53 protein-coding genes and 1 tRNA gene (2 of these 54 running past the window's edge) are annotated in these 56805 nt (G+C 62.1%); 15 read left to right on the forward strand and 39 right to left on the reverse strand.

Features of this window, described 5'->3' with window-relative positions:
• Positions 1-124, reverse strand: partial view of a flagellar hook-associated protein FlgK gene (gene flgK / locus KIT02_RS05605; protein ID WP_297583313.1) — the beginning only. It extends 1715 nt beyond the left edge of the window; the window shows 124 of its 1839 coding nt (coding positions 1-124); the start codon lies at positions 122-124; the stop codon falls past the left edge of the window.
• Between the two features lie 63 nt (positions 125-187).
• Positions 188-1954 (reverse strand): flagellar hook-basal body complex protein, encoded by a 1767-nt coding sequence (locus KIT02_RS05610; protein ID WP_297583314.1) that lies wholly within the window; start codon positions 1952-1954, stop codon positions 188-190.
• Positions 1955-2237: 283 nt separating this feature from the next.
• Here KIT02_RS05610 and KIT02_RS05615 point away from each other — a divergent pair, with 283 nt between their 5' ends.
• The 4 genes from KIT02_RS05615 (at position 2238) to KIT02_RS05630 (ending at position 6666) form a co-directional block, all read left to right on the forward strand.
• Positions 2238-3104, forward strand: coding sequence for an ATPase (locus tag KIT02_RS05615; RefSeq protein WP_297583316.1), 867 nt, complete (start codon positions 2238-2240; stop codon positions 3102-3104).
• A 68-nt stretch (positions 3105-3172) separates the two neighbouring features.
• Positions 3173-4084, forward strand: a complete 912-nt coding sequence (gene metA / locus KIT02_RS05620; protein WP_297583318.1) for a homoserine O-succinyltransferase — start codon at positions 3173-3175, stop codon at positions 4082-4084.
• 123 nt (positions 4085-4207) lie between these two features.
• Complete coding sequence (locus KIT02_RS05625; RefSeq protein WP_297583320.1) at positions 4208-5659, forward strand: YcjX family protein; 1452 nt, start codon at positions 4208-4210, stop codon at positions 5657-5659.
• Complete coding sequence (locus KIT02_RS05630; protein WP_297583324.1) at positions 5656-6666, forward strand: TIGR01620 family protein; 1011 nt, start codon at positions 5656-5658, stop codon at positions 6664-6666. The genes KIT02_RS05625 and KIT02_RS05630 overlap by 4 nt, the downstream gene beginning before the upstream one ends.
• Positions 6667-6788: 122 nt before the next feature.
• Here the strand turns inward: KIT02_RS05630 and KIT02_RS05635 are convergent, their stop codons facing one another.
• The 6 genes from KIT02_RS05635 to cysG all read right to left on the reverse strand — a co-directional run bounded on the left by KIT02_RS05635 (position 6789) and on the right by cysG (position 13055).
• The gene (locus KIT02_RS05635; RefSeq protein ID WP_297583326.1) at positions 6789-7109 is read right to left on the reverse strand and encodes a 2Fe-2S iron-sulfur cluster-binding protein; all 321 of its coding nucleotides are present in this window, start codon (positions 7107-7109) and stop codon (positions 6789-6791) included.
• Positions 7110-7275: 166 nt separating this feature from the next.
• Positions 7276-8301 (reverse strand): NAD(P)/FAD-dependent oxidoreductase, encoded by a 1026-nt coding sequence (locus KIT02_RS05640; protein WP_297583329.1) that lies wholly within the window; start codon positions 8299-8301, stop codon positions 7276-7278.
• Positions 8302-8448: 147 nt separating this feature from the next.
• On the reverse strand, positions 8449-9723 hold the full coding sequence (locus KIT02_RS05645) for a phosphoadenylyl-sulfate reductase (protein WP_297583332.1): 1275 nt from the start codon (positions 9721-9723) through the stop codon (positions 8449-8451).
• Positions 9710-11368 carry a nitrite/sulfite reductase gene (locus KIT02_RS05650; protein ID WP_297583335.1) on the reverse strand — a complete coding sequence of 553 codons (1659 nt, stop codon included), beginning with the start codon at positions 11366-11368 and terminating at the stop codon, positions 9710-9712. The genes KIT02_RS05645 and KIT02_RS05650 overlap by 14 nt, the downstream gene beginning before the upstream one ends.
• Positions 11355-11678: a DUF2849 domain-containing protein gene (locus KIT02_RS05655; RefSeq protein ID WP_297583338.1), complete on the reverse strand. Its 324-nt coding sequence runs from the start codon at positions 11676-11678 to the stop codon at positions 11355-11357. Before KIT02_RS05655 ends, KIT02_RS05650 begins: the two co-directional genes overlap by 14 nt.
• 3 nt (positions 11679-11681) lie before the next feature.
• A complete protein-coding gene (gene cysG / locus KIT02_RS05660; protein WP_297583341.1) occupies positions 11682-13055 on the reverse strand; it encodes a siroheme synthase CysG in 1374 nt (457 codons plus the stop codon).
• A 258-nt stretch (positions 13056-13313) separates the two neighbouring features.
• On the opposite strand from cysG, the gene KIT02_RS05665 reads away from it, so the two are divergent.
• Positions 13314-13751: a hypothetical protein gene (locus KIT02_RS05665; RefSeq protein ID WP_297583343.1), complete on the forward strand. Its 438-nt coding sequence runs from the start codon at positions 13314-13316 to the stop codon at positions 13749-13751.
• On the opposite strand, the gene KIT02_RS05670 is transcribed toward KIT02_RS05665, so the two are convergent.
• From KIT02_RS05670 to KIT02_RS05690, 5 genes are all read right to left on the reverse strand, one after another.
• Positions 13748-14068, reverse strand: coding sequence for a 2Fe-2S iron-sulfur cluster-binding protein (locus tag KIT02_RS05670; RefSeq protein WP_297583345.1), 321 nt, complete (start codon positions 14066-14068; stop codon positions 13748-13750). The genes KIT02_RS05665 and KIT02_RS05670 overlap by 4 nt on opposite strands.
• A gap of 13 nt (positions 14069-14081) precedes the next feature.
• Positions 14082-15251, reverse strand: coding sequence for an SAM-dependent methyltransferase (locus tag KIT02_RS05675; RefSeq protein WP_297583348.1), 1170 nt, complete (start codon positions 15249-15251; stop codon positions 14082-14084).
• On the reverse strand, positions 15248-16849 hold the full coding sequence (locus tag KIT02_RS05680) for a peptide chain release factor 3 (protein ID WP_297583359.1): 1602 nt from the start codon (positions 16847-16849) through the stop codon (positions 15248-15250). Before KIT02_RS05680 ends, KIT02_RS05675 begins: the two co-directional genes overlap by 4 nt.
• Before the next feature lie 86 nt (positions 16850-16935).
• A complete protein-coding gene (locus KIT02_RS05685) occupies positions 16936-17562 on the reverse strand; it encodes a nucleotidyltransferase domain-containing protein (RefSeq protein ID WP_297583363.1) in 627 nt (208 codons plus the stop codon).
• 347 nt (positions 17563-17909) lie between these two features.
• Positions 17910-18296 carry an Hpt domain-containing protein gene (locus KIT02_RS05690; RefSeq protein ID WP_297583366.1) on the reverse strand — a complete coding sequence of 129 codons (387 nt, stop codon included), beginning with the start codon at positions 18294-18296 and terminating at the stop codon, positions 17910-17912.
• Between the two features lie 359 nt (positions 18297-18655).
• Between KIT02_RS05690 and KIT02_RS05695 the strand changes: the two genes are divergently transcribed.
• A complete protein-coding gene (locus KIT02_RS05695) occupies positions 18656-23959 on the forward strand; it encodes a hypothetical protein (protein WP_297583368.1) in 5304 nt (1767 codons plus the stop codon).
• A gap of 168 nt (positions 23960-24127) precedes the next feature.
• The gene (locus tag KIT02_RS05700; protein ID WP_297583380.1) at positions 24128-24505 is read left to right on the forward strand and encodes a hypothetical protein; all 378 of its coding nucleotides are present in this window, start codon (positions 24128-24130) and stop codon (positions 24503-24505) included.
• Here the strand turns inward: KIT02_RS05700 and KIT02_RS05705 are convergent.
• The 5 genes from KIT02_RS05705 to acs all read right to left on the reverse strand — a co-directional run bounded on the left by KIT02_RS05705 (position 24493) and on the right by acs (position 30480).
• Positions 24493-24894, reverse strand: coding sequence for a hypothetical protein (locus tag KIT02_RS05705; protein ID WP_297583383.1), 402 nt, complete (start codon positions 24892-24894; stop codon positions 24493-24495). The two genes, KIT02_RS05700 and KIT02_RS05705, sit on opposite strands and share 13 nt — an antisense overlap.
• 126 nt (positions 24895-25020) lie before the next feature.
• Positions 25021-26196 (reverse strand): MFS transporter, encoded by a 1176-nt coding sequence (locus tag KIT02_RS05710; protein WP_297583386.1) that lies wholly within the window; start codon positions 26194-26196, stop codon positions 25021-25023.
• A gap of 150 nt (positions 26197-26346) precedes the next feature.
• Entirely contained in the window at positions 26347-27147 is an 801-nt protein-coding gene (locus tag KIT02_RS05715; protein WP_297583389.1) for a UDP-2,3-diacylglucosamine diphosphatase, read from the reverse strand.
• A gap of 99 nt (positions 27148-27246) precedes the next feature.
• Complete coding sequence (locus tag KIT02_RS05720) at positions 27247-28254, reverse strand: glycoside hydrolase family 3 N-terminal domain-containing protein (RefSeq protein ID WP_297583392.1); 1008 nt, start codon at positions 28252-28254, stop codon at positions 27247-27249.
• A 279-nt stretch (positions 28255-28533) separates the two neighbouring features.
• Positions 28534-30480 carry an acetate--CoA ligase gene (gene acs, locus KIT02_RS05725; RefSeq protein ID WP_297583395.1) on the reverse strand — a complete coding sequence of 649 codons (1947 nt, stop codon included), beginning with the start codon at positions 30478-30480 and terminating at the stop codon, positions 28534-28536.
• A gap of 192 nt (positions 30481-30672) precedes the next feature.
• On the opposite strand from acs, the gene KIT02_RS05730 reads away from it, so the two are divergent.
• The gene (locus KIT02_RS05730; protein WP_297583398.1) at positions 30673-31239 is read left to right on the forward strand and encodes a hypothetical protein; all 567 of its coding nucleotides are present in this window, start codon (positions 30673-30675) and stop codon (positions 31237-31239) included.
• 1 nt (position 31240) lies between these two features.
• On the opposite strand, the gene KIT02_RS05735 is transcribed toward KIT02_RS05730, so the two are convergent.
• From KIT02_RS05735 to KIT02_RS05765, 7 genes are all read right to left on the reverse strand, one after another.
• Positions 31241-32581 carry a polysaccharide biosynthesis C-terminal domain-containing protein gene (locus KIT02_RS05735; protein WP_297583401.1) on the reverse strand — a complete coding sequence of 447 codons (1341 nt, stop codon included), beginning with the start codon at positions 32579-32581 and terminating at the stop codon, positions 31241-31243.
• Positions 32578-33753, reverse strand: coding sequence for a GNAT family N-acetyltransferase (locus tag KIT02_RS05740; RefSeq protein ID WP_297583404.1), 1176 nt, complete (start codon positions 33751-33753; stop codon positions 32578-32580). Before KIT02_RS05740 ends, KIT02_RS05735 begins: the two co-directional genes overlap by 4 nt.
• 111 nt (positions 33754-33864) lie before the next feature.
• On the reverse strand, positions 33865-34557 hold the full coding sequence (locus tag KIT02_RS05745) for a TerC family protein (protein WP_297583407.1): 693 nt from the start codon (positions 34555-34557) through the stop codon (positions 33865-33867).
• A gap of 190 nt (positions 34558-34747) precedes the next feature.
• Positions 34748-35647: a hypothetical protein gene (locus KIT02_RS05750; RefSeq protein WP_297583410.1), complete on the reverse strand. Its 900-nt coding sequence runs from the start codon at positions 35645-35647 to the stop codon at positions 34748-34750.
• Positions 35648-35741: 94 nt separating this feature from the next.
• Complete coding sequence (locus KIT02_RS05755; RefSeq protein WP_297583413.1) at positions 35742-36143, reverse strand: cytochrome c family protein; 402 nt, start codon at positions 36141-36143, stop codon at positions 35742-35744.
• A 70-nt stretch (positions 36144-36213) separates the two neighbouring features.
• A tRNA-Lys gene (locus KIT02_RS05760) sits at positions 36214-36289 on the reverse strand.
• Between the two features lie 115 nt (positions 36290-36404).
• A complete protein-coding gene (locus KIT02_RS05765; RefSeq protein ID WP_297583416.1) occupies positions 36405-36602 on the reverse strand; it encodes a hypothetical protein in 198 nt (65 codons plus the stop codon).
• Between the two features lie 267 nt (positions 36603-36869).
• On the opposite strand from KIT02_RS05765, the gene KIT02_RS05770 reads away from it, so the two are divergent.
• Positions 36870-37982 carry a pyridoxal phosphate-dependent aminotransferase gene (locus KIT02_RS05770; protein WP_297583419.1) on the forward strand — a complete coding sequence of 371 codons (1113 nt, stop codon included), beginning with the start codon at positions 36870-36872 and terminating at the stop codon, positions 37980-37982.
• Here KIT02_RS05770 and KIT02_RS05775 read toward each other — a convergent pair.
• From KIT02_RS05775 to KIT02_RS05800, 6 genes are all read right to left on the reverse strand, one after another.
• Positions 37967-38908, reverse strand: a complete 942-nt coding sequence (locus KIT02_RS05775) for an endonuclease/exonuclease/phosphatase family protein (RefSeq protein ID WP_297583422.1) — start codon at positions 38906-38908, stop codon at positions 37967-37969. The genes KIT02_RS05770 and KIT02_RS05775 overlap by 16 nt on opposite strands.
• 31 nt (positions 38909-38939) lie before the next feature.
• Positions 38940-39389 (reverse strand): GNAT family N-acetyltransferase, encoded by a 450-nt coding sequence (locus tag KIT02_RS05780; protein WP_297583424.1) that lies wholly within the window; start codon positions 39387-39389, stop codon positions 38940-38942.
• 92 nt (positions 39390-39481) lie between these two features.
• Positions 39482-41044, reverse strand: coding sequence for a 2-isopropylmalate synthase (locus KIT02_RS05785; RefSeq protein ID WP_297583426.1), 1563 nt, complete (start codon positions 41042-41044; stop codon positions 39482-39484).
• A 116-nt stretch (positions 41045-41160) separates the two neighbouring features.
• Positions 41161-41283: a hypothetical protein gene (locus KIT02_RS05790; protein ID WP_297583428.1), complete on the reverse strand. Its 123-nt coding sequence runs from the start codon at positions 41281-41283 to the stop codon at positions 41161-41163.
• Positions 41284-41390: 107 nt separating this feature from the next.
• The gene (locus KIT02_RS05795; protein ID WP_297583431.1) at positions 41391-42272 is read right to left on the reverse strand and encodes a PhzF family phenazine biosynthesis protein; all 882 of its coding nucleotides are present in this window, start codon (positions 42270-42272) and stop codon (positions 41391-41393) included.
• Positions 42269-42766, reverse strand: coding sequence for a heme-degrading domain-containing protein (locus tag KIT02_RS05800; protein ID WP_297583433.1), 498 nt, complete (start codon positions 42764-42766; stop codon positions 42269-42271). The genes KIT02_RS05795 and KIT02_RS05800 overlap by 4 nt, the downstream gene beginning before the upstream one ends.
• Before the next feature lie 145 nt (positions 42767-42911).
• On the opposite strand from KIT02_RS05800, the gene KIT02_RS05805 reads away from it, so the two are divergent.
• Complete coding sequence (locus KIT02_RS05805; RefSeq protein ID WP_297583436.1) at positions 42912-43319, forward strand: hypothetical protein; 408 nt, start codon at positions 42912-42914, stop codon at positions 43317-43319.
• A 302-nt stretch (positions 43320-43621) separates the two neighbouring features.
• Here KIT02_RS05805 and ilvC read toward each other — a convergent pair whose 3' ends face one another.
• Together ilvC and KIT02_RS05815 are read right to left on the reverse strand one after the other, a co-directional pair.
• A complete protein-coding gene (gene ilvC / locus KIT02_RS05810) occupies positions 43622-44644 on the reverse strand; it encodes a ketol-acid reductoisomerase (protein WP_126151356.1) in 1023 nt (340 codons plus the stop codon).
• A 30-nt stretch (positions 44645-44674) separates the two neighbouring features.
• Positions 44675-45322: a TetR/AcrR family transcriptional regulator gene (locus KIT02_RS05815; protein WP_297583445.1), complete on the reverse strand. Its 648-nt coding sequence runs from the start codon at positions 45320-45322 to the stop codon at positions 44675-44677.
• A gap of 186 nt (positions 45323-45508) precedes the next feature.
• Between KIT02_RS05815 and pepT the strand changes: the two genes are divergently transcribed.
• The 3 genes from pepT to KIT02_RS05830 all read left to right on the forward strand — a co-directional run bounded on the left by pepT (position 45509) and on the right by KIT02_RS05830 (position 48168).
• Complete coding sequence (gene pepT / locus KIT02_RS05820; RefSeq protein WP_297583447.1) at positions 45509-46741, forward strand: peptidase T; 1233 nt, start codon at positions 45509-45511, stop codon at positions 46739-46741.
• 107 nt (positions 46742-46848) lie between these two features.
• Positions 46849-47808, forward strand: a complete 960-nt coding sequence (locus KIT02_RS05825) for an alpha/beta hydrolase-fold protein (protein WP_297583450.1) — start codon at positions 46849-46851, stop codon at positions 47806-47808.
• Positions 47809-47979: 171 nt separating this feature from the next.
• The gene (locus KIT02_RS05830) at positions 47980-48168 is read left to right on the forward strand and encodes a hypothetical protein (RefSeq protein ID WP_297583453.1); all 189 of its coding nucleotides are present in this window, start codon (positions 47980-47982) and stop codon (positions 48166-48168) included.
• A 19-nt stretch (positions 48169-48187) separates the two neighbouring features.
• Here KIT02_RS05830 and KIT02_RS05835 read toward each other — a convergent pair whose 3' ends face one another.
• Complete coding sequence (locus KIT02_RS05835) at positions 48188-49072, reverse strand: prolyl oligopeptidase family serine peptidase (protein WP_297583455.1); 885 nt, start codon at positions 49070-49072, stop codon at positions 48188-48190.
• 188 nt (positions 49073-49260) lie between these two features.
• Here KIT02_RS05835 and KIT02_RS05840 point away from each other — a divergent pair, with 188 nt between their 5' ends.
• Together KIT02_RS05840 and KIT02_RS05845 are read left to right on the forward strand one after the other, a co-directional pair.
• Positions 49261-50385 (forward strand): NADH:flavin oxidoreductase/NADH oxidase, encoded by a 1125-nt coding sequence (locus KIT02_RS05840; RefSeq protein ID WP_297583457.1) that lies wholly within the window; start codon positions 49261-49263, stop codon positions 50383-50385.
• Positions 50386-50493: 108 nt separating this feature from the next.
• Entirely contained in the window at positions 50494-50934 is a 441-nt protein-coding gene (locus KIT02_RS05845; protein ID WP_297583460.1) for a hypothetical protein, read from the forward strand.
• Positions 50935-51072: 138 nt separating this feature from the next.
• Here the strand turns inward: KIT02_RS05845 and KIT02_RS05850 are convergent, their stop codons facing one another.
• The 5 genes from KIT02_RS05850 to KIT02_RS05870 all read right to left on the reverse strand — a co-directional run.
• Positions 51073-52995: a potassium transporter Kup gene (locus KIT02_RS05850; protein WP_297583462.1), complete on the reverse strand. Its 1923-nt coding sequence runs from the start codon at positions 52993-52995 to the stop codon at positions 51073-51075.
• Between the two features lie 155 nt (positions 52996-53150).
• A complete protein-coding gene (locus tag KIT02_RS05855; protein ID WP_297583464.1) occupies positions 53151-53765 on the reverse strand; it encodes an NAD(P)H-dependent oxidoreductase in 615 nt (204 codons plus the stop codon).
• A 237-nt stretch (positions 53766-54002) separates the two neighbouring features.
• The gene (locus KIT02_RS05860; RefSeq protein WP_297583466.1) at positions 54003-54746 is read right to left on the reverse strand and encodes a pyridoxine 5'-phosphate synthase; all 744 of its coding nucleotides are present in this window, start codon (positions 54744-54746) and stop codon (positions 54003-54005) included.
• Between the two features lie 90 nt (positions 54747-54836).
• On the reverse strand, positions 54837-55391 hold the full coding sequence (gene ilvN / locus KIT02_RS05865) for an acetolactate synthase small subunit (RefSeq protein ID WP_297583468.1): 555 nt from the start codon (positions 55389-55391) through the stop codon (positions 54837-54839).
• 21 nt (positions 55392-55412) lie between these two features.
• Positions 55413-56805, reverse strand: partial view of an acetolactate synthase 3 large subunit gene (locus KIT02_RS05870; RefSeq protein ID WP_297583471.1) — the 3' portion only. 377 nt of this gene lie beyond the right edge of the window; the window shows 1393 of its 1770 coding nt (coding positions 378-1770); its start codon lies off the right edge, out of view; the stop codon is at positions 55413-55415.

Here is a 56805-nt window from a genome sequence, read left to right on the forward strand (position 1 = left end):
TCAGCGACTGACGGTGATAGCCCGGTGTCCCCGAATTGGCGATATTGCGGCTCAGGATCGAGATCGAGTCCTGATTGACGCGCAGACCCGAAACCGCAGACGACAGTGACGAAATCAGACCCATTGGGAGAACCCTCTAGCGGAAACCACCCGGGGCCATGGCCCCGGGCTGTTACTCATGTTGGACCTAGCGGACCATGTTCAGGGCTTCCTGCAGCATCTCGTCGGCGGTCGAGACAATGCGGGTGCCTGCCGAATAGGCCTGCTGGGTGATGATCAGCTTGGTGAACTCGTCGGAGATGTCGGTGTTGGAAGACTCCAGCGCACCGCCGATAATGCCCGACCCGGACAGATCGAAGATCGGCTCACCCGATTCCGAGGTGGTCTGATAGACGCCGCCGTCCAGGCGCTTGAGCGAGTTGATGCCGTTGAACTGCGCGGTCACCACCTGGGCCATTTCGATGCGCTCGCCATTTGAGTAGGTGGCGACAACCCGGCCGCTATCGGTGATGGCCACCGACAGGAACTCGCCGGCGCCATAGCCGGTCTGGTTGAGCGTCGACACCGTCACAGTGCCATTGACGTCGGCGAACTGGGACACGCCGTTCGTCTCGTGCTTGAGCTCGACATCGCCGATCAGCACGCCGTTGACGGTGAGATTGTTGATCGTGGCCGTGGGGACGCCCGGCGGAACGAGCGAGCCATTGCTGCCGAACTCATAGTCCTGGCCGATATTGGTCCAGGCCGGAGCACCGCCCGTGGCGGCGCTGTCGGACAGATAGAACATCTGCCACATATCCGTGCCACCGGCGGCGGCACTGTCGACCTTGGCCCAGCGCATCTGCACGTTCACCGGCGCACCGTTGCTGGCGTAAACCGTGATGGCGCCGCCCGAGACGGAATTGGCCACGAAGGCGTCGGCCTTGTCGGCGGAAATGGTCGTCAGATCCGGCCGGGTCGGCTCGGAGGATGCAGTTCCGGTGGCAATGCCCATATCAACGCCGGCCGCGCCCGACACCTCGAACGTGCCGTAGTAATCGCTGCCCAGGGTGATCTCGAGATTGCCGGCGCCGTTGAGGCCGACAGTCGCCGACGCCGCAGCGCCACCGCCGAAGTTGCGCAGGCCGGTCTGCATTTCAGCAAGCACGTCATCCAGGACCTTGCCACCGGACAGATCGATGCCGACGCCGGAGCCGCTATAGGTGCCGCCATTGTAGAAGTCGAACACGACCGGTGCCCCATTGACCTCGATGGTCATGCTGGTGCCGGCGGTCAGCGGACCCGCAGGGGCCAGCGCCGGGTTGGTACCGACGAGCACATCGCCGCCGGTGACGCTGGCGGTGGTCGAACCGCCGACAAAGTCGTCGATCTTGAGCAACTCGCTGTTATAGACCGTCGAATTGTAGGCAGCGGTCTTGGGCAACTGAGGCAGGTTAGCCTGGTAGTTGATCGTGGTGGTCGCATTGGCAGGCAGGAAAGCGTTGGACAGCTTGATCACTTCCGGCACGGAGCCGGAAATATTGCCCGTGCCCGGATCGATCGGCAGGCCCTTGAGATAATAGCCGGCGCCGTTGACCAGCAGACCATCCTTGTCGATTTCGAAGTCGCCGCGGCGGGTGAAGTAGTTCGAACCAGCGAAAACCGAATTGCCGTCGGACTGGCCGACCTTCGGCTCAACCACGAAGAAGCCGGTGCTGTTGAGCGCGATATAGGTCTCGTTTGCCGAGGTCTGGATATCGCCCTGCAGGTTATTGGTTGCCCGCGACTGGGCCAGGACGGCGCCCGGCACCTGCGACTTCAGCGGCGCATCGGGAATGAGATCGATGAAGCTCGTCTCCATGCGCTTGTAGCCGACCGTCTGCGAGTTGGCGATATTGCCCGAGATGTTCTCAAGCGAGTGTGCCTGTGCCCGCAGGCCAGTCACCGCACTGGAAAGAGCCCCATAAATGCCCATCTGTCACTCCGTAATCCCATTGCGCCTCAGGGCGCGTTCGGGATTGACGATGCAAGTGCAGTGCCAACACAGTTAGGCATTGATTTCATTGGTTATTTTCGATTTCACCCGGCCAATTGAGGCGACAAGGCGGCAATTGAGTCCGAGCGAGCGGCAGATTTTGCCGGTCGCTTGTCTGGCGCAGGCAAGTGCATTAAATCGAGACCTTCAACCGACCTGCCGCACGCGACGGCCGGAGCGGGTCTGACACTGAAATGGGGCGGCGCGAGCCGATCGGGCCTATATGCTGTTTTCGAGCGTCGATGAATTCGTCAAAGCCCCCCGCCGTGCTGTGACGGTGTTCGGCATGGCCGGCGTCGGCAAGACCCGGCTCAGCAACATGCTGCGCGCCAATCACTGGTTTCACTACTCCGCCGACTACCGCATCGGCACGCGCTATATGGGCGAGTTCATCGTCGACAATTTCAAGCGCGAAGCGATGAAGGTGTCCTTCCTGGCGCAACTGTTGCGCTCGGACTCGATCTACATTTCGTCGAACATTACCTTCGACAATCTGGACCCGCTCTCGACCTATCTGGGCACGCCCGGCGATCCGACGCGCGGCGGGCTGCCGCTCGCCGAGTATCAGCGGCGCCAGGAGCAGCACCGCGTTGCCGAAATCGCGGCCCTGCAGGACGTGCCGTACTTTTTCGATCGCGCCAAGGCCCTCTATGGCTACGACAACTTCATTGCCGATACCGGCGGCTCGCTGATCGAGGTCATCGACCCCAACGACGCGGACGATCCGGTGGTTTCCGTGCTGGCAAGGAACACGCTGCTGCTCTACATCCGCGGCACGGACTCTGACGCGACTGAACTGGTCAAGCGCTTCCGCAAGTCGCCCAAGCCCATGTATTATCGCCCCGAATTTCTCATCGAGAAATGGGCGGAGTTCAAGCTGATCCACGGCATCCAGGACGACAACGACGTCGATCCGGCCGGGTTCGGCGCCTGGGGTTTCGAAGCCCTGCTGCGCGATCGCCTGCCGCGCTACCAGGCACTTGCCGACCAGTTCGGCTATGTCGTGGAAGCTTCGGACCTGGCGACGGTGCGTGACGGGGACGAGTTTGTCGATCTGGTCGCGGCAGCGATCGAGAAGCGAATGCGCTAGCGCGTCTCCCTTCCGGGGACGCGCCTGGCCTGAATCGCTTTCTCATCGCATCCACCTAAGAGGCTGCCATGCCCATACGAATTCCCGATGACCTGCCCGCCCGCAAGACCCTCGAAGCGGAGGGCGTCTATGTGATGGATTCCAGCCGCGCGGCGCGTCAGGATATCCGTCCGCTCGAATTTGGCCTGTTGAACCTGATGCCGAACAAGGAGCGCACCGAGACCCAGTTCGCGCGGCTCATCGGCGCCACGCCGCTGCAGATCAATCTCAGCCTGGTGCGCATCACCGAACACCAGTCCAAGCATACGTCCGAAGAGTATCTCAACAGCTTCTACCAGACCTGGGAAGAGGTGAAGGAACGCCGGTTCGACGGCTTTATCGTCACCGGCGCACCCATCGCCAATATCCCGTTCGAGGAGGTCCGGTACTGGCCTGAAATGCTCGAGATCATGGAATGGACGCGCACCAATGTGCACCACACCATGTTCATCTGCTGGGGCGCGCAGGCTGCCCTGCACCATTTCCACAAGGCGCGGCGCTATCGCATGGCCGAAAAGGCCTTTGGCGTGTTCCGGCACCGGGTCGTCAATCCGCACACGCCCTGGCTGCGCGGCATGTCCGACAGCCCGATGATCCCGGTCTCGCGCTATAACGATATCGATCGCGCGTCGCTCCCTGCCGACCTCGACGTGCTCATCGACAATGAGGAACTGGGCCTGTGCATGCTGGAGCATCAGGCCGGGCGCGCCGTCTATTTCCTCAATCACCTGGAATATGACAATCGCTCCCTCGCCGACGAATATGAGCGGGATGTTGCCGCCGGTCTGGACACTGCGCCGCCCGCAAATCTGTTTCCCAACGGCGATACCAGCGCCGACCCGGAAAATCGCTGGCGCAGTCACGCGCATCTGCTGTTCCAGAACTGGATCAACGAGATCTACCAGACGACCCCCTACCGGCTGGACGAGATCGGCCAGTAGGCCAAGTCAGGTCACCTCCGGGCGCGGTCCCGGGGGTGAACCACGGCGCTATGGAATGGCTAGGCGCCCCTTTGCAAATGCCCCCTCACTCCCTACCTTGCAGGGGACATCAGGGAACTTGCCTTGCCACAGCCGCCGACCACCATCACCGACGAACTGGGCATTGCCCTCTCCAACCTTGCTGACAGCGCGACCGGCGTCTTTACGCCGACGCTTCGGCTCGGTGTCACCGGCCTCAGCCGGGCCGGCAAGACCATCTTCATCACGGCGCTGGTCCATAACCTGTTGACCCAGGACCGCCTGCCGGGATTTTCACCGCTGGCGGAAGGCCGGTTCATCGCCGCCAGGCTGGCTGAATATCCCGATGCGACCATCCCACGCTTCGCCTATGAGCAGCATCTTGCGGCGCTGACGGCCAATCCGCCGACATGGCCGGAAAGCACGCGGCGCATTTCGCAGCTGCGCATCGTGCTGAAATACCAATCGGCAAGCTGGTGGGCCGGAATGACGGGGCCGGCGACGCTCAATCTCGACATTGTCGACTACCCAGGAGAATGGCTGCTTGACCTGCCGTTGCTCGGCCTCTCCTTCGCCGAATGGAGTGCCGAAGCCCTTAATCGCGCGCGCCAGCCCGGCCACGCCGAGGAGGCGGGGGATTTTATCGGCGAACTCGACAGCACCGATGTCGGCAAACAGGCCAATGACGCCGATGCGGAACGTCTGGCGGCGGCATTTACCGGCTATCTCAGGCGCTCGCGCGAGGACGGGGCGCTATCGACCCTGCCGCCCGGCCGGTTCCTGCTGCCCGGCGACCTTGAGGGCTCACCCGCCCTCACCTTCGCGCCCCTGCCGCGCCCGGCCGGCACCATGCGCGGCGATACGCTCTACGCCATGCTGGAGCACCGCTACGAGGCCTACAAGGCGCAGGTGGTGCGCCCCTTCTTCCGCGATCACTTCGCCCGGCTGGACCGGCAGGTGGTGCTGGTTGATACCCTGCGCGCCCTCAACACCGGGCCCGCGGCGGTCAGCGATCTCGAAACGGCCCTGACGGCGGTTCTCGCCTGCTTCCGGCAGGGCGAGGCCAACCCCCTGCTCCGGCCGTTCAGCCGCCGCATCGACCGTATCCTCTTTGCCGCGACCAAGGCCGACCACGTGCACCACACCAGCCACGACCGGCTGGAGGCGATCTTGAATCGCCTCGTCGCCAATGCCAGCAAGCGGGCCCGCTTTGCAGGCGCCGAGACCCGGTCCATTGCCATGGCCGGCATCCGCGCCACGAGCGAAGGCACGATCCGGGAAGGCACTGAAACCCTGCCCACCCTGGTAGGTACGCCGCTCAAGGGCGAAGTACTGGATGGCACCGCCTATGATGGCAAAACCGAAATTGCCTTGTTTCCTGGGGACTTGCCGGACCGTCCTGACTCATTGTTCGAGGACGGGAATCCGGTGGCGCTCAATTTCCTGCGCTTCACCCCGCCCCGAAAGCTGGAGCGCAATGCTGCTGGCGACCCGGTCCTGCCCCATATCAGGCTCGACCGGGCTCTCGACTTTCTCATCGGAGACTGGATGGCATGAAGCGCCCCGTCGCCCATACGATCCGCCCGGCAGACGCTGACAATGCGGTCACCCGCGCGCCGCGCGCCTTCACCCCCGACCGGGCGGAAATCGTCGAAACGGCCTTCGAACCGGACCCGGAACTGGTAACGCCGCCCCCGCGCCGCATGAGCTGGATTGGCAGGCTCGCCTGGACAACCGGAGGCATCCTCGTTTCTGCGGGTCTTGGTCTTGCTGCCGAACGGCTGATCCGCGACCTCTTCGCCAGCAATCCCTATCTGGGCTGGATCGGGCTGGGCGTGCTTGGGGCATTCCTCGTGGCAGTCCTGGTCCTGGTGCTGCGCGAATTCCTGTCACTACGGCGACTCCGCGTCCTCGATGCCTTGAGAGCCGATGCAGCCCGCGCGGTAGCCGCGAATGATCGCAAGCTGGCCGGTGCCGTCGTCGATCACCTCAACGGCGTCTATGGCGGACGCGCCGACCTGGCCCGCGCCCGCGATACGCTCAACAGCCACCTGCCCGACCTCTTTGACGGTCACGAGGTCATCACCCTTGCCGAGCGCAGCCTGATGGCGCCACTCGATGCCCGCGCCAAGGCCCTGACTGCCGCCTCGGCCCGTCGCGTGGCCCTGGTGACGGCCGTGTCGCCCCGCGCCCTCATCGACATCGCCTTCGTCATCTATGAGAGCATTCGCCTGGCCGGAGCGATCGCGGCGCTCTACGGTGCCCGTCCGGGCCTGTTCGGCTTTTGGCGGCTGACGGGTTCGGTGCTGGCGCATCTGGCCGTGACCGGCGGCCTTGTCCTGACCGATGGCGTCGTGGAGCAGCTCATCGGCCAGGGGCTGGCCGCAAAGCTATCGGCCCGGCTCGGCGAGGGCGTGGTGAACGGGCTCATGACGGTGAGGGTCGGCATTGCTGCAATGCGCGTGGTCCGCCCCCTGCCCTTCGAAACGCAGGCACAGCCCATGGTGCGGGATTTCATTCCGGAACTGGTCAAGGTGACTCAGGACGCGGGGAAGCCGGCATAACGCACCACCACCGCGTTGTCCTCGGACCTGATCCGAGGACCACTTTTGTCTCGCACCCCGCTGCCAATGGCCCTCGGGTCAGGCCCGAGGGCAGCCGGGCGTCTATCGGGGGCTTTGGCGGATCAGTCCTTTGCCGCGCTGGGCGCCAATGTCAGCTTCAACCCGTCAAGCGCATCGGAACAGAGGATCTGGCAGGACAGGCGTGAATTCGATTTCACGTCTCCGACGCTGTCGAGCATGTCTTCTTCTTCATCGCTCGGGGCACCCACCGCGTCGAGCCAATCCGCGTCGACATAGCAATGGCAGGTGGCGCAGCTCAGCGCGCCGCCACACTCTGCCTTGATATTCAGGTCCCAGTCGCGAATGACTTCCATGACGCGCCAGCCCTCGAGCCCTTCGAGCTCGTGAACCTCGCCTGCCTGGTCGGTAACAATGATCTTCATGCGGCGCTCCTCAACAGCGCGATGGGGATAGCGGCATTGCGATGGCGCTGCAAGGGCGCACATGGTCCAGAAGACCTCATGGTGAGCTTGTCGAACCACGAGGTCGGGCACGCCATCGTGCCACGCCCCACCCTTCGACAAGCTCAGGGTGAGGTCTACTGCTGGCCTACGCCACGCCCAGCTTCTTCTGCAGCTTCGTCGAGCTGGTGGTGTACTGGAACACCACGCGCTCGCCGGGCGAGACGATGGACTTGGCCGCCTGAGCCATCAGGGCGGCTTCGTGGAAGCCGGAGAGGATCAGCTTGAGCTTGCCGGGATAATAATTGATATCGCCGATGGCGAAGATGCCCGGCACAGAGGTCTCGAACTTTTCGGTGTCGACGACAATGGTGTTGTCGTTGAGCTCAAGGCCCCAGTCAGCCACCGGACCCAGCTTCATGGTCAGGCCGAAGAACGGTAGCAGGCGCGTTGCCGGGATCGACAGGTCACCAGCATCGGTGGTTAGGTGCACATGGTTGATCTGACCATTCTCGCCGTCGAGCTTGGCGATCTGGCCGAGCTGGAAGTTGACCTTACCCTCGGCCACCAGTTCCTTCATCTTGTTGACCGAAGCCGGCGCCGCCTTGAAGGCGTCACGGCGGTGCACGAGCGTCAGCGTGCGCACGATGGGTGCCAGGTTGAGGGTCCAGTCGAGGGCCGAGTCACCGCCACCGACAATCACCACATCCTGCCCGCGGAAGTCCTCGATGCGGCGCACGGCATAGAAGACGGACTTGTTTTCGAACTGCTCGATATCGGCGACCGGCGGACGCTTTGGCTGGAAGGACCCACCGCCGGCAGCGATGACCACGACCTTGGTGAAAAAGGTCTCATCCGCGTCGGTCTGCAGCTTGAAGGAGCCGTCCTCGAGCTTCTCGATCGAGTTGACCATGCGGCTGAAGTGAAATTCCGGCGAGAACGGCGCGATCTGGGCCATCAGGTTGTCAGTCAGCTGCTGGCCGGTGACCACCGGGAAGCCGGGAATGTCGTAGATCGGCTTTTCCGGGTAAAGCTCGGCGCACTGGCCGCCAGCCCGGTCCAGGATGTCGATGAAATGACATTTGATGTCGAGCAGCCCGAGTTCGAAGGCAGCAAACAGCCCGCAGGGGCCAGCGCCAATGACGACGACGTCGGTGGTGATCTCAGTGCTCATCTTGTTTCAATTCCGTCTCGCCGGGACATGCCATTCTTCCCGGCGTCATGCCCGCGAAAGCGGGAACTTCTGTTTCAGGTAACGGGAGTTCCCGCTTTCGCGGGAATTGCCCTGTGGGTTAATTTGGACTCGTATAGTCCACTTATATCAGGAGACGCGACGAAGGAAGGGGCGCGTGCCCAGCGGTATCTCGGTGACACCGACGGGTTGATAGAACACCGCCACTTCCGGCAGTCGATTTTCGATCAGAGCCTGACGGCTCGGCTCGTGGGTGACGACAAGTGCATTGAACCCACACCGGCGCATATGCGGAATCTGATCCTGCAAAACGTCGCCTACAGCCCTGATTTCACTTCCATATTTGAACCGCTCGACCAATAGCCGGGCGGTCGAATATCCGCGGCCGTCGGAAAAACCGGGGAAGCGGACAGCGATGGAGGCAAAGCGCGACAGATCGTCCGCGACGTCCTCGATCTTCTCGCCGGGCGACACCAGCAACCCAATGGGGTGCGGATTGGCCAGGAATTCAGCGCGATTGGCCAGAAACACCGGCAGCGGCACATGCACATAGCGCGCTTCGGAAGGATTGGCGCCCTCTTCCCATTCCTTGAAGGGGTCGGCAATGAAGGCACCGTCCTTCCAGAGGGTGTGGCGGTTTGCAGCTTTCATCGGATTGGCGATCGCTCCACTGAAGTCGTAATGGATGCCGCATTCCTTCTTGTTGAGGCCGCGCCACCGTCCGGCGCGCGGATCCTCGCCCTCGGCAACGATCGAGGTGCAAGGCGCGCAGCCAATGGACTTGTAGCCTTTGGCATAGAGCGGATGCTCGGGCAAGTCGTGCTTCTGGCGGTATTCGATGACATCGGCATCGGAGAAATAGGCCAGCGGATTGACCTTGATGCGATCGTCGCTCGTCAGCTCGAAATGCGGAAGAACCCCGCGTTCCTTGGTCTGGTAGCGCTTCCGCCCCGTCACCCAGCCGCCATACTGCTCGGTAATGGGCTCCAATGGCTCGGTCTTGCGGATATGGCAGCAGGAATCAGGATCGGTTTCCCAGAGATCGCCATTGGGGTCGAAACGTTTGACGTCGTTCGGATCGGGATGGATCGCATGGACATTGAGCAGGCCGAACTGCTTTTTCAGCATCTCGACATAGGCCAGCGTCTCGGGAAAGTGCTTGCCCGTTTCCAGGAAATAGACCGGCATGGACGGGTCCACCTGTGCCACCATGTGCAGCAGAACGGCCGAGTCCGCCCCGAACGATGAAACGATGGCCAGATCACCCGGCAGGACGTCGCTGACCGCGTAGCGCAGCACACCAAGCGCATCCATCTCGTCGAACATGCCATTGAGCGCCAGAATGCCGAGGGCGCGCAACTTGTCGTTTGCGACGGGGACAGGAGCGAGTTTAGGCATTGCCATAAAGGGCCTCCTTGAACGGCGCCTCGCCAAGCCGCCGATAGGCCGCAAGGAAGCTCTCGTCCGCGCTTTGGCGCTGGGCAATGTAGAAATCGACCAGCTTTTCGATGGCGCCGGGAACGGCATCGGCCTCGAAACCAGGGCCGATGATCTTGCCGACCGAAGCCTGCTCTGTCGCGTCACCGCCCAGGGTGATCTGATAGAGTTCACCACCCTTCTTCTCGACGCCCAGAATGCCGATATGGCCGACATGGTGATGTCCGCAGGCGTTGATGCAGCCGGAAATCTTGATCTTGAGATCGCCGATTTCCTTCTGCCGCTTGGGTTCGGCAAAAGTCTTGGAGATTTCCTGGGCGATGGGGATCGAGCGGGCATTGGCCAGGGCACAGAAGTCCAGGCCAGGGCAGCAGATCATGTCGGTAATCAGATTGCTGTTGCCTTCGGCCAGGCCATTGGCAACCAGCATGTCATAAACGGCCCGCAGATCGGCGATCGCAACATGCGGCAGAACCAGGTTCTGCTCATGCGTGACGCGCAGCTCATCATAGGAATATTTCTCGGCCAGGTCGGCCACAACATCGATCTGGCTATCGGTGGCATCCCCCGGCGCCCCGCCGACAGGCTTGAGCGAAACGGTAACCGATGCGTAACCGGACACCCGGTGCGGATGCAGGTTGTTGTCGAGCCAGCGGCCATAGGCAGGGTCGATGATCGACTGATAGGCGACGTCAACACTGTCGCCGGACCGGTCGGCAAACTCGGGCGGTGCGAAATAGGTGGTAATGCGGTCGAGTTCTTCCTGCGGCAGGGTCAACACGCCTCCGCGCACTTCGGCAAATTCGGCCTCGACCTGGCCTTTGATGCTCTCCAGGCCTTCTTCGTGCACCAGGATCTTGATGCGTGCCTTGTACTTGTTGTCCCGGCGGCCATAGCGGTTGTAAACGCGCATGATGGATTCGAGATAGGCGAGCAGATGCTCGTTGGGCACGAAGGCATTGATCAGCTTGGCGATCATCGGCGTGCGGCCGAGGCCACCACCGACCCAGACTTCCCAACCGATCTCGCCTGCCGCATTCACTGCCGCCTGCAGACCGATATCGTGGAACCGGATGGCGGCGCGGTCATTGGGTGAGCCGGTGATGGCAATCTTGAACTTGCGCGGGAGGTAGGAAAATTCGGGGTGCAGGCTCGACCACTGCCGGATGATCTCGGCCACCGGACGCGGGTCGATGATCTCGTCGGCGGCAGCGCCGGCAAACTGGTCGGTCGTGACATTGCGGATGCAATTGCCCGAGGTCTGAATGGCGTGCATCTCGACGCTGGCCAGTTCCTCCAGGATCACCGGAATATCCTTGAGCTTTGGCCAGTTGAACTGGATATTCTGCCGCGTGGTGAAGTGGCCATAGCCGCGGTCATAGGTGCGCGCGATATGGGCCAGCTTGCGCATCTGGCGCGAGCTGAGAGTTCCGTAGGGCACCGCAATGCGCAGCATATAGGCGTGCAACTGCAGGTAGAGCCCGTTCATCAGCCGGAGCGGCCGGAACTGGTCCTCGGAAAGCTCGCCGCTGAGCCGGCGCTTCACCTGGTCTGCAAACTGTGCCGTGCGACCCGCTACGAAAGCGGCGTCGAATTCGTCATATCGATACATGCCCGTCGTCACCTAAGTGCTGGCGATCAAACGCCTGCCCATTGAGAGTTAGGGGAGCGGTGGGGCCCGCCGCCCTGATGCGTTCCCGCAGGCGCTTGGGCACGATGCGCCCGTCTTCCTGCGATACTTCTTCGATTTCAAGGCTGATGACCCGGCCATTGGCCTTGGTTGCCGCAAGCGCGCCATCGCGCTCGGAAGTCTCTTCCTTGGAAAACAGGCGCGCAGCCTGGAGGTCCTCGATCCAGTTGCCTGCGCCGTCCAGATACACGGTCGCGCCCGAGGTCAACTCGTTTCCGGTGAGAATTTCCATCGTTCAGGCTACCTTGAATTGATCTGCGGCGGCCGATGCAGCATCGGTCCAATCGCCGTGGGCGACAGCGCGCCCGACTAGAATAACGGCGGGCCCGTCGACAAAATCGACGGCACCCAGGGCCAGTGCACCGAGGGTGCCGGCATAGGATTGATGGTCCGCGCGGCCGGCATTGACCACGATGCCGATGGGCAGATCGGCAGCGGCGCCATGCGCCAGAAGCCGGCCGGCCGTTTCAGCGGCAATGGCCTTGCCCATATAGAGCGACAAAGTCAAACCCGATTGCGCCAGCGCGGCCCAATGAGCAAGGTCCGCATCCTCAGCACCATGCGCGGTGGCGATGACAAAGCCGGTGGAGACCTGTCGCAGGGTGATCGGCGTGGCCGTATCGGCGGCAGCCGCGAAAGCAGCGCTGACGCCGGGGACGATGTCGTAGTCGATACCAGCCGCCCGCAAGGCTGCGATTTCCTCGCCGGCGCGACCGAACACCATCGGATCGCCGGACTTGAGCCTGGCGACCTTCTTCCCCTCTTTGGCAAGGCGGACGATCAATGCATTGATCTGGGCCTGCGAGAAGGAATGGTGCCCCCTGGCCTTGCCGACACAAATCTGTTCGGCGTCGCGACGTCCCATTTCGACAACCGCGGCAGGCACTAGCTGATCGTGAACGATGACATCTGCCTGCTGCAAAAGGCGCTGGGCCCGCAGGGTAAGAAGATCCTCCGACCCCGGACCGGCACCGATCAGCCAGACTATGCCCTGCCCTGATCCATCGGCAGCATGGGCGGCCAGCAGATTTTCGGCAGCCTGACGATCCATTTCAGGCCGCGTTACGAGATCCTCATAGAACCGGCGACGAGCCGCACCATCGTGAATCAGGCTCTCAACCTTCTGGCGCAAGCCACCAGCCAGGCTCGCGATTTTCCCGATACCTGGCGCCAGAAGCGCCTCGATCTGCGCCCGGACCAGACGCGCCAGCACGGGCGCATCGCCTTCGGTGGAAATCGCGACGGTGAGCGGCGCGCGCTCGACAATGGACGGCGTATAGAAGTCGCACTCGCCGGGCACGTCGACCACGTTGAGCGGAATACCCAGCCGCCGCGCCTCCACCTTGGCCAGTTCAGCGGCGTCGCTCTCTTCGGCCACGAAGACCAGGGCAGCGCCGATCAGATCAGGCGGGGTCAGGGCGCGGGTGAATATCTGCGCGTCAAAAGCGGAGAAATCGGACTCGATAACCGGTGAGTAAATCTCTATCGAACCAGTAGTCTTAGAAACCAACCGGACCTTGTTGAGGGCTTCATCGCCGCCGCCGACGATGATGATACGTTTGCCCTTGACCTTGAAGCTCAACGGAAATGTGTTGAGATTACCCATCATGATCCTGTTCGAGAGATAGCGGAAAATAGCGCCAACTGGCTGCTCGCTGCAATGCTTTGAAATTCAATAGCTTTTATATTTCTCTTCTGTGGCAGCCCGTAGAATGTCGCAATTGGCCCCCTGCCCAATCCGGCAAATGAATCTTTCGCGACCGCACCGGCAGAAAATTTGCGCTCAGATTGCAGGAACCGGGGCAGCGAACCCGACGTCCCCCGGTTCAGGGGTAGCTCTGCCCCCATCCGGCACTAGGATGCCCCCATGCTTCGCTCCCCAGCCGTTCTCGCCCTCGTAACCGCATTGATGTCCACCCTGCCCACCGGCGCGCAGGAGTTTCCGCGCGAGGGCAATGCTGCCATTCCCAACGGCACCGCCGCACCCTTTGTCGGGCAATGGAGCGCCGGCTTCCCGGACGACAAGAACACCATCGTGACGACGACAGTAATCTCCTGCGACGATCCGGTGCTCATCGAGGCGGTTGACGATGTGAACCTGTCTCTAAGTCGCAACAACGACATCGAGCCGCCGGTTATTGTCGAATTGTCCGAGTTCTCAAACCGGACCAGCTGGTTTCCGGTCAATGGCGGGCTCAGTTCCATCGCCGTGTGGATCGATGAAGACAGCTTTTATCGCTACGAAGTCGACGCGACGGGAAAAGCCGACTGGGACTGGCCGTTCCTCTATCGAAGGTGTCCCTAACCCTGCCGGGTCGGCACGTGCACAACCAGGCCGTCGAGTTCCTGGCGCACCTTGATCTGGCACGACAGACGGCTGCTGTCGCGCACGTCGAACGCGAAGTCGAGCATGTCTTCCTCCATTGAGGAAGGCCCGCCGACGGTTTCACGCCAATCCTCGTCGACATAGACATGGCAGGTCGCGCAGGTGCAGGCTCCGCCGCATTCCGCGACGATCCCGGGAACGGCGTTCATGATTGCCGTTTCCATCACGGTCGAACCGTTTTCGCCCTCGGTCTCGATGCGCTCGCCCTGCGGCGTGACATAGGTAATCTTGGTCATTGGGGTCCTGAATTCAGAGGTCGAGCAGACCTTCCAGATAGTGCTTGTCGATACCGAACATAGCCTTGACGGCCTTGATCTGGTCAAGCGCTGCCGCCCGCGACCCTGCGCCGCCCCTCTGGGCGACGATCAGATTGTTCTTGGGCGTATGTGCGTCGGATACGAACTCGAATATCTTGGTGCGGTAGCCGCTGGCTTCAAGGATCAGGGCCCGCAAACCATCCGTCACCATCTCCGCCTGCTTCTCCAGAAACGTGCCGTGACGAAGCAGGAAATCCAGTTCCGTCGTGGGTTTACCGGCCTCAATCTGGCGGCGGATCTGCTTGTGGCAGCACGGCGCCACCGCGATCAGCCCCGCGCCGGCCCTGATCCCCTGGAAGATGGCGTCGTCGGTGGCCGTATCACAGGCGTGAAGCGCGATGACTGCGTCGGCTCCGCCCGGGTCATAGTCGAGGATCGTGCCCGCCTCAAAGCGAAGCCCGTCGAAACCCGACGCCTTGGCGGTCGCGTTGCCATCCGCCACGAGGTTGGGACGCATCTCGACGCCGATAACCTCGATCGGCAGTCCCTGCCCGGCCAGATAGTCGTAGAGGGCAAAATCGAGATAGCCCTTGCCAGCGCCCATATCGAGGATGCGCGGATTCTTTGCATCAAGCCCCTGAATCAGTGGCGCAAAGATCTCGACCATCTTGTTGATCTGGCGGAACTTATCCTGCGCATCATGGCGCACCTGCCCGTCCTTGCCGGTAATGCCGAGTGCCCGCAGCCAAGGCTTGCCGGTGTCTGTCAGCGGCCGATTTTTCACCCGGTCGTGACCGCCGTCCGGCGCATTGCGCCCATCCACAGCAGTACGCTTGAGCCGCGCCCTGTCGCCCTGGCGCTCGAATTGCAGGTCAAAACCCGTCGTCTCCAGCCGCGCGCTGCGCCAGTCCGTGACGAGACCGGTCGCCAGCAGGTGTGCGGCCTCCTCGGGTGTCAGGTTCTTGGTGATGTCCTGGGTCTGGTATCGAAAGACAAAGCTCAGCCGCTCGCCGGCCTTGATGGACACTCTGCGCGCTTCCGCCGATTTCAGCGCAGCCTCGGGCCCGTGATAGCCGCCCAGTTTCAATCGTGTCAGCGTGCCTTCGGCAAAGGCCGATAGCACTGCGTCAACGAATTCGCCGATGCGATCCGGCGGGCTCAATGCCGTTCCTTGGTGGTCAGGAATCGGATTTTCGGCCAGTCCTGCTTGGCCCGATCGGCCCACCAGGCATTCTGCGCCAGAAACACAGGCGCCTCGGCGCGATCCTCGGCCATGTTCATCTTCTGGGCCGCGATGAAGCGCTTCAGCTCTTCGGCGTCGTCACTCTCGACCCAGCGCGCGACTTCATAGCCAAGCGACTCAAAGGTGATCGGCACGCCATATTCCTTGGCGACGCGGGCCGAGAGCACTTCAAGCTGCAACTGCCCGACGACGCCAACAATCCAGTCCGCCCCGACCATGCGCCGGAACACCTGCGTGACCCCCTCTTCCGCCAGGTCAGAAAGTGCCTTGGACATCTGCTTGGTCTTCATGGCGTCGGACAGCCGCACCCGACGGATGATTTCCGGGGCGAAATTGGGGATACCGGTGACATTGATATTGGCGCCCTCGGTCAGCGTATCGCCCACTGACAGGGTGCCGTGATTGGGAATGCCGACAATATCGCCCGCGACTGCTTCCTCGGCGAGTTCGCGGTTATTGCCAAAGAAGAACATCGGGTTGGAAACCGCCATATCCTTGCCGGAGCGGACGTTTTTCAACCGCATGCCGCGCTCGAAGGTCCCCGAGCACAGGCGGACAAAGGCGATGCGGTCGCGGTGATTGGCATCCATATTGGCCTGCACCTTGAAGACAAAGCCGGACACCTTCTTGTCGCTGGGATCGATCGGTGCGGGCACCGCCGGCTGCGGGCGCGGCTCCGGCCCCCATTCGCCCAGCGTGCGCAGCAGTTCGGCCACCGAAATCCCCTTGAGCGCCGAACCAAACAGCACTGGGCTAAGATGACCTTCGTGGAACGTCTTGAGATCGAAGGCCGGCAGCATGGCCTGGGCCATTTCCAGGGTCTCGAGAGCCGTCATGAAGACGGGATTGTCGGCCAGCGCGGGAAAGTCGAGCAGGTCTTCAAGCGCCTCGAACTCGGCAATCGTCTTGCCCTGAGGATTGAGCACGCGCTTTTCGAGCAGGTCGATATAGCCACCGAAATCCACGCCCATGCCAATGGGCCAGAGCACAGGGGTCAGGTCGAGCGCCAGCTTGTCCTGAATTTCGTCGATCAGGTCGAGCGGCGCGATGCCCTCGCGGTCGACCTTGTTGATGAAGGTGATAATGGGAATGTCGCGGAGGCGGCACACCTCGAAGAGTTTCAGCGTCTGGCTCTCGATGCCCTTGGCCGCGTCGATCACCATGATGGCCGCATCCACGGCCGTCAGTGTTCGATACGTATCCTCGGAAAAGTCCGAGTGGCCGGGCGTATCCAGCAGATTGAGCGTCAATCCATCATAGTCGAAGGTCATCACCGACGAGGTGATGGAAATGCCGCGCTGCTGCTCCATTTCCATCCAGTCAGAGCGAGTCGAACGCGCACCGGCCTTGCCGCGCACCGCCCCGGCGGATTGAATGGCGCCGGCGGCAGCCAGCAGGCGCTCGGTCAGCGTCGTCTTACCCGCGTCCGGGTGCGAGATGATCGCAAAGGTCCGGCGCAGGCGGAACGGTTCGGCGGTAGGCCGGGGCGCAACCTCGGCAGCATTGGACAGGGACATGAAAACTGCTGGAGTTTTGGGCCGATGCGCGAGGCAGACGACCGAATTTCAACTGGCCGCTCTATAGGCGAAACACGGTCCTGCGGTCAAACCGGACACCCTTTCATGGCCGCGCCACCCCGACCCTCCACGTCAGACAGGCGCCGGAAATCGGCAAATACCGGCCCGCCATGTCTATCGAGCTCTGCGCAGCACAGAGCCAGGAGCGCCCCACCATCCCCGCCGACCGCCTCGGCCATTGCAGACTCCATCTGGCTGGCAAGGTCAGGGTCGGCCTGGACGAGCCGCCTCTGCAGCCATTTGCCCGCACCGGTCCACCGCCTCTGCCCCAGCAGGATCAGGTCGACCAGTTTTGGATAGAGCGCCACGGCAATGGCCATGACCTCGCCCCGGTCGCGCCGGCCGCGCAAATCATCTGCGAGATCGGAAATCTGATAGAGCATCAACTCCAGCCTTTCGCCCGCAAGCGGCGCCGGCCCTGCGTCCAGCAAGAATTGGGCACGCGCGCGCAAGCCGGCGGCCTCCTCGACCCGCGAGCCGACCAGCCGCCCCTCGGCCGCAAGGCTGATCATCACCGGGCGGCCATGCTCGACGTCACGCTCGAAGAACCGGCCGAGCGTAGCGCCATCGTGGACGAAGGCTTCGACCGGAAACCCGTCCATGATGAAGGATTCCCGCCATGCGCGCTCTACGCCCGGAAAGAGAACGACCATGTCGATGTCAGACCCAAACGTGCCCTGCCCCCGCATGATGGAACCGCCCACAAAGGCGAAGCCCGCACCCGGATACCGGGTGTCGAGCGTATGCAGGGCAACGGCGAGTGCCTGATTTGCGATGAGATCGGGGGGGCTTGATGCACGAGCTGTGTCCTTCGGGTCTGGACCGGCGGGCACAAAAAAACCCGCTCGTTTCCGGCGGGGTTGGTATCGGCAGGCCTGATGCAATCAGCTCATGCGACCCCACGCCCCCGCACAGCGGTGGTGGTGGACATGGCACGCATGGTCATCTTCCTGCTCATGGCCAGAAACTAGCCCGACCCATTGTTCGGGTCAATCGCGGCTTATTCGGCCTGGTCGGCCAGCATACGGGCGATGAAGTCGCGCACTTCTTCTACCGCAAGGCCCAGGTCGTCTATGGCCTCGCTGCGGAGCGGCCGACCGGCGCGCAGGTCATCTTCCATGGCGCGGGCAATCTCCGAAATCGTCCACGCTCCCACGCCCGAAGCCGCACCCTTGATCGAGTGAACGTTGATTGCCAGGTCGTCGAAACTCAGAGCCAGCCGGAGCCGCCCGAAATAGGTAAAGAGCGTCTGATCGAAGAGCCGAAGGACTTCGAGTTCGAGGTTTTCGTCGCCCAGACACTGCTTGGCGAGGTGAACCAGGTCCACCGGCCTCATGGGCCGGGTGCGAGGTAGAACGATTGGGGCCTTGACTGCGGTCTGTGCCATTTGCGGTACTCCACTAAATCCCGCCGGCACCGGCGGAATTCCCACGCGCTGTGAACAGCGTAAGTCGGCCGCATGAATCAGAGATTAAGCCACATCTTCGCCTTGGTTTGCCGGTCCATTCCTTAACGTTTCCCACCCGAAAATTAACCTTTGGGTAAGAAACCGTTCGGTTTGCATAAAATTGAATGTATGAATGGGCTTTGAACCAGCGCGCGGCGGCGAGGGTTTGGGGGAACGATGCGGGGCATTTGCATCGAATTGTTCCAATTTGGCCACCGGCCCGGAAAGGGCTGCTGGAGCATGACTACTCCCGAAGTCCGCCTTGTTGCTGCAGTGCCGACGCGAGAGTTGTAAAGAGTATGGCGAAGAATTCGACCCCCCAGAACGATCCGGCCGCCTTGGCCTTTTCCGCCGTGGAAGACGCCCTCAAGGACTCCGTATTCAATCTGGACGACACTCCGCCCAAGGCGACTGAAAAGAAGCCGGTTGATCCCGCTCGCGCCGAACGCCTGAAGGCCGCCGACAAGATCGCGCAGCAGGCCGGCGCCGTGGCCAATGACGATCGCATTTCCACATCCAAGCTGCTTTACGGCCTGCAGAGCCGATCCTCGGCAACGCCGACCTGGATTGCCCTGCTGCTCTCCGTGGTCTGGATCGCCCTCTCGGGTGGCATTGCCTGGCTCCGCTTCGGCCCGCAAATGGTCAATTTCGGCCAGTTCGCAGGCTCGATGGAATTTGTGGCCCTTCTGGCGATCATGGTCTTGCCGGTTCTCGCGTTTTTCGGCATCGCCACCCTCTTCCGCCGCGCGGCCGACCTGCGCAATGCCGCCTCCTCGATCACCCAGGCCGCCATTCGCCTGGCCGAACCCGAAGTGACCGCCGCCGACAAGGTGGCTTCGGTCGGACAGGCTGTGCGCCGCGAGGTCAATGCGCTTGGCGATGGGCTGGAACGCGCCCTTTCGCGCGCCGGCGAGCTCGAGGTGATGATCCACAATGAGGTGACGGCACTCGAGCGCACCTATTCGGACAACGAGTCTCGCATGCGTGCATTGATCGCGGAGCTCGCGAGCCAGCGCGAAAGCGTGTTGACCAATACCGAGCGCGTCCGCGAAGCCATCACTGAAAGCCACACTGGCCTCGTCTTCGACCTCGACATGATCAGCCAGCGAATTTCGGGCACGATCGTGGAAAGCGGCGGCAGCCTCACGCGCGCCCTCGAAACGGCCGGAAACGCCCTCAATACCGGCTTCAATGAGCGTGCCGAGAACTTCGTGCAGCTGGTGGACAATCGGACCGGCGACTTCATTTCGGCGCTCGACAACAGCGCCAGTCGGCTCACGCTTGGCTTTGAGGATCACAGCGCCGCACTCACCAAGTCACTGGACGAGCGCGCCGCGGACCTCAATTCGGGCGTCGAGAGCCGCATTGCCTTGCTGACCGATGCCCTTGATGCCCAATCTCAGAGCATTGCGGCAGCGATTGACCAGCGTACATCCCAGATTGCCGAGCGTTCCGAAGCCCTGACCGGCTCGTTCGAAGAGCGCAGCCGCGCCATTGCCGGCCTGATCGAGTCGCGCACCGGCGAATTGTCGACCGCCCTGGACGATCGGACCCTTGCACTGTCGAACCTGCTGACCGATGGCGGCTCGTCGCTGCTTGATCAGTTGCGCAGCCGCGGCGATGAGGTCAGCGATGCCCTCAAGGCCATCGGCGAGCGCATTGCCGGCGATATCTCCGGCCGTTCGACCGAAGCCGAACTGCTGCTCGCGACCATGACGCGCCAGCTCGACGAGTCGGTTTCGATCCAGCTCAATGCCCTGGACAGCCGGTTGCAGTCGGCCATCATTGAAATCAATGGCGCCCTGGACGACACATCCGAGCGCGCGCGCCTCACTCTGGTGGGCGCCGGCCACGATTCCCTTGGTGCCTTTGACACCCGCATGAGCGAGATCACCGGCCTGCTGGACGACAAGCTCCGGGCTCTCGACGGCCTGATCGGGGATCGCGGCGAACGACTCGTCGCCCGTCTCGATGAACAGGGCACCAGCTTTGCCGCGCGTGCCAACGTTCTCGAGATGGCACTCAACGAAGAATCCGGCCGGTTCAACGATGTCGTCAGCGAGCGGACACGCGAGTTGAGCGATGTGCTGGGCGCCAAGACCAAGGCGATCACCGAGAGCATTTCCAACCGCACGCGCGAAATCGCGGAATCGCTGGACACCCATGCCGAACAGCTCGCCGAGACGCTGGACAGCCGGTCCACCGGTCTTGATGGCCTGCTGGCGGCGCGCGTCGGCGACCTGGATGCAGCACTGACCGCCCGCGCCGGCGAGATCGACACGACGCTCTCTGCCCACGCTGGCAGGATCGACACGACCCTGTCCTCTCATGCCGGGCAGATCGACAGCGCGCTGGCCGCGCGCGCCGGGCAGATCGATAGTACCCTCGCCTCGCGCAAGGGCGAAATCGACCGCGCCCTGGCGACCCGTGCCGAAGAACTCGAAACCGCCATGGCGATGCGCAGCAGCGAGATCGATGCGGCGCTGACAGCACGCGTCGGTGACTTCGATGCAACCCTGACGACGCGCAGCAACGAGATGACCGAGGCCATCCGCCTGCGCTCCATGGAACTGGGCGAAGCTCTGTCCACCGGTACGCGCAGCTTTGACTCGGCGATCACCGGCCGCACTCAGCGCCTCTCGGAAACCCTGTCCGAGCGCACCAATGCACTGTCGCTGGAAATCGAGAGCCGTACCGAAGCGCTGGCCAGCCAGCTCGAAGAACGCTCTGATACGCTCTACGGCCGCCTCAATGAGGGCACGCAGCAGCTGGCCGGCGCCATTGGCACGCGTACCCAGCAGCTTTCCGATGCCCTGGCCAACCACGCCACCTCGATCGGCGAAACTATGGCGCTGCGCACCAGCGAGATGACCGAAACGCTCGAGCAGCAGACGGCCCTCTCGACCCAGAGCATCGACCAGTCCCTGCAGAACGTTGCGAGCACCATGTCCTCTCGCCTCAGCGAGATGTCTGAAGTCGTGGCGTCCAAGGTCGCACAGGTCGACGACAGCCTTGGTAAGGGTCTCGACAATGCCGTGGCCCGTATTTCGGATGCCGAGCGCGGCGTGACCGCCAGCATCGATACGGCCAGCGCCAGCGTGGGCGAAGCAGCCCGCCGCGCGGCCGAACTCATCGAGGTCAACGTCAACACCGCCCGCAACACGATCACGGAACTGGTGGACCAGCGCCTGGGCACCCTGCCCGAGGCGATCACCGCGCGCGCCGATATTACTGCGGAACGCCTGGCGGCTCTCAATGCCTCCATCAATACCTCGATCACCCAGTCCATGACCGATCTCGAAGCGGGCGCAGACCGCATCGAAGAAACCATTGCCACCCGCATCACGGCGGCAACGACGGCAATCGCCACCAATGTGGAAAGCACCGCAGACCGCATGGACTCGGCCGTGCGCACGGCGCTCGAACAGATCCGCGCCGCCGCCGGCTCCATCGACCAGATCGTTTCGGTCAAGGCCGTGGGTGCCGTCGACACGATCGAATCCCGCCTCGGGGAGATCAACCGCTCGGTCGAGGAACACACCAACAGTTTCGCGAACCTCGTCAGCGAACGGTCCGAGCAGCTTCAGTCCGCCCTCGCCAATCATGGCAACCTCCTGCGCAATGCGCTGGCGGAGAATGCCCGCGAGGCCGAGGAGATCACTGCGAGCTCGACGGGTCGCATTCTCACCGACGTTACCGCTGCCCTCAACAAGCTCAACGACTCCAACCTGCTGCTGCAGCGGGTTCTGGATGCATCGACGGCCAATCTGGCCAGCCTCGAGACCAGTGTCGCCCAGCAGACGGCCAGCTATTCGAACACCATGCGCGACGCCATGGGCCAGACCGAGCAGGCCGGCGAGATGGTCACCCAGCATGTGGGCGCCCTGCAGCAGACAATTCGCTCCATGGTCGAAGAATTCGGCGGCATCCTTGGCCGCCTCGACGAGGAGGCCTCCGGGCTTCAGCGCGCTTCGCAGGCCCTCGAAGTCACCAGTGGCACTGCCATCGAGACCCTCGAAGACCGCCGTGGTGCGATGGATGCGCTCGCCCAGAGCTTTGCCTCGCGCGCCGACGACATCGATGGCCGCATGCGCATGTTTGCCCAGTCCATCGCCGATACCGTCAACGACACCGAACGCCGCCTGATCGGCGCCCGCCGGGCCATGGACGAAGCGCTCACGGCCACGACGCACACGGTCACCGATGCCCTGGAGCAGACCACGGCAACCGTCGCCCAGGCCCTTGAAGCCAACAGCGAAAGCGTTACTAACGCCCTTTACGCGACCAACGAGCGGTTCACCTCCACCCTCTCGTCCAATGCCAGCCAGGTCGACTCGGCCGTGCAGCGTGCCGCAGAAGCGGCCTCTGCCGCGCTCAGCCAGACATCTGCTTCGGTGCGGGCGGCCCTGGGCGACCAGGCGAGCCAGGTCAACGCAGCGCTGGAAGACAACGCCGTCAAGGTCAGCGACACGCTCGCCGCCACGGCCGGCAGCGTGACCGACGTCATGAACTCGACCACCAGCACACTGGCGGACACCATTTCGGACTCCACCAACTCGGTCCGCAATGCCATCGCCTCCAATAGCGGTCAGTTGCGGCGCGTGCTCGACGACACCTCGACCCAGGTCACCGAGCGCCTTGGTTCCTTCCACGAAGCAGCCGACCAGGAAGGCGCCCGTGCCAGCCAGGCGCTGCAGGACGCACAGCAGCGCATGGTTGCAGAGATGCAGCGTGCCATCGAAGACGCGACCAAGCGCTTTGCCGATACCGCTCACGCTATGCGCGAAACGGCCCGCGAAGTCGGCGGGGAACTCGAAGCCACCCGCGCCGAACTCACGCGCGGCATCAACGAACTGCCGGAGGAAACCCGCGCCAGCGCCGCCGCCATGCGCCGTGTTGTCGCCGAGCAGATCGAAGCCCTCAGCGAGCTCAATGCCATTGTGCGCAGCCAGCCGGCCAGCCATGACCTGACCGACCGCCGCGCTGCCCAGCGCCCGGCGCCACGTCAGCCCGAGCCGCAGGCCTACCAGGCACCCCGCGAGGCCTATCGTCCCGAGCCGGCCCGTCCGACCCTTGTCGATCCGATCCGCGCTACTCCGGCACCTGCCCCGCTTGCCGCTCCGGCGCCGGAACGTCCGGCCCCCACTCCGGTGCAACAGGCTCCGGCCCCTGCCCCGCGGCAGGACGCCGAAGCAGGTGAGAACGGCGGCTGGCTTCGCGATGTCCTCCGCAATGCTTCGGCCAAGCAGGCTGGCGGGCAGACACCGCAGGGTCTTTCCGGCCTGACCGACGAGATCGCCCGCTCCATCGACGACGCCGCGCTATCCGAGGCCTGGTCCCGCTACCAATCCGGCGAGTCCAATGTGTTCACCCGCCGCATCTACACGCTGACCGGCCAGGGCACCTATGACGAAGTGCGCAAGCGCATTCAGCGCGACGCCGATTTCGCCAAAACGGCCCAGGCCTATATGAGCGAATTCGAGCAACTGCTGAAACGCGCCGCGGCCGGTCCCAATCCGGCGGCCGAAACCCGTGAATACCTCCTGTCTGACCGCGGCAAGGTATATACGACCCTGGCCCATGCCAGCGGCCGGCTGAGCTGATCCAGTTTTTGCCCAAATGAGCAAAGCCCCGGCACTGTCCGGGGCTTTTTTGCTGACAATGCGGTAGCGCTACCCCGGCAAAGGCTGTGGTAGTGTCATCGCATGGAGCCGCATCCTCATTTCAGGGCCGCAAGCATTCCCGCCCGACACCAGCTGGGTCCGTTCGTATTGCAGGCGCTGACAATCGCCGATCTGGATCGCGACTACGATGCGATCATGGCCAGTGCCGATGATATTCGTGCGGCCAATCCGGGATCGCGCTGGCCCGACGGTTTGACGAAGGACGACAACCTGATCGATCTCGCCTGGCACCAGAGGGAGTTCAGGGCCCGGCGCAGCTTTTCCTGGGTGATCGAAAATGCGAGCGGCGACTATCTGGGCTGTCTCTATGTCTATCCATCAATCAGCGGTGAAGCGGCGGCGCGCGTCGCATGGTGGTGGCACACCGGTCATGGCGGCTCGGATGCCGAGCTTCGGGTGCTACTGACCAACTGGCTATCTGGTGCGGACTGGCCGCGGCTGGACTACCGGCTTCAGGAACCCTGACCGGCCGCGCCTCCAATGTATCGTTTGGCTCCGATGCACACCCGATATTCCGGCAGGGCGGCAAACTGATCGAGATCCCAGATCGCTGGCAGTCCGACGCTCTTCGCCAGATGCAGAACACCATCCGGTCCGGTCCACAACCCGACATGGGCGCCATAGGGATCCTCGCCTGGCCCGAAAAGCACCAGATCGAGCGGCATCAGCGGTCCGGTGACGTAGCTCGTAAATGTTGTGTCTTCCCACAGGTCGCTCGAGCGCATGGGCGGCAGCACGATGCCGAAATAAGCCAACACTGCATAGGCGTAGCGCTGGCAGTTCGCGCCCCGTCCCAGACTGTAGTCACCCGCGGGAATCTGCGAGGCGACATAGGGCACCTCGAAGAACTTCATGGGGAGCTGGTGCAGGAAATCAGTCACAGGCGTGCTTTGAGGCTTCGAAACAGGAGGACCGCACCACCCTAGTGCCGTTCGCGCCGGGACAGTAGCCCAGCGCGAGCTCTGCCCACACCTAGACCATCACGTTGCTAGCGCCTTGGGCGGGCGCAGCCGCAGGGAGAGCACGACGCAGCCAAGGGCCAGCAGGCAAACGAAAGTGGAGTAGAAAAAGGCATAGCTGCCAAAATTCTCAAACAGCACGCCAAAGATGATGAGCGCAGCCATGGCACCAGCCATGTTGAGCATGGTTGCGAAGCCCTGGGCCTCGGCAGCATTGGACTCATCGGTCCAGTTGGCGATGAAGTGGACGACGCCGAAATAGCCCATGCCAAAGCTGAAAGCGTGAAGGAGTTGGGTGAAGAACAGCACCTCGACCGGCGGATTGAACGCCATGATGGTGAAGCGCAATAACCCGGACATGGCGCAGACGAGGATCATGTTTCGGGCGGTGACGCGGCCCCCGAACCGACGCCAGGCAAACATCAACACCGCCTCCCCGATGGCCGCGACCCCAAGCAACGGGCCGAGGAAATAGGATGGAATGCCGTTCTCGTGCCAGAGCAAAGCCGCAAAACTGCCGATGATCGCATTGCTGGAATTGACCAGCGCGAACGCGACGAGTGGCAGCACGAACCACAGTCGCAGGGAGTCGCGCAGCCGGCTTGGCTGCGCCCGGGGCGGAGCGGTGTCGGCCAGCGTTACCTTGGGTGACGGCGCGCGAAACCGCGGCAGCAGCAGCGCCAAGAGCGCTCTCACCACCACGGTCAGGATATAGAGCGTAACAAAGGCCCCGGATCCCAGAACATTGATCAACAGGCCAAGCCCGCCGGCCGCGAAGACATATCCAACCGTGGCCCAGGCCCGGATGGCCCCGAAATCTGTGCCGTTTCGACGCGTCATGCGGACAGTCGCGGCATCGATCACCGGCGGCACGAGGCCGTTGGTCGTTGCGGTCAGGCCCCAGATCAGCAGGATTCCCCAGAACTCGGACACCATGTAAAGCGGCAGCGGCGCGAGTGCCGCGGCGGCAGAGATGAAGATCAAGGCCGTACGCCAGTCGTCCGCCTTGTCGGCCACCCGCCCGACGATCATGTTCAGCAGGAGGAGCAGAAAAGTCGGGAGGGCGTTGATGACGCCGATCTGATCGGCCGGAATTCCGTGCTCGCTCAGCCAGATGCCGAGAAACACCGAGGCAACGCCCCCGGGGACATAAACGGTAAACTGATAGATAGATGCACGCAGCTCGGGACTATCCAAGCGCGAAAGGGCCGGCAACATCGGAAAATGAACTCCCGGCGCAGGATGGGCGCCGCGTGACCCTACGTGACTCGGATGCGCGCCCAAGGCAAGCGGCAAAAGTCGGACAAATGCAGAATTCCTCGAAGTGGTATCAGTCCGCAAATACCACTATTGCCCCCCGGCCCTCCGAAGCCGGAACCGCCGGTTCTCCCCACCCGCCATTTCGGTCCATCTGATCAGTTCGAACTGGCCATCGTCATTCTCGACTATGGCTGTGCAGCTTTCCACCCAGTCGCCGGTGTTGATGTACTGAATGCCGAGGCGATCGTGCATGTCGGCGAGGTGGATATGGCCGCAGATCACCCCATCCACGCCCGACTCGCGTGCCTCATGGACCAGGGCTTCCTCGAACCGCCCGATCACCGACACCGCATTCTTGACCTTCTGCTTGGCCCAGGCACTCAGCGACCAATATTGCAGCCCAATACGGCGTCGCACCCAATTGATGGCAATATTCACCCGCAGCGCGAAATTGTAGGCCCAATCCCCGACATGGGCGAGCCACTTGGCATTCATCACCACCACATCGAACTGGTCGCCGTGGATGACCAGATAGGTCTTGCCGGTTGCCGAGGTATGGACGGTACGGTCCACCAGCTCAATTTCGCCGAAATAGGTGCCGAGATATTCGCGCAGAAACTCGTCGTGATTGCCAGGCAGATAGACAATGCGGGTTCCCGCATTGGCCTTTTCCAACACGGTCTGGATCAGCACATTGTATTCTTCAGGCCAGTGCCACTGCTTGGCGAGCCTCCAGCCGTCCAGGATGTCTCCGACCAGGTAGATGGTATCGGCGTCGTGCGCGCGCAGGAATTCAATGAGCTGACCAACCCGGATCGGCTTCATGCCCAGGTGCACATCGGACAGAAACATCGCCCGAACGCGCCGGACTTCTCGGTCATCCGCCATCAGCCCGCGGCCTCCTGCTGGTTCGCGCGCACATTACCCCGCCGATGGAGGACTGCAAACCGTGGCGCGCACAATGACGGTGGAAACCTTTCCGGCCGGTCAGCGAATGCGCGCCTTGAGCGTGACGATGCGCTCGTAGCTTTCGGCAATGCGGGCGGCGAAGGCCGGGTCGGCGGCCGCCTCGGCCAGCAGGATATCGAGAATTTCCCGCGAGAGTCCGGCGCGATACCGGGCCGTATTGGAGAACAGCAGCACGTCCATGCCGGCTCGCACAGCCTTGGTGACGGTTTCCTCCAGGGTGAAATGATCGCGAATTGCACCCATTTCGAGGTCGTCGCTGATGACGACACCGTCAAATCCCAGTTCGCCCCTGAGTACCCCGTCGATCCAGCGCGGCGAAAGCGAGGATGGCGTCTCCCCGTCGCCGTCGGCGTAGCCGGCATGATAGAGGTGACCGATCATCACCATGTCGGCCAGGCCATCGGCGATCAGGGTGCGGTAGGGATCCAGCTCATCGGGCGACCAGGTGCGCGTGATGTCGACAAAGCCTTCATGGCTGTCGGCCGTCGAAGACCCGTGGCCCGGAAAATGCTTGAGCGCGGTAACCAGACCTGCCGCGTGATGAGCCCGGATAAAGGCCGCATCATAGGCCGTCACCACATCAGGATCGGCCGAGAAGGATCGTCCAAACCGGGCGATGATCTGGTTCTTGCTATTGGTGTTGAGGTCGGCCACCGGCCCGAAATTGATGGAGAACCCTTCATCGGCGATACCGCGCGCCATCTTGGCATAGATGGCCTCCGCGTCTTCCGGGCTATTTCGGCTGGCCACGGTCGCAGCGTTGGGAATCTCGGTAAATCCAACGTCCCGCGTCAGGCGCTCGACGGAGCCCCCTTCCTGGTCAAGGGTGATAAAGGGCAACAATTCGGGTGTCGAACCACGGAACACCTCGTTCATCTCGCGCACTCGCGCCAGGCTGGTGACATTCTTGCGCAAGAACATCACGCCACCCAGCCGGCCGGCGGCAAGTTCCTCAACAAGCGCCGTCACGCCAGCATCCCCGGCGCTGTCGCCTTCGAAGCCGACGATGATCATCTGACCGGCCATTTGCTCCAGGGTCGCGGCCTGCGTCACAGGCGCAAGAAGGCAGGTTGCAATAACAAGCAGAGTTCGCAGCACGGCACTCATCCGGCAGGGGGAATCGAAAAATGACCTTGGCTTTGAAAACGCGGCGACACAATGACCCCCCTGTTCAGGGGATGTGCGCAGGCGGCCATTGGCAAAAAATGTGAACCGATGGACCATGAGCGGATGTGCAACCTTCCATGCGCTCACCATCAAACTTGTCGGGCGGCGACCTGTTGGTCACCGCCCGATTTTTCTTGCCTACTTGTTCTGCCGGTTGGCGATCAGATCATCGACGACCGAAGGATCAGCCAGGGTCGAGGTGTCACCCAGCGCGCCGAAGTCATTCTCGGCAACCTTGCGCAGGATACGCCTCATGATCTTGCCGGAGCGGGTCTTGGGCAGGCCCGGCGCCCACTGGATGTGGTCTGGCGAGGCAATCGGGCCGATTTCCTTGCGAACCCAATTGCGCAGTTCGCCGCGCAGGGTGTCGTTATACTCCTCGCCCGCCATCAGCGTGACGTAGCAATAGATGCCCTGACCCTTGATGTCGTGCGGGAAGCCCACCACGGCAGCTTCCGACACCTTGGGATGGGCAACCAGGGCGCTTTCCACCTCGGCGGTGCCAAGACGGTGCCCGGACACGTTCAGGACATCGTCGACGCGCCCCGTGATCCAGTAATAGCCGTCTTCGTCGCGCCGGCAGCCATCGCCGGTGAAGTAGTTGCCCTTGTAGGTTTCGAAATAGGTGGACACGAAGCGCGCGTGGTCACCCCAGATGGTGCGAGCCTGGCTGGGCCAGCTGTCCTCGATGACCAATACGCCCTCGGCCTTGGTCTGCTCCTGCAGCTTGCCCTCGGGCGACAACACGGCTGGTTTGATTCCGAAGAACGGCTTGGTCGCCGAGCCCGGCTTGGTCGGTATGGCACCGGGGAATGGCGCGATCATGTGCCCGCCGGTCTCCGTCTGCCACCAGGCATCGACGATCTCGCAGCGGCCCTTGCCCACCTTGTTGTGATACCAGAGCCAGGCTTCCGGATTAATCGGTTCACCCACCGTACCCAGCAGCCGCAGGCTGGGCATGTCATGCTTGTCGACGAAATCTGGACCAGCACCCATCAGGGCCCGAATGGCGGTCGGCGCGGTGTGGAAGACATTGACCTTGTGGCGTTCGACCACCTGCCAGAACCGGCTCGCATCGGGCCAGGAGGGGATACCCTCGAACATCAGCGTCGTGGCGCCGTTGGCGAGGGGGCCATAGACGATATAGCTGTGGCCGGTGATCCAACCCACGTCGGCAGTACACCAGAACACTTCGCCACGCTTGTAGTCGAAGCTCAATTCATGGGTCAGGGCCGTATAGGTCAGGTAGCCGCCCTGGGTGTGGAGGACGCCCTTCGGCTTGCCGGTGGAACCCGAGGTGTAGAGGATAAAGAGCGGATCCTCGGCATTCATCGGCTCGGGGTCGCAAACGGGCTCGACGCCGGCCGCGGCCTCGTGCCACCAGACGTCGCGGCTACCCTTCATGGGAATGTCGGCGCCGGTATTGCTGACCACAAGCACCTTCGAGACGCCGGGACAGTCTTCCAGAGCCTTGTCGACATTGGCCTTGAGGGGCACTGACTTGCCGCCGCGACGGCCTTCATCGGCAGTGATGACGACGGCGGAATCGCAATCGTTGATACGACCGGCCAGAGAATCGGGAGAGAAGCCGCCAAATACCACCGAATGCACCGCGCCAATGCGCGCGCAGGCCAACATGGCATAGGCGGCCTGGGGAATCATGGGCAGGTAGATGGTGACGCGGTCGCCCTTACGGACACCCAGAGTCTTCAACACATTGGCGCAGCGGCACACCTCTTCGTGCAGCGTGCGATAGGTGATGTGCTCTGCCTTGTCGGCCGGATTGTCCGGCTCCCAGATGATGGCGATGTCGTCGCCACGTTCGGCCAAGTGCCGGTCGATGCAGTTCGCCGCGACATTGAGCACGCCGTCTTCGAACCATTTGATCGAGACATCCGGGTAGGCAAAGGTGGTGTTCTTGATCTTGGTGGGAAAGGTCATCCAGTCCAGGCGCTTTGCCTGTTCGGCCCAGAACCCGTTCGGGTCCGAGATGGACTGCTCATAGAGCCGGGCATACTGGTCGGCACTTGTGTGGGTGCGTGCGACGGCAGCCGCACTTGGCTGGAATACGAGCTGCTCGCTCATCATCTTCCTCCCTTATCTCTCCCAAGAATTGTTCTAATGAACGCCCCCCCTCGCGGCAAGACCTTGCGCCCGAGACATAAGTGCAATTCCGGCAAGGGGAATTGCCCTTTCGGCAGGGGCACGGCGCGTTAACTGCCGTCGGCCATAGTGCTCTGCGAGCGCCCAGGACGGGCGAATCCGGCGAGGTATCTCATGCCCGAAATGACGGTCCGCCCCGCGGCTCGAAGCGAGTTGGCTCTGGTTCACCGCGAACTGATAGCGGTCATCAACAGCTCTGCGCACTACAATGATCTGTTCAAGGCACACGAAACCGCCCGACTCAATCGGACCTTCCTCGACAACCTGCACGCTATCGACCCATGGCACATCATGCTTGTGTGCCTCGATGGGGACGTCGGCGGGGTCATCGTTTCAGGCCCGGACTGCGGGACACTGTTCCGCTACTGGAGTTGGGTGTTTCCGGCATATCGGCAGTCCCGGCTGAGCCTGTTTGCCATGCGCGTTTTCGACGAGCACTGGGACAATGGACGCTTTCACAAGGTGTCGACCTATGTCCGCCCGGAAAACGACGTCGCCTGCACCATGCTGAAGCGCTATGGCTACGAGCAAACCTGCCTGCTCAGGCAACACATTTTCGGGCAGGACTACCTGGTCTATGAAAAATTCTTCACTCGCCAGGACCTGCCCTACGACCATGGCGTCAACATTGGCCGGCTGGGGCGCCTGCGCAAACGTCTGGCGGGCCTGTTCGGCGCCTGACCTAGCCGAGCGTCGAGGCCGCTCCGGCTGCCGCTCCGGTCCGGCGCGATCGGAAATATTGCACAATGGACACATCGATCCCGGCCGTCCGCCAGGCGATGAGCCACAGGCCCACCGACCATATGGCGATGGCAATGATCGCCGCCAGAGCCGCGCCGATCAGGCCGAAGGCGGGGACAAGCAGCATATTGGCACCGACAAGGCTTCCCATCCCGACCAGCACGGCAGGGATGCTGGCCCAGGGGCGGTCATGGATGGACAGCACCATCGAGGCAGGCCCCATGACCGAGCGCACAACCAGGGCAAGGCACAGGATGGCCAGTGGCAGGGCGCCCGCGCTGAAACTGGGGCCGAACAGGGTCAATGCAAACGGCCCGGCGATGACGACAAGGGCGAACAGCACCAGGGAAATCAGGCTGGCGACCACATTGGCCTCGCCCACCTTGCGGTGGAAGGCCGCACGATCTGCATTGGCCTCGCTCTCGAACATGTCCGGCAGTGTCACGGCATAGACAGCCGCCACGCCGAAGGACACCAGCGAGAAAATGCGCGTGCATACACCGAAAATGGCCAGTTCTTCCTTGCCCAGAACATTGCTCAGTAGCAGCAGATCGATATCGAAGAAGAAATCGGTAGCGAGGGAGATCATCACCCAGGGTGCCGCGAACCGCCACCAGCGTTTCGCCTCCGCAGCGCGTGGCTGCGTCGCCACCCCGATCCGCCCCAGGCTCCTGACGACAAAGCCAAAATGGACCAGCGAGATGACCACGTAACCGATAGCTATGCCCCATAGCATCACCGTAAACGCGGCCGGTGGAGACCCGGTCAGGCTGGCAAAAGCAAATGCGGCCAAGACGATCATCGGCCTGAAGATGGTGTCGGCAAAGAACCCGGCAAAGGGCCGTTTCAGCCCGACAAGCACGGCGCCGTTGATATAGACAATCGCCGTCGCGAAGGCCAGGAGAAGGACCGGCAGGAAATGTGCGGCAAGGGTGCTGGCACCCTGCCCCACCAGATCGAGAGCCAGCCGCCCGCCGAGCAGAACCACAAGCATGCCGAGCATGACATGGCCATAGGCGCGCACCAGGAAGGACACCAGTTGACCACGGTCACCCCGGGCCCGGTATTCGGCGGCGAAATAAGTGCCAACAGTATGAAAGCCCAGCGGCAGGACCACCGCCACCAGGTTCACGCAGGCGATGATGAGCAGATATTCCCCTAGGATTTCCGCACCCCAGATGCGCGCGATCAGGGCCTGCACCAGAAAGATGAGGCCAGCGCCAGCGAGGCGGGCGCCGAATATCACCGAGGACTGGGAAGCCAACCGGCGCGCCAGGCTCATTTGAGATACTCTTCGGTCTCGTGCGGTGGCTGATCCGGCTTGGATTTGCTGCCACTCATGGCATCGAGGCGGCGCCGGACATGCTGCACCAGATCGCGGGCCCCAAATGCGGCCATGCCCGACCAATAGGCCACAGGATTGCTGGCATAGTTCACAACGGGCGGCACTGGGCGAATGACCCCGGCGTCGCCGACCATGCCCTTCTTGAACTGATGCAGCCCGAGGAAGCCATCCGTGCCACCGAGATCATACCAATTGGCGCGCGTGTGGTCGCGCAGCCAGCGGATGATGTGCCAATGCATGAAGTAGCCTGCCCGCAAAGGCAGCGCACTGTCGCTGGTGGCGCCATAAAGATAGACCGCCCGGTCGCCGGCCTTGAAGATTACGGCCCCGGCCACCAGTTCGCCCTCGTGATAGACGTAGAATTGTTCGGGCCGCAGCGGCTCCTCAAGCGCCATCAGTCCGTCCAGAGTTTCAAAAGCCGAATGATCGGGAAACTGCTTGCGCTCCGTCATGGCCGCATAGAGGGCCTTGAAGTCGTCGATGCGCTCGGATGGGGCATGTTCGAATACGAGGCCGGATTTCTCCGACTTGTTGAGCTGCCGCCGCCATGTCTGCTGAAAGCTGCTGCGCTGGTCCTGGTCCGACAGTCTGAGCCTGACGATGTATCGGTTGGGGAAGAGCAAGGTTGAGCCGCGGTGAAAACCGCGTGCGCGCAGGGCGACATATTCCTGGTTGACCGGATCGATCGACGCCCAGGGCAGAATGGAAAGCATCATGCCGCGTCGCTCTGCATAGTCGGCGACAAGCAGATCGACCATCTGCGCATGAATGACCGCAGCATCGGCCGCGTGAACATCGGCCAGCATGGGCGCCCATTTGGAGACGGCGATGACACCCGTCCGCAACGGCAACGGCTGCAGCATCATCAGGGTGCCGCCGACAATCCGCCCGTCCCGCTCGAACACAACCGGTTCATGCCGAACATTGGGCCAGCGCAGCACCGCGAACGCGTGCAACTGCTCCTGGCATACGGCATCGAAGCCCGAAACAATGCGGTCCCAATCATCACCGGAAACGAGCCGCATCCGCACTGGGGCTGCATCCGGGCCGACCTGGCGCGGCGCAATGATGCCTTCGGCTTTGCTATCCAATCCGGCAAGGACTGACATTGTGGGTTTCCGGCTCAGTAAAACTGGCCGGAAACCTAGACCCTAGCGGGTGTGCAAATTCCTATTGCGGCACGGAAAATGCCACAAACCTGCCCCGGTGGTTACCAAAGCCTAATGGCCGACCACCGGTGCATGGGGGGTGTAGAGGAGCGGAATTTCAGGAATGGACACAAACGCGCCAAGCCCCTCGAGCAGCATGCGGACCGCGACGAAGAGGATGATGACCAGGCCGAGCCAGGCGATCCAACGGAAGCGATGCAGCAGCCGGGCGATGAAAGTCGCTGCCACGCCCATCAGCACGACCGATAGTGCGAGGCCGAAAATCAGGGCTTCAAAGTGATGCTGGGCCGCGCCCGCGACCGCCAGAACATTGTCCAGTGACATAGACACGTCGGCCACGATGATCTGGGTAACGGCCTGACGGAGTGTCTTGCGCGGTCCCTTGCCCGCAACCTTGCCATCGCCGTCGGTATCGGCGTTCGCCAAGGCTTCCGTCGCGTCATGCTCGTCGGCCTCGGAAACTGTCAGTTCCCGGTACATTTTCCAGCACACCCAGATCAGCAGTATGCCGCCGGCGATGAGCAGGCCGCCGCCAAGCGAGAGTAACTGGGTGGTCAGCAGCGCAAAGATGATGCGCAGGACGGTCGCCGCGAGGATGCCGATAAGGATTGCCTTGCGCCGAAGGTCGGGCGCCAGTCCGGCCGCGGCCAGACCAATGACGACGGCATTGTCACCGGCGAGCACCAGGTCGATCAGGATGACCTGGAGAAGCGAGGTGAAGAAACTCGGATCGAAACCGAACATGATCTGTCCTTGCAATTTTGAGCTGCGGGTCGTGCGCTACTCCCGTCGCGCAGTGAGAGCAAGGGACTGGATCAATATTTCGACTAAAGACTGCAGGATTCTCGCCTGGACGACAGCATTCGACAGGTTGGTGACAGAATTGGGCGCGCAATGACTTGGGGCGGCCAGCGGCCGCCCCCTTGCATCATTCTCAGTTGGAGGGCGGCGCCGGCGGCGCGCCATCCGGCGGGGCACCGCCGCCACCGGGGCCACCGGCCGGCGGAGCGCTCATCGTGCCGCGCTCGGCCGTCAGGTCGATGGGGATCGTAACAGTCCCGACATAGCCGGTGGCAGGATCGCCGGTCAGTGCCAGGGTCTCCTGGGCAATTTCCTCGGCAGTATTGTCACCGAACACATTGTCGCTGGCGATGGTGATGCGGCCGAGATTTGTCGTGCCGTTCGAATAGCGGGCATCGGCAGCATAGACCGCAGCGCTTTCCGTTTCCGGAAGAGCAATCTGGGCAATCAGCAAAGAGGCATCACCACTGACCGCCTTCTCGGCACTCTCGAAGACTTCGAAGTGAATATGTGGCCAACGGCCATCGTAACAGCCGGGGAAGATGGTCGTGAACTTGACCTTGCCCTCCGCATCCGCAATGGCGACACCGCGGAGGTAGTTTGCATCCACCGTGTCATAGAGCGAATAGAGACCGGTCGTATCGCAGTGCCAGATGTAGATTGCATGGCCCTCGAGCGGCGTGCAGCCATCCGCGTTCACCAGGGTCAGTTCGAGATCGAGCTGCAGTCCATCGGCAACTGGCGTCAGGGTACCGAAAGAGCTGCGGATGTCCTGCCGAATGACCCCCTCTTCGGTGAGCGCATTCACCACCTGCCCGTCTTTCACATTGGTGCCATCGGCCGGGTACGGACCGTTGGTTTCCCACGGCAATGCCACGCATTCAAGCGCCGCAGCCGGGCCGCCGGCAATGGCAACCGCGCTGATGCCACCCATCAGGGCCAACAGGCGACGACGCCCGAGCATGATGGGTAGATCGTGGGCGAAACCGCCGTCATGGTCGTGTTTCTCGGTATGATCGTGATGATGCGACATGGGCCTGTCCTTCTCAAGTTCCTGTACTACGCGATGTAGGGCACTCGACATGTCCGCCGCCCTACCGGCGGATGAAATCTTGGCAAGCTTGGCTTTACTGAGGCGCTGTGGCCCCGTCCGTGTCGAAACTTTCGAGATAGTCGACCATGGCGTCGATATCGGCTCGCACCCGCATGCCGGCGAAGGCCATGGATGTGCCAGGGAAAGAATGCCGCGGGTTCTTGAGATAGCGTGTCAATGTAGCCCGGTCCCAGACCAGGCCTGCATCACCCGCCGTGCGCAGGGTTCTCGAATAGGAATAGTCGGGAAGGCCAGCAATAGGACGGCCAACGACGCCATTCAGATGCGGTCCAATTCGGTCCACCGGATCGGGGCCGATGGCATGGCAAGGCTCACACCGGGGAAATAATGCTGCTCCGCGTTCGACGCTCTCCTGCGCCGGCACCGCGGTTACTGCCCACAGAAAGACGAATAGGATACCGGCAATACGCTGCATGGCACGCCTCCCCTGAGGGGCGAAGCATGCGCCTGCTAGCGGCCATTTTCCAGTGATTTCTGGAAGACTTTGGTGGGTGCACAAGGGCTCGAACCTTGGACCCGCTGATTAAGAGTCAGCTGCTCTACCATCTGAGCTATGCACCCGTCGTTGCCGACCGGCACCAAAGTGGCGCCTCTCTACCAAAGCGATTCCACCCTGTCCAGCGCTACCGTCCACTTTATGTGAATAAACTGAAATGCGCCGGGCAGGGCGAAGGAATTAAAGGCGCGAGCGCCGATAGGCACACAGGTCCAAGACATTGTCCTGCCGCGCGACCGGCGCCATTGGAGCATCATCGATCAACGCAATGGTGCGATCGATGATGACCCTGATCTCCAGGGAACGCTGATCGGTCCCCTGCAGAATGGATGAGGCGCGCTGAAGATGGTCGCGCGCCAACAAATATGTTGGAGGCATTTTACGACTCCTGAGGTGTAGAAATGTACTGCGCCAGGAAGGTGTGACGCGGGGCCAGACTGCCCCCGCATACTTTTCGACACCTTTCCCGGATAGGTGGCATTCGATGCAAAATGCCTGCGCTGCACCAGTCTCTCGAATGTCCAGCGATGACAGGGCTTTCCGCACGGTGGAAAGCCGGGACCAACTGTGCATAAGTTGCCGCACCGTGCCTGCTGCCTCCGGCAGATGCAGAATGGCACCCGAATCGACCGCACGGAACGCAAATTGGCCAAGCCGAACTTCACCCCGATCGTAGCCGCCCTGCCCCAAACAGTGCCCTTCGTTGGCCCGGAGGCGCTGCAGCGCCGATCCGGTATCACCATGCGCGCCCGCATCGGCGCCAATGAGTCCGGATTCGGGCCGAGCCCGGCGGTCAAGGCCGCGATAGCCGAGGCGGCAGGCGATGTCTGGAAGTACCCGGACCCGGACGTCTTCGACCTGCGGGCCACCGTCGCCGCCCATGTTGGGGTTACGGCTGGGGAAATCTCGATCGGCGAAGGCATCGATGGCCTGATGAGCGTACTGGTCCGCATGTTCATCTCGCCCGGGGAAATCGTGGTGACGTCTGCGGGCGCCTATCCGACGTTCAACTACCACGTGGTCGGCTATGGCGGGCAATTGCGCTTCGTTCCCTACAAGGATGACCACGAACACCTTGAGGCCTTGCTTGACGAGGTGCGCCGCACCAATGCCCGCATGGTCTATCTGGCCAATCCCGACAACCCGATGGGCACGTGGTGGCCCGCCGAGGCGGTGAACGCATTCATTGCCGCCCTGCCTGAATCCTGCCTTTTCGTTCTGGACGAGGCCTATGGCGAGACCGCGCCCGCGGGCACACTGCCACCCCTCGACGCCGGACGGCCAAACGTGCTCCGCCTGCGCACCTTTTCAAAAGCCTATGGGCTCGCCGGGATCCGTTGCGGCTATGCCATCGGAGACGCTGACCTGATCGGCGGCTTCGATCGCGTCCGGAATCATTTCGGGGTTAGTCGGTTGAGCCAGCTTGCCGCCGGCATTGCCCTCGAAGATCAGGCCTATCTCGATCAGGCCGTGGCCTCCATTCACCGCGCCAATGACCGCATCGCCGCGATCGCGGCGGATAACGGCCTGTCCGCCATTCCTACGGCAACCAATTTTGTCGCCGTGGATTGCGGACGGGACGGCGCCTATGCCCTGAGGGTGCTCGAAGAACTCGGGCAACTCGGCATTTTTGTCCGTAAGCCCATGGCCCCCGGACTTGACCGCTGTATTCGCGTCAGCGCTGCACCCGACCGGGAAATGGATCTGTTCGCCGAAGCGCTACCCACCGCGCTTCGCAAGGCTCATGGCGCCGGATAGATCGCGATCTGGGCGCGCAAGGGGCGGTGATTTGACCCTTGATTGTCTCCGGACACCAAGGATTCTATGCGAGCGCTGCCTCCGGTAAACACATTGTCGATGGGCACGCCGAGCGGACCCAGGCGGACTGGCCAGGTCGCGGGCGGCCATTGTGCAGGCGCGAGGCTGTTGCGCCTGGCCAGCCAGGCCAAGGGCTCTGACCACGGCGCGGCGTTGAAGTCGCCGGCCACGATCACCGGGCCCTCGACCGCGCCCAGGACGTCGTCGATCTGGTCCAGTTCGCGCCAGGCGGCCTGGTCGAAATACGGCTTGGACAAGTGCACGCCGACGATGGTCAATGGGACTCCATCCACGGCCAATTGAGCCACGGCCAGCCGCTGGAACCGGAAGGGTTGTAGCGTCGACACTTTGCCGTCGAGCGGGAATCGCGAGTGCAAGGAAATGTCGCATCCAACCGGCGACTCGCAGCCGATGCTGTAGGGCAGCACCTCGGCAATCTGGTCGAGATACATCTCGATCCCGGGCGTCTCCATGATGAGCGCCACATCCGGCGGATCGGCAACGATCGACTGTACCAGCGCCTCGGCGTCGCGATTGCCGGCCAGTACATTGAAACTGAGGAAGTCCAACCGGGTCGACGGCTCGCCGGGCAGATCAATGCGCCGCGACATCAACTCATTGACAAGAACTGCCCCGTGCGCCGCGCCCGCGAGGACCAGGAGCAGGACAAGCCCGCCGCGCCAACGGGCTCCGGCCATGATGCAGGCGAGAGCCAGGACGAGCCCGACCGTCACGAAATGAAAGCGCAGACTTTGCAGCAACTCTTCGCCGGGCAGGCCAGGCGTGAACGAAATGATCAGCAGGACTACGATCAATACGCCGGACAGGGCCAGGAGCCCCCCGCGAATCTCCGCCTTGCCGAACATCGCCACGCTCCCTTTCAGCCCTCCGAACTGGCTAGAGCAGCTTCCGCATCTGGATGCAAGCGGACGCGATGTTCACGAGTTCGGCAGGATCCCAGTCGTAGCGTGTCCAGCCGGTCTTTTCGTAGAAGCCAGCGGCCTCCGCGGCAGAATTGACGACAAGCTCCGACACGCCAAGTGCACGCGCCCGCTCGGCCGCAAGGGCTTCCATTACCGTTCCAAGCCCGCGCCCCTGTTCAGTTGCCGTGATGGCGACCAGCCGAATGGCAGCGCGGCCCTGCCCGAGCAGGTCAATCCGAACCGTGCCCACGGCGCGGCCATCCACCTTGAGCAAAAGCGGATGCGCGAAATCGGCATAGTCGTCGGGATGCTGATCGTTGTAGATGCCGAAGCGTCCCTTGGCTTCGAACAACTCCACCCGGCGGATGGCGTGGAAGGCGGCCCAATCTGACGCGTCCGCGACGGCGACAAGCTCATGGCGCATCGGTCCCCTCCCCGGGATGACGACAACTTCGCTGCAAGTGTTAAGGCTGCGGATGGCTGGTTCCCATCCACAGCGTCAGGTGAGATAGGCGGTTAGCCGGCCAGCGCACCCTGGGCCGATGCCCCGCGTTCAATCATGACGCGATTGAGCGCGTTGAGATAAGCGCGCGCTGAGGCCACCAGCGTATCGGGTTCGGCAGCATTGCCCGACGCAATGCGGCCGTTCATCTCGAGGCGCACATGCGCGGATGCCTGGGCGTCCGTGCCGCCAGTGACGCCATCCACCGCGTAGAGCACCAGGTGCGGGTCCTGCCCCGAGGCCTGCTTGATGGCGTTGAAGATGGCATCCACCGAGCCCGTCCCCTCGAAGGTGACGCTGGTTTCCTCGCCGTCGATGGTCACAGTCAGGTTACACCGGTGAATGCCACCGGTCTTGCTGATCACTTCCAGGTCGACCAGGCGGATGCGATCCCCGACCGAGCCGACTTCGTCATCGACGAGCGCCACGATGTCGGCGTCATAAACATGCTTCTTGCGATCCGCGAGGTCCTTGAAGCGCTGGAAGGCTTCCTGGAAGGCGTTGTCGCCCAGCTCGTACCCCAATTCCTTGAGCTTGTCCTTGAAGGCAGCGCGGCCCGAGTGCTTGCCCATGACCAGGGTCGTCTCCTTGATGCCGACGCTGGCCGGGGTCATGATCTCATAGGTCTCGGCATTCTTGAGCATCCCGTCCTGGTGGATGCCGCTCTCATGCGCGAAGGCATTCTTGCCCACGATGGCCTTGTTGTACTGCACCGGAAAATTCGAGGCCGCCGACACGATCTTGCTGGCCCGGGCCAGATGGGTTGATTCGATATCGGTGAAATAGGGCATGGCATCGCCACGCGTGCGCAGTGCCATCACTACTTCTTCGAGAGCCGCATTGCCGGCACGCTCGCCCAGACCATTGATAGTGCATTCGATCTGACGGGCACCCCCGGCTACCCCGGCCAGCGAATTGGCGACAGCCATGCCCAGGTCATCATGGCAATGCACCGAGAAGATCGCCTTGTCGGAGCCCGGCACGGCCTCGATGATGTCCTTGAACATCCTGAAATGCTCTTCTGGCACCGCATAGCCGACAGTGTCGGGCAGATTGATCGTGGTTGCCCCGGCCTTGATTGCCGTTTCCACACAGCGCTTCAGAAACTCGAGCGGCGTGCGGGTTGCGTCCATGGCAGACCATTCGACATCGTCGACCAGGTTGCGCGCCTGCGCCACTGTGCGGGCGATGATCTCGATGACCTCATCCTCGGTCTTCTTCATCTGGTGGGCCAGATGGATGGGCGAGGTGGACACGAAAGTATGGATACGGCCCTGCTGTGCGTGGCGCACCGCCTCCCCTGCCCGGTCGATATCGGCGGTGATGGCGCGTGCCAGCCCGGCGACGCGGGCCTTCTTGACATGCTTGGCTACCGCAACCACGGCCTCGAAGTCACCGACCGACGCAATCGGAAACCCGGCTTCGATAATGTCGACACCCATCTCGTCGAGGGCATCGGCGACCTGGAGTTTCTCTTCCAGCGTCATGGTTGCGCCAGGCGATTGCTCCCCGTCGCGCAGCGTGGTGTCGAAGATATAGACGCGTTCTTTATTGCTGTTGCTGGCAGTGGCAGACATTTCAGGCTCTTTTCCTATCGGCCCCGAGACAATGACTCGCTGGACCGGACATTTTCGATGTTCGGTTTATGGCGCAATCCCCTGACGACCCGCTCGAAACATCGAGCTGCCGGTGATCAGGGGCTGATAAGAAGGAGGAGAAGCGCGGGCAGCAGCAACAGGCCGGCAGCAATCGCCAGCTTGGTCACCTGGACCTGCTGTTGGGCGATGGCAATGGCTTTTGCGCGGCGGCGCTGCATGTGGGTACGCTCTGGTACGCTTGTCTTGACGCAAACAATGCGCCAGTCGGGACGAGGATGCAAGACCAAACAAGTCAAATGCGTTCGCATCGGACGCAAGGCAGGCTTCAGGCGAGATCGAGCGTGCCCTCGCCGATGACCACCGCCTCGCCACCAATGGCGCCATGCACCAGGACGTCGTTCTCCTTGCGATAGTGCAGCGAGATGGCGCAGGGCCGCCCCATTTCAACACCCTGGCGCAGGATTCTGTCCGTCTGCGCATTGCCAAGATCCTGCTCCGCCAGCAGGCCAATGAGCGCCGCCGCCGCCGATCCCGTACCGGGATCCTCGCCAACGCCCATGGCGAACATGCGCGCGGCAATATCGTTGTTGGGCTCGCCGGGGGTCAGGGTGAAGGCATAGACCGAGTTGTGATCGTGATGGAAAGCCGTTTCCATCAGGCCGCGATTGACCGATATCCGGCGCAACACCTCCGCATTGCGCACCGGCACCAGGTGAAAGGTCACGCCGGCGGAGAAAACCGCAGGCTTGAACAGTTCGCAGCCAATATCATCAACCGAAATGCCGAGCGCCTGGGCCACCGTCAGCCGGTCCGGCAGATCGGCAATGCGGGATGGCAGCTTGGGCAGCGTGAACCGGGCGCGCCCGGTGCGTCTATCGACCTTCTCGAACAGCGCCGTTACGAGCCCGACCTTTTCCTCGATACGCAAGGCAGTTGCCTTGCCGCCGAGTCCCAAGACCACCGCCGCGCCAACTGTGGGGTGACCAGCAAAGGGCAGTTCCTGATGCGGAGTAAAAATCCGTACCGAGGCGCTGTTGCGATCCTTCTGCGGCTTGCACAGAAACACCGTCTCGCTGAGATTGAACTCGCGGGCGACGGCCTGCATCTGATCGTCGAACAGGTGATCGGCGTCGGGGACCACCGCAAGTGGATTACCCTTGAGCGGGCTGCGCGTGAAAACATCCAGCACCAGATAGGGCAGCTTCAATTGGCGGTCTCCGGCAGCGCATAGTCGGCCCGTACCTTGGAAAGGTGATCGCAAAGGGCGTCGACCGCGACGCCATGGTCCTTGCGGCCCGGCAGGCCCGAAATGGTCAGGGCACCGACTATTCCGGCTCCCTGGACACGGATGGGAAAGCCGCCACCTGCGATGACATAGTCGGCCGGATCGGCACCGGACTGCACGGAAAACGGCTGCTCGCCTCTCTCCAGAACCAGCCTGTAGCTCGCGCGCTGAAATCGGCGGACAGAGTTGATCTTGCGCCGGACCCACTCGGCATTGTCCGCACTTGTGCCCGGCGTCGCCGAAAAGAACAATTGCCGGTCCCAGGTCCGCAGATCCACGACAAGCGATAGGCCTTCGTCGAGTGCCCGGCGTCGGATGGCAGAGCCAATGTCATAAGCCACGGCCTCGTCGAACCGGCTCAGGAATAGGTCGTTTTCCTGCCGCTTCACGCGGGCGATATCGTCTTCAACATTCATGACGCGCGGCTCCGAAAATCCATCGATACAGGAGGTTTAGTCCAGCGCAGCCCTGCCGGGTAGAGGCAGAGCGCCCGAAATGCCAACTTTATCCCCGCCCGGCATCGAAGGTGGAAAATGTATGCGGCAAAGAGGAAGCTGGATCATGCAGATTTTACCCATCATCCTTCAATGGCACGTCTCTACCTGGCGCGTCCGGATAAAATTGCTGCGCTTGCACCAGGCCATGCTCAAAGCAGGCTATAACCCCAATCAGCCGCGCGCACCTGCGGGCACGAGCATTGGCGGACAGTGGATCGGCATCGGCAGAAATTCAGACGGGAACCCGGATCGGCTATGGGTCGCCATCGATATATCGGGCTTTAGCAAGCACGGAATAAATCGCGCCATAGAACGCGCAATTCCACCGGCGGCAATTCTTGATGCTATTAACAACCCAATACGTATCCGACCCCGGCCCGACGGTAGCACTCAGTTCATAGGCGGCAGTGCCACTGTTGTACTGAGCCCGGCCGGCGTGGTGATTACCGTTTGGCCAATAAGGAGTTTTTGAAATGCGGAAGATAACTGGGCCTATCCGAGACGCCATTCGACGGGCCCTCATGACGCATTGGGACCCGATTGGAGTGCGTGACGAGCCTGAAGCGCAGGACGAATATGATGACTACATACCGGCCCTGTGGAAGCTTCTTGCCAACCGGGAATCTGCCGAGACAATCGCGAAAACGCTTCAGACAATCGAGACTGATCAGTTGGGGCTACCGGCAAACGCAACAAGGGCGCTTCGCGCGGCCGAGAGCCTGCGCCTTGCTAGTACGCTGTAGGCGGGGGCTTTCGCCCCCGCCTTGATCAGCCTTAATTCTTCGCCTTGTCGACCAAAGCGCCGGCCTTGATCCACGGCATCATGTCGCGAAGCTTGTTGCCGACATCTTCAATCGGGTGCTCGTCGGCCAGACGACGGGTCGCCTTGAAGCGGGCACCGCCGCCCGACTTGATTTCCTGCATCCATTCGGACGTAAACTTGCCGGACTGGATGTCGTGCAGAACGCGCTTCATTTCGGCCTTGGTTTCCGAGGTGATGATGCGCGGACCGGTGACATATTCGCCCCACTCGGCCGTGTTCGAGATCGAGTAGTTCATGTTGGCAATGCCGCCCTGGTAGATCAGGTCGACGATCAGCTTCACTTCATGCAGGCACTCGAAATAGGCCATTTCCGGAGCGTAGCCGGCTTCCACCAGCGTCTCGAAACCGGCGCGGATCAGTTCAACCAGGCCGCCGCAGAGCACGACCTGCTCGCCGAACAGATCGGTTTCGCATTCTTCACGGAAATTGGTTTCGATGATACCCGAACGGCCGCCGCCAACACCCGAGGCATAGGCCAGCGCGATGTCATGGGCATTGCCCGACGCGTCGTGGTGGACAGCGATCAGGCAAGGCACGCCGCCGCCGCGGGCATATTCGCCGCGCACCGTATGGCCCGGGCCCTTCGGCGCGATCATGATCACGTCGACGGTGGACTTGGGCTCGATGAGGTTGAAGTGGACGTTGAGTCCGTGGGCAAAGGCCAGGGCTGCGCCGTCACGGATATTGGGCTCGATATCCTTCTTGTAGATATCGGCCTGCAATTCATCGGGAGTCAGCAGCATGATGACGTCGGCCCATGCCGATGCCTCGGCCACGCTCATGACCTTGAGGCCTTCACCCTCAGCCTTCTTGGCCGACGGTGAACCCGGGCGCAGGCCGACGGCAACATTGGTCACTCCGCTGTCGCGCAGGTTCAGCACATGGGCATGGCCCTGCGAACCGTAGCCGATAATGGCGACCTTCTTGGACTTGATGATGTTGAGATCGGCATCACGATCGTAATAGACGCGCATTGGGCTGCTCCCTGGAAAATGCGATGTGTTCTAGTTGTTGGCCTTGGCCCCGTAGAGGGCCAGGAACTGTTCCGCCGCGACCTTCACATCGGCTTCGATGTTGGACTCGACATTGGACTGGGTCAGACCCTTGTCGCCGAGCAGCAGACGAATCTGCACGTCGCGAACGACCAGGCCGAAAAAGGTGCGATAGGCTTCTTCGCTCGAAGGAAACCGCAGCAGTCGCGCATCGCGCGCCGCTTCCAGGATGGGCTTCAACCGCCGGCGGATCGCCAAAGGACCATTTTCCAGGACGATATTGCCGAGGCTGTCCTTTTCCTGCGCCGCATGGGTGATTGCGGTGCGGTTCAGCGTGATCGAGACTTCGCCGATTATGGTAGTCAGCAGGTCGCGCGCAAATTGTTCGAGGCTCGCGCGCAGGGCCTTGGCGTTGAGATGGCTGCGATCGACATAGGGCATGCGCACCTTGGCCGCCTGCCACTGGACCGTCGCGGTCAGCAGCCCCTCGCGATCTCCGAACCACTTGTAGAGTGTTTCCTTGGAGCAGGATGCGCGCCGCGCCACCGCCGTCATCGTCAGGCCATCGCCGTTTTCGACGAGCAGGTCCAGCGCCGCAGTCAGCACAGCCTGCTGGCGCGGCGTAAACGTCTCTTCGTTGACCTTGATGGCCAGTGCCACGGGACGAACCTCAACTGCGTGACCGAACGCTACGGCCACTTTCCGTTCGATGGCGTACCGTACGGTACGGTTCGTTGCAAGCCCCTTTTTGCCCGGCAACCAAAGATTCTGTAAGGCCCGGTTTGCCTTTTCCCGGTGATCAATTCGTCCTAAGCCTGTGAAGAGACTTTTCATTCAGGACTATTCATGACCGACACCGTTCTCGATCGCTTTCTTCGCTACGTCGTTATCGACACCCAATCGGACGGCAATTCATTCAATCAGCCCTCGACCGCCAAGCAGAAGGACCTCGGCCGCGTCCTGGTCGAAGACCTGCAGGCGATCGGGCTTTCCGACGCACATCTGGACGAGCACGGATATGTCTATGCGACCATTCCGGCAAATACCGACAAAGCCGATGTGCCGGTAATCTGCTTTTGCGCGCACATGGACACCGCGCCCGATTTCACCGGCACTGATGTGCGGCCAAAGCTGCACCGCAACTATGCTGGCGGCGACATCACGCTCGGCAATTCCGGCCGCATCATCCGCGTCGCGGATCATCCGGAACTGGCCAACCAGATCGGCAACGACATCGTGACGACCGATGGCACGACGCTGCTCGGCGCCGACGACAAGGCCGGCGTCGCGGAGATCATCACGGCTGCCGAAATCCTGCTCGGCGATACGTCGCTGCGTCATGGGCAGATCCGCCTGCTGTTCACGCCGGACGAAGAAATCGGCCGCGGCGTCGACAAGGTCGACCTCGAAAAGCTCGGCGCCAGATTTGCCTATACGCTCGACGGCGAAACTGCCGGCACGATCGAAGATGAGACGTTCTCCGCCGACGGCCTGACTCTCGAAATTACCGGCGTGGCCATTCATCCCGGATTCGCCAAGGACCGGATGGAAAATGCCATCAAGATTGCTTCGGCGATCGTGGCGCGCCTTCCGCGCGCCGTGTCACCCGAGGGCACCGATGGTCGCGACGGGTTCGTTCATCCCGTCGACATTTCCGGATCCATGGACAGCGCCACAATCCAGTTCATCGTGCGCGACTTCACCGAGGCTGGCCTGGCTGGCAAGCACCAGATGGTCGAGGACATTACGCGCGAAGTCCTGGCCGATTTTCCCGGCTCATCATTTACAGCCACGCGCAAGGAGCAGTACCGCAACATGAAGGTGGTGCTCGACCGCCACCCCGAAATTGTCGACAACGCCCAGGAGGCCGTGCGTCGCGCCGGCATGACGCCCGTTCGCGGTTCAATCCGCGGCGGCACCGATGGCTCCCGCCTGTCATTCATGGGCCTGCCCTGCCCGAACATTTTCGCCGGTGGCCACGCCTTTCATTCGCCGCTCGAATGGATCAGCCGGCAGGACATGGACAAGGCGGTCCGCACCATTGTCGAACTGGCCCAGATCTGGGAGGAGCGCGCCTGAGGGAATAGTCGGACCGGCGACGACACAAACGGGACTGGTGGAGACATCCATCGCAGCGCCGCAGCACTTAGAGGGGTTGGCTCCCCAATTGTTCCAAGGAGCCAACCATGCCCCCGCTGATCAATCGTCGCTCACTCCTCATTGGCGCCGCCTCGTCTCCCGCATTGGCCATCGCTGCCCACGCCGCCGGCCTGGCCGACGGCGCTGCCGATCCCGTCGCCGAACCCGGCCGGATCGTGCACTGGCGGAATGTCGAATCCGAGCATGTCGGGCCGCGCGATGTCACCATCTGGTTGCCGCAGGAGGCTGCAGGTCCCCTCCCCGTGATATACGCCCATGACGGAGAAAACCTGTTCGACAATGCGGTCTCCGTCGATGACTTCCCGCTCAATCTCGACGCCGCCATGGGCGCGCTTGCCGCCTCAGGCGTCGGTCCCGCGATCATCGTCGGCATATGGGCCACAGCCGAGCGCACGCGCGAATACAATGCGCAAAGTGTCGTTGATGACCTTCCCGGTCACGTCCGTGAAGCGGTTGAACTCAGCTGCGAGGGGGCCCTCAGTTCCGAGGCCTACCTGACATTCATAACCGACGAGCTGAAACCGCGGGTCGACGCCGAATTCGATACCCTTCCCGATGCGGCCAATACGTTCACCTTTGGTGTCAGCATGGGTGGCTTGATTGCCGTGGAAGCCCTGGCGACGCGCCCCGACATTTTTGGCGGCGCCGTCGCCATGTCAGCCCACATGTTCATGATGGGCCCGGCCTCGGCCAATCCTGACTTCCCGATGCCGCCCGATGCCTTCCCGGAGATCGAGGCCGCTCTGACCCGTTTGGGCGAACGCATGCCTGATCCGGCAACCCACCGGCTATGGATCGACCACGGTACCATCGACCTCGACCAATATTATTCTGGCAGTCACAAGGCCCTGGCCGATGGCCTGATCGCAGCGGGCTGGAAGCCAACCGAAAGCCTGGAAGCCCGGGTCTATGTCGGCACCGGACACCATGGGAGCTGGTGGATTCCCCGCGTTCCCGAGGCGCTCCGGTTCCTTCTTACTGCCTGACCGCCAAAAGCGGCGGAAATACCCGGCCGGATCGGACCCCCGCGGTCCGGTCCGGCTCTTGGTCTCGAACGCGACCGCATTTGGCGTTGATGCGACGCCCCGGCATCGGCATCATGGCGCCGCCGGGCAAACCCCGGCGGTCACCAATCCGCAGACCGATCGGGAAACGCGATGCCTACTGACACCTATAACCTGCTCATTCTCGGCGTCGGTGCCGCAATCCTGCTTTGGCTGGTCTTTTCGGTGATGAAGAAACTCATCGGCCTGGCGCTGCTCGCCGCCATAGTTTTTGGCGCCTATATCGTCTGGACCAACCCCGCCTTGCTGCAACAGGCCATGAGAATGGTCGGGCTCAGCTAAGTCCGCCCACCAACCGGCCCTATCGCAGGTGACGCTGGAAGAAGGCCAACACGGCCGATCGCATTTTCGGTGTTTCTTCGTGCCCGACGCCCGGTTCGCTGAAAAATTCAAGCATATCGCTGTCCTCCGCATAGGCGGGCCGCAGGTCGGCCATGGCCCGCTCAACAGCCTGTGGCGGGCTCAGATGATCAGCTTCGCCTACACAGATCAATTGCGGACGGGGCGCCACGATGGCCGCGATCGTGCCACCATCTGCTTCACGCAGGAGGCCAGGCACTGTCAGGTAGATGCCATGACCATCATGGGCACCGAGCGCGATCATGGTGCGGAAGTCGGCAAAGCAGCACAGATGAGCGACCGCCGCGATGCGCGTATCCAGGGCCGCCAGCCAGTAGCTCAAGACGCAGCCCATGGATAGCCCGAAGGCGCCGATGCGGTCGGCGTCCACATCTTCCCGCGACGCCAGATAACCAAGCGCTGCGGCGTGATCGGACAGCATCTGGCCAAAGAGCGACTTGCCTTCCCAAAGCAACGCCTTTGCGGCAGAGCTTTCGCTCACCGTGGCCCGCTCACCAAATATGGGCATGTCGATAACCATGGTGACATAACCCGCCCGGGCGAACACGGGACCGAGCGGGTCAAGCAGATATTCCCGGCCATCGAGCAGTTCCCGCGCGCCGATTGCGTAGCCGCCGCCATGCGAATGGCCATAGAGGATTGCCGGCAATGGCCCGGACGCCCCGGCCGGACGCGTAAGAATGCCGCGGACCGGCAAACCGGCAATATCGAGTTTCAGATGCTCGATGACGTAATCGCCCATCGGCTCGATATGGGAAGACACTAGCGTGGCGGTCCTGTCTTCAAAGGCCAGCAGTTCTCGAAAACGGGCTACGCTAAAGGTCACAGCGAATATCGATCCTCCAAAGCACAAACCTCCCCCATCCCTGCCCGATATGCAATCGGCGGTGGATGGAAACCGATTTCGGAACTTCGGCACTTTTATAGATCATTCTGCTATCATCGGCACTTGCCGATGAATGGTGAAGCGACCATGTATGGCGCTCAACGCCGCACTCGATTGAAGGAATATGCATGTCCAAGTTGATGTCACCCGTCCGGCTCCGCGAGCTCGACCTGCGCAACCGCACGGTGGTTGCGCCGATGTGCCAGTATTCCGCGATCGACGGGTTCGCGAACGACTGGCATCTCGTGCATCTCGGGCGATTTGCGATGGGCGGTTTCGGGCTGATCCTGGTGGAAGCGACCGGGGTGCTGCCTGAAGCTCGTATTTCCTATGGCGACCTTGGTCTTTGGAAGGACGAACATATCGCGCCACTGGCGCGGATTGTCGACTTTGTGCACGGCCAGGGGGCAGCCATCGGTATCCAATTGGCCCATGCCGGGCGCAAGGCCTCGACACCCGTGTCCTGGCGCGAACCGTCTGATCTTGCGACGGAAGCGCAGCGCGAGGCCGCCGGATACGAACACTGGCTACCTGTGGCGCCCAGCCCGCAGTCGCATGACCCCGAAAATGCGGACTTCCAGACTCCCGCCGAACTCGATCATGCTGGCATCGCCCGTGTCATCGATGGCTTTGTTGCCGCAACCAAGCGCGCAGAGGCTGCCGGGTTCGACACGGTCGAAATTCACGCCGCCCATGGCTATCTGCTCAATCAGTTCCTGTCGCCGCTGTCCAATCACCGCACCGACGAATATGGCGGCAGCCGCGAGAACCGCATGCGCCTGGTTCTCGAAGCCGCCGAGGCCGTTCGCGCCGCCTGGCCCGACAACAAGCCCTTGCTGGCGCGCATTTCGGTCAGCGACAATGCAGACGGGGGTTGGACGGTCGAGGACAGCATCGCACTGGCAAGGGAACTCAAAGCGCTGGGCGTGGATGCGATCGACTGCTCCAGCGGCGGCTTCGCGGAGGGCCGCATCCGCTCGGCCCGCCAATACCAGGTCCCCTTTGCCGCTGCCGTCCGCTCCGGGGCAGACATTCCGACAATGGCCGTCGGCGTTCTCGGGGACGTAGTCGCTGCCGAAGCCATCCTGCAGGGCGGCGAGGCCGATTTCATTGCGCTGGCGCGCGGCGCGCTTGACGATCCGAACTGGCCTCATCACGCCAATACGGAACTTGGCAATCACGACTACGCGCTCTGGCCCGTCCAGACCCGGCGCGTAGCTGAATATAACCGGCTCATGTCGTCGCCCGCTTGATCGCCTCGACATGACCACCGGACGAACCAATTTTCGCCGCCTTGGCGGCTGCACACTTGTCTTCGATCCGGTGAATGACCAGATCAGCCTGGCGAAGAGGAGAGAGCCATGGATACCAAGGCCGCAATTCTAGCCCTGATGGCCGCCTGGGGTGTGGGCACATGCACTTCGCTGCCGGCATTGGCACAGGATGCGGACGCTGCGCCCACGGAAGAACCGAGCGCCGAGAGCGGGGAGGACAACCCCCTGCTCAATCGTGTCTGGGTCAAACAGGGCGACGACAGCACTGTTCCGGGCACCATACACATCTTTCTGGCAGACGGGACGCTGGTCTCCGACTCTTGCTGGGAGACCTATCGGCTCTCGACCTGGCAGCAGGTTTCCGACAGCGAAATCTCCTGGGATGAGGACGGCATGACCATCAGCGCCGACATCGCCGCACTGAGTGCCGACGAACTGGTGCTCAATCTCAAGCTTCTGGGCGGTGACGAAGAGCAGCGCTTCTCGCCTGCCAGCGTACCCTATCTCTGCCCCGACATGCCCAAATAGGAAATTGGCGCCACACGAGGTGCGGCGCCATTTCTAGAGCATTTTCTCGTTCTGACTGATTCAGAACGAGAGCTCTAAGTTTTTGATTGGTCGCGTTTTCGAACCAGAAAAGTGGTGTCCACTTTTCTTGAAAACGCTTTAGATGATCACCTGGGTGCCGATTTCCACTACGCGCCCGGTGGGAATGTGGAAATACTCGGTGGCATCGCTCGCATTGCGGGCGAGGCGCACGAACAGCCGGTCCTGCCAGAAGCGCAGCGGGCCGCTCTTCTGACCCAATTTCAGGGACCGGCGGGAGAGGAAGAACGAAGTCGACATGATGTCGAACTTCCAGCCAAGCTTCCGCGCCAGTGCCAGCGCCTTGGGAATGTTTGGGGCTTCCATGAAGCCAAAAGTCACGACCACGCGGAAGAACAGCTCGTTATAGGCGTCAATGGTGACCTTTTCATCATCGGGCACGCGCGGCGATGTCGACGTGCGCACCGTTAGAATGACATTCTGCTCGTGCAGGACCTTGTAGTGCTTGAGCGAATGCAGCAGAGCCGTCGGCGCGCCCTCGACGTCCGAGGTCAGGAAAATGGCGGTACCCGGCACCGTGGTCGGCTTCTTCTTGGAGAGGTTGTCCACCAGAAACTCCAGCGGAACCTCGTCACGCCGGGTCTTTTCCGACAGTCGGCGCCGTCCGGCCATCCAGCTCCACATCGTGATCGCAACGACGAAGGCGACAGCCGCCGGCACCCAGCCTCCCTGGAACAGCTTGGCCGCATTGGCGACGAAAAAGCCGCCGTCGATCAGCAGATAAACGACCCCGAACAGGGCGACATAGCCCAAATGCCATTTCCAGTTTCGCGCCATCACCACCACGAGCAGCGACAGCGTCACCACCATCACCCCCGACACCGCAATGCCATAGGCATTGGACAGGGCATCCGAACTTCTGAATGCCAGGACCAGGACCAGCACGCCGACCAGCAGCATGGTGTTGATCTGCGGCATATAGATCTGGCCGCTTTGAGTCTCGGATGTGTGCTGCACCACCATGCGCGGCAACAGGTTGAGCGCGATCGCCTGCTGGGTCAGGCTATAGGTGCCCGTGATCACCGCCTGGCTGGCGATGATGGTCGCCATGGTCGCCAGGCCAACGAAGGGCAACAGCGCCCATTCCGGCTGCATCTCGAAGAACGGGCTTTCCACGTTCTCGACCCCGACCTGCAGGACAAAGGCGCCCTGCCCGAAATAGTTGAGCAGCAAACAGGGAAAGACGAGGCCGAACCACGCCATGACGATCGGCTTGCGGCCAAAATGCCCCAGGTCGACGTAGAGGGCTTCCGCACCGGTCACGGCCAGGAACACGGCACCCATGACCACGAAAGCAATGCCGATATGGGTGTAGAGAAATTCGACCCCGAGAAACGGATTGAGGGCCCAAAGGACGGCCGGATATTCGATGATGTGCACGAGGCCACTGAACCCGAGCACCAGGAACCAGATCGCCGTCAACGGGCCGAAAACGATGGCCACCTTGGCTGTGCCAAATCTCTGTACGGCGAAAAGGCCGACAATGATGACCAGCGTGATTGGAACCACCCAGCGCGCCATGCCCGGGGCAACAATATCGAGCCCTTCGACGGCAGAAAGCACCGAGATGGCCGGGGTGATAATGGCATCGCCGAAAAACAGGGCGGCGCCGAGCACGCCAAGCACGGTTATCCAGGCCGGAGGTTTGGTAAACGTCTTGCGCGCCAGGGCCATGAGGCTGAGCGTGCCGCCCTCGCCGTTATTGTCCGCGCGGGTGACGAAGAAGACATACTTGACGGCGACCGTCAGGGTGAGCGCCCAGACAATCAGCGATAGAAGTCCCAGGATTTCGATATGCGACGGTGCAGCCTCGGGGCGCACATTCACCGCTTGCCTGAAGGCGTAGATCGGACTCGTACCGATGTCGCCATAGACAACGCCGATCGCACCGATGGTGAGGAGAGGCAGGTTGGATTTTCCGTGGCCGGCCTGGTCGGTCGCTACGTCGCCGGTGGAGTGTCCGGCTTGTTCCGTATGCGTCATGAGCTTTAGGGCTCTCGCTGTTTCAGGGCGGGCGCCGCTATACACCCGTCACCCGACACAAACAACACAAATCGGCCATATTTGGTTCAATGAAAATATGGGCCCACCGCATGGATGGACCCATATTCAGGACGGCGATTGGAGGTCGAACGCCGTTATTCGGCAGCCTGGGCGGTGACGCCGTCTTCGGCTCGGGCCGCCTTCGTGGCCTGGCCCCACCAGACCAGTTGATCCAGCATGTCCTTGGCCGAGTTGCCGATGGAGGCTTCGATTTCGTTGAGGCTCTTGGTGCCACCAAAGCCGGGGTGCACGGCCATGAAGTCAGCGCCAGCGATGTGAACCGCGGAACGGGTCGACACCATCTGCAGTTCGACGCCAATTGTCCGCAGGTTCTCGACCGCGCGGGCGCCGCCAACAGTACCGTAGCCGACCGCGCCAAACACCTTCTTGTTCCAATTGGTGTAGGCCTGGTCGATCGCGTTCTTCAGCGCGCCGGTGATCGCGCGGTTATATTCGGCGACGACAAAGATGTAGCCGTCATACTCGGAAACCTTGTTCTGCCAGGCGACAGCCTGGGCGTTCTGCGACGGGACCCATGCATTGGATGCGACTTCGTCGAAGAACGGCAGATTGAAATCGCGCAGGTCAACCAGTTCCGCTTCGATCTCGGGGCGCTCATTGGCCTTGTCAAGAATCCACTTGGCCGGCAATTCGCCAAAGCGGGTGGGACGGGTGGACGAGATGATGACGCCGATCTTGAGTTTGGACATTTGGATGCCCTCCTTGGTAACAAATCGTAACTGAGGCGATATATGTGCCTGTCACGAAAAGCCTCAAGAGGGCACCTTGTTGTCATCCGGAGACATCTGGGTGCCCCGGTTACAGTGATGTAAGTATTTGCAGAAAGGGCGCTTTGGCCATTTTTCCTGGGGCCAATGCACCGGGCGAAATCCAGGGCAGCCATTCCGCAAACGCAGTGTTCTCAGCCAGTGAACAGCGCGCGCAACCTATTCGGCAAGCACAGCGATGTACCGGCGGGTGGCCTCGGCGAAGCCCATCACCAGGGCGTCGGCAGTAATGCCGTGCCCGATGGAAACTTCGGCCACGCCCGTTACCGACGCCTGGAAAGCCGGCAGATTCTCAAGGGTCAGATCGTGTCCTGCATTGACCCCAAGGCCCAAATCCTTCGCGGCCGCCTTGGTGACCGCCATTGCGGCGAGCTCCGCCCTTCCCTTTTCCGGATCGTCATGGCAGGCACCATAGGGACCGGTGAACAATTCGATCCGGTCCGCTCCCGTCGCCTTGGCGGCCAACACCCCGGCCTCGCCGGCATCGGGGTCGCAGAACAGGGAAACGCGCCGACCGGGGCGCTTGAGCCTGTCCACGACTGAACGCAGCAAATCGGCCTGACCGACAAAATCCCAACCATGGTCGGAGGTGGCCTGCGCCGGGTCGTCCGGAACCAGCGTCACCTGATGCGGGTCGACCGCATCGATCAGCGCCAAGAAGTCTGGGCTGGGGTAGCCCTCGATATTGAACTCGGCGGACGGGTAGTGGTCACGCAAAAGCGCAGCGAGCTCGAACACATCTGTGCGCCGGATGTGCCGTTCATCGGGTCGTGGATGAACCGTGATGCCGGTGGCGCCGGCATCGAGCACCACGCGCGCAATGCCTACCACGCTTGGCCACGGCAGGTCGCGACGGTTGCGCAACTGGGCAACGGCATTGAGATTGACGGACAACAGGGTCATGGCAGGACTCGAATGGTTCGACCCCTGCCATATACCAGAGTGTGCCTCAGGCCCAATCGAACCTTTTGATAGGCCCGATCAGCGGAATGACTACATGCCCTCTGCGCCACGATTGATGGCGGCGAGACCAGTGCGCACCACCTCGACCAGGCCCAGGGGCGCCATCAGCGCGATAAAGCTGTCGATCTTGCCAGGCTTGCCGGTAACCTCGAACACAAAGCTCTCGACGGTCGCATCGACGATCTGCGCGCGGAAGGCATCCGCCAGGCGCAGCGTCTCGGCACGGCGGTCGCCCGAACCCTGCACCTTGATGAGGGCAAGCTCGCGCTCGAGATACGCCCCCTCCGCAGTCAGGTCGTGGACCCGGTGCACCGGCACCAGCCGCTCCAGCTGCGTCTTGATCTGAACCAGCACCTTGGGCGTGGCGATGACCACGACAGTGATGCGACTAAGTCGCTTGTCGTGTTCGGTCTCGCTGACTGTCAGGCTTTCAATATTGAAGCCGCGCGCCGAGAACAGGCCGACCACGCGGGCGAGAATGCCCGGCTCGTTGTCAACCAGCACTGAAAGCGTATGGCGTTCGCTCTGCTGCGTTTCCTGAGTCAGGAAATAGGCCGAACCGGTGGGCTGCAAATGTGCGTTCATGTCGTATCCTCCGTGCCTGGCCTAGACCAGCTGACGGCCCTTCTCGTCGATGATGTCCCCGATATTGGCTGTGTCGGGCAGGATGATCTCATTGTGCGGCTTGCCCGACGGGATCATGGGCAGGCAGTTCTCGTCTTTCTCGACCAGGACGTCGAAGAGAACCGGGCCGTCATAATCCAGCATCTCGGCGATCGCGGCATCAAGCGCCGCCGGCGTGTCGCACTTGATACCCTTGGCGCCATAGGCCTCGGCCAGCTTGACGAAGTCGGGCAGCGATTCCGAATAGGAATGGGCGTAGCGCGAGCCGTGCAGCAGATCCTGCCACTGCCGGACCATACCCATGCGCTCGTTGTTGAGGATGAAAATCTTGACCGGCAGGCGATACTGCACGGCAGTCGACAGCTCCTGCATGGTCATCTGCACGGAGGCTTCACCGGCAATGTCGATGACCAGCGCATCGGGATGGGCCACCTGCACGCCGACTGAAGCCGGCAGCCCATAGCCCATGGTCCCCAGACCGCCGGACGTCATCCAGCGATTGGGCTTGTCGAAGTGAAAATGCTGGGCCGCCCACATCTGGTGCTGACCAACCTCGGTGGTGATGAACACCTCCTTGGACTGGTTCCTCGTGGCTTCGTAGAGCCGCTGGATGGCCCATTGCGGCTTGATGACCGTGTCGGAATTGGTGAAGTTGAGCGAGCCAACCGACCGCCACTTCTCGATCTGCTTCCACCAGGGCGCGATCGCTTCGCCGCGCGGCTCATTGGTCCGGCTGCGCCAGACACGGATCATTTCCTCGAGCACGCGATTGCAGTCGCCGACGATCGGCACGTCGACACGAATGATCTTGTTGATCGAGGACGGATCGATATCGACATGGATCTTGCGGCTATTCGGCGAGAAGGCATCGACACGGCCGGTGATCCGGTCATCAAACCGTGCGCCGATATTGATCATCACATCGCAATCGTGCATCGCCATATTGGCTTCGTAGGTGCCATGCATCCCCAGCATCCCCATCCATTGCGGATTGGAGGCCGGAAAGGCGCCAAGACCCATCAGCGTCGAGGTCACGGGAAAACCGGTGAGCTCGGCAAGCTCCCTCAGGTTCTCGGACGCCTCCGGGCCGGCATTGATCACGCCGCCGCCGGTATAGAAAATCGGACGCTCGGCCTTGAGCATCAGGTCCACCGCGGCCTCGATCGCGGCTATGTCACCATCCACCTGGGGGCGGTAGGACTTGTGGCGCAGCGTGTCGGGACCGGGGCGATAATACTCGCCGACGGCAAACTGGATATCCTTGGGAATGTCCACGACAACGGGTCCGGGACGCCCGGTGGTGGCAATGTGGAATGCCTCGTGCAGCACGCGCGGCAGATCCGCCACGTCCTTGACGAGGTAATTGTGCTTCGTG

Source organism: Devosia sp., from assembly GCF_025809055.1.
Classification (GTDB): domain Bacteria; phylum Pseudomonadota; class Alphaproteobacteria; order Rhizobiales; family Devosiaceae; genus Devosia.

What these genes read in the sequence shown, in the direction of transcription:
- ilvN (WP_297583468.1), bottom strand. Translation starts at nt 55,391, where the DNA reads ATGAACGCACATTTGCAGCCCACCGGTTCGGCCTATTTCCTGACTCAG.
- acs (WP_297583395.1), bottom strand. Translation starts at nt 30,480, where the DNA reads ATGAGCGAGCAGCTCGTATTCCAGCCAAGTGCGGCTGCCGTCGCACGC.
- KIT02_RS05845 (WP_297583460.1), top strand. Translation starts at nt 50,494, where the DNA reads ATGGATACCAAGGCCGCAATTCTAGCCCTGATGGCCGCCTGGGGTGTG.
- pepT (WP_297583447.1), top strand. Translation starts at nt 45,509, where the DNA reads ATGACCGACACCGTTCTCGATCGCTTTCTTCGCTACGTCGTTATCGAC.
- KIT02_RS05680 (WP_297583359.1), bottom strand. Translation starts at nt 16,849, where the DNA reads ATGTCCCTGTCCAATGCTGCCGAGGTTGCGCCCCGGCCTACCGCCGAA.
- KIT02_RS05705 (WP_297583383.1), bottom strand. Translation starts at nt 24,894, where the DNA reads ATGAAGTTCTTCGAGGTGCCCTATGTCGCCTCGCAGATTCCCGCGGGT.
- KIT02_RS05690 (WP_297583366.1), bottom strand. Translation starts at nt 18,296, where the DNA reads ATGGCACAGACCGCAGTCAAGGCCCCAATCGTTCTACCTCGCACCCGG.
- KIT02_RS05715 (WP_297583389.1), bottom strand. Translation starts at nt 27,147, where the DNA reads ATGGCGGATGACCGAGAAGTCCGGCGCGTTCGGGCGATGTTTCTGTCC.
- KIT02_RS05615 (WP_297583316.1), top strand. Translation starts at nt 2,238, where the DNA reads ATGCTGTTTTCGAGCGTCGATGAATTCGTCAAAGCCCCCCGCCGTGCT.
- KIT02_RS05860 (WP_297583466.1), bottom strand. Translation starts at nt 54,746, where the DNA reads ATGACCCTGTTGTCCGTCAATCTCAATGCCGTTGCCCAGTTGCGCAAC.
- KIT02_RS05825 (WP_297583450.1), top strand. Translation starts at nt 46,849, where the DNA reads ATGCCCCCGCTGATCAATCGTCGCTCACTCCTCATTGGCGCCGCCTCG.
- KIT02_RS05685 (WP_297583363.1), bottom strand. Translation starts at nt 17,562, where the DNA reads ATGGTCGTTCTCTTTCCGGGCGTAGAGCGCGCATGGCGGGAATCCTTC.
- KIT02_RS05635 (WP_297583326.1), bottom strand. Translation starts at nt 7,109, where the DNA reads ATGAAGATCATTGTTACCGACCAGGCAGGCGAGGTTCACGAGCTCGAA.
- KIT02_RS05755 (WP_297583413.1), bottom strand. Translation starts at nt 36,143, where the DNA reads ATGCAGCGTATTGCCGGTATCCTATTCGTCTTTCTGTGGGCAGTAACC.
- KIT02_RS05610 (WP_297583314.1), bottom strand. Translation starts at nt 1,954, where the DNA reads ATGGGCATTTATGGGGCTCTTTCCAGTGCGGTGACTGGCCTGCGGGCA.
- KIT02_RS05730 (WP_297583398.1), top strand. Translation starts at nt 30,673, where the DNA reads ATGCCCGAAATGACGGTCCGCCCCGCGGCTCGAAGCGAGTTGGCTCTG.
- KIT02_RS05745 (WP_297583407.1), bottom strand. Translation starts at nt 34,557, where the DNA reads ATGTTCGGTTTCGATCCGAGTTTCTTCACCTCGCTTCTCCAGGTCATC.
- KIT02_RS05645 (WP_297583332.1), bottom strand. Translation starts at nt 9,723, where the DNA reads ATGGCAATGCCTAAACTCGCTCCTGTCCCCGTCGCAAACGACAAGTTG.
- KIT02_RS05850 (WP_297583462.1), bottom strand. Translation starts at nt 52,995, where the DNA reads ATGACGCATACGGAACAAGCCGGACACTCCACCGGCGACGTAGCGACC.
- KIT02_RS05785 (WP_297583426.1), bottom strand. Translation starts at nt 41,044, where the DNA reads ATGTCTGCCACTGCCAGCAACAGCAATAAAGAACGCGTCTATATCTTC.
- KIT02_RS05800 (WP_297583433.1), bottom strand. Translation starts at nt 42,766, where the DNA reads ATGAATGTTGAAGACGATATCGCCCGCGTGAAGCGGCAGGAAAACGAC.
- KIT02_RS05630 (WP_297583324.1), top strand. Translation starts at nt 5,656, where the DNA reads ATGAAGCGCCCCGTCGCCCATACGATCCGCCCGGCAGACGCTGACAAT.
- KIT02_RS05665 (WP_297583343.1), top strand. Translation starts at nt 13,314, where the DNA reads ATGCTTCGCTCCCCAGCCGTTCTCGCCCTCGTAACCGCATTGATGTCC.
- KIT02_RS05735 (WP_297583401.1), bottom strand. Translation starts at nt 32,581, where the DNA reads ATGAGCCTGGCGCGCCGGTTGGCTTCCCAGTCCTCGGTGATATTCGGC.
- KIT02_RS05830 (WP_297583453.1), top strand. Translation starts at nt 47,980, where the DNA reads ATGCCTACTGACACCTATAACCTGCTCATTCTCGGCGTCGGTGCCGCA.
- KIT02_RS05840 (WP_297583457.1), top strand. Translation starts at nt 49,261, where the DNA reads ATGTCCAAGTTGATGTCACCCGTCCGGCTCCGCGAGCTCGACCTGCGC.
- KIT02_RS05740 (WP_297583404.1), bottom strand. Translation starts at nt 33,753, where the DNA reads ATGTCAGTCCTTGCCGGATTGGATAGCAAAGCCGAAGGCATCATTGCG.
- KIT02_RS05670 (WP_297583345.1), bottom strand. Translation starts at nt 14,068, where the DNA reads ATGACCAAGATTACCTATGTCACGCCGCAGGGCGAGCGCATCGAGACC.
- KIT02_RS05780 (WP_297583424.1), bottom strand. Translation starts at nt 39,389, where the DNA reads ATGCGCCATGAGCTTGTCGCCGTCGCGGACGCGTCAGATTGGGCCGCC.
- KIT02_RS05640 (WP_297583329.1), bottom strand. Translation starts at nt 8,301, where the DNA reads ATGAGCACTGAGATCACCACCGACGTCGTCGTCATTGGCGCTGGCCCC.
- metA (WP_297583318.1), top strand. Translation starts at nt 3,173, where the DNA reads ATGCCCATACGAATTCCCGATGACCTGCCCGCCCGCAAGACCCTCGAA.
- KIT02_RS05650 (WP_297583335.1), bottom strand. Translation starts at nt 11,368, where the DNA reads ATGTATCGATATGACGAATTCGACGCCGCTTTCGTAGCGGGTCGCACG.
- KIT02_RS05695 (WP_297583368.1), top strand. Translation starts at nt 18,656, where the DNA reads ATGGCGAAGAATTCGACCCCCCAGAACGATCCGGCCGCCTTGGCCTTT.
- ilvC (WP_126151356.1), bottom strand. Translation starts at nt 44,644, where the DNA reads ATGCGCGTCTATTACGATCGTGATGCCGATCTCAACATCATCAAGTCC.
- KIT02_RS05775 (WP_297583422.1), bottom strand. Translation starts at nt 38,908, where the DNA reads ATGTTCGGCAAGGCGGAGATTCGCGGGGGGCTCCTGGCCCTGTCCGGC.
- KIT02_RS05855 (WP_297583464.1), bottom strand. Translation starts at nt 53,765, where the DNA reads ATGTCCAAACTCAAGATCGGCGTCATCATCTCGTCCACCCGTCCCACC.
- KIT02_RS05720 (WP_297583392.1), bottom strand. Translation starts at nt 28,254, where the DNA reads ATGGCCGGTCAGATGATCATCGTCGGCTTCGAAGGCGACAGCGCCGGG.
- KIT02_RS05750 (WP_297583410.1), bottom strand. Translation starts at nt 35,647, where the DNA reads ATGTCGCATCATCACGATCATACCGAGAAACACGACCATGACGGCGGT.
- cysG (WP_297583341.1), bottom strand. Translation starts at nt 13,055, where the DNA reads ATGATGGGTAATCTCAACACATTTCCGTTGAGCTTCAAGGTCAAGGGC.
- KIT02_RS05655 (WP_297583338.1), bottom strand. Translation starts at nt 11,678, where the DNA reads ATGGAAATTCTCACCGGAAACGAGTTGACCTCGGGCGCGACCGTGTAT.
- KIT02_RS05765 (WP_297583416.1), bottom strand. Translation starts at nt 36,602, where the DNA reads ATGCCTCCAACATATTTGTTGGCGCGCGACCATCTTCAGCGCGCCTCA.
- KIT02_RS05790 (WP_297583428.1), bottom strand. Translation starts at nt 41,283, where the DNA reads ATGCAGCGCCGCCGCGCAAAAGCCATTGCCATCGCCCAACAGCAGGTC.
- KIT02_RS05805 (WP_297583436.1), top strand. Translation starts at nt 42,912, where the DNA reads ATGCAGATTTTACCCATCATCCTTCAATGGCACGTCTCTACCTGGCGC.